45 protein-coding genes (2 of these 45 only partly in view) are annotated in these 57671 nt (G+C 35.5%); 22 read left to right on the forward strand and 23 right to left on the reverse strand.

Annotation, left to right across the window (positions count from 1 at the left end; translation table 11 throughout):
• Positions 1-413 carry the 5' end (the start) of a retropepsin-like aspartic protease gene (locus tag J7E44_RS17000; RefSeq protein WP_214831605.1) on the reverse strand. It extends 922 nt beyond the left edge of the window, so the window shows 413 of its 1335 coding nt (coding positions 1-413); its start codon is at positions 411-413; the stop codon falls past the left edge of the window.
• Between the two features lie 861 nt (positions 414-1274).
• Between J7E44_RS17000 and J7E44_RS17005 the strand changes: the two genes are divergently transcribed.
• The 12 genes from J7E44_RS17005 (at position 1275) to J7E44_RS17060 (ending at position 22705) form a co-directional block, all read left to right on the forward strand.
• Positions 1275-8309, forward strand: coding sequence for a type I polyketide synthase (locus tag J7E44_RS17005; RefSeq protein ID WP_214831606.1), 7035 nt, complete (start codon positions 1275-1277; stop codon positions 8307-8309).
• A gap of 19 nt (positions 8310-8328) precedes the next feature.
• Positions 8329-12558, forward strand: coding sequence for a type I polyketide synthase (locus tag J7E44_RS17010; RefSeq protein ID WP_214831607.1), 4230 nt, complete (start codon positions 8329-8331; stop codon positions 12556-12558).
• A gap of 14 nt (positions 12559-12572) precedes the next feature.
• Positions 12573-12845 (forward strand): acyl carrier protein, encoded by a 273-nt coding sequence (locus J7E44_RS17015; RefSeq protein WP_251040612.1) that lies wholly within the window; start codon positions 12573-12575, stop codon positions 12843-12845.
• Positions 12836-13600 carry an alpha/beta fold hydrolase gene (locus J7E44_RS17020; RefSeq protein ID WP_214831609.1) on the forward strand — a complete coding sequence of 255 codons (765 nt, stop codon included), beginning with the start codon at positions 12836-12838 and terminating at the stop codon, positions 13598-13600. Before J7E44_RS17015 ends, J7E44_RS17020 begins: the two co-directional genes overlap by 10 nt.
• Before the next feature lie 10 nt (positions 13601-13610).
• Entirely contained in the window at positions 13611-16016 is a 2406-nt protein-coding gene (locus J7E44_RS17025; protein ID WP_214831610.1) for a glycosyltransferase, read from the forward strand.
• A 4-nt stretch (positions 16017-16020) separates the two neighbouring features.
• The gene (locus tag J7E44_RS17030; RefSeq protein WP_214831611.1) at positions 16021-17292 is read left to right on the forward strand and encodes a condensation domain-containing protein; all 1272 of its coding nucleotides are present in this window, start codon (positions 16021-16023) and stop codon (positions 17290-17292) included.
• A 41-nt stretch (positions 17293-17333) separates the two neighbouring features.
• Entirely contained in the window at positions 17334-18605 is a 1272-nt protein-coding gene (locus tag J7E44_RS17035) for a condensation domain-containing protein (RefSeq protein ID WP_214831612.1), read from the forward strand.
• Positions 18602-19861 carry a condensation domain-containing protein gene (locus tag J7E44_RS17040; protein ID WP_214831613.1) on the forward strand — a complete coding sequence of 420 codons (1260 nt, stop codon included), beginning with the start codon at positions 18602-18604 and terminating at the stop codon, positions 19859-19861. The genes J7E44_RS17035 and J7E44_RS17040 overlap by 4 nt, the downstream gene beginning before the upstream one ends.
• A gap of 2 nt (positions 19862-19863) precedes the next feature.
• Positions 19864-20400, forward strand: a complete 537-nt coding sequence (locus J7E44_RS17045; protein ID WP_214831614.1) for a hypothetical protein — start codon at positions 19864-19866, stop codon at positions 20398-20400.
• 462 nt (positions 20401-20862) lie between these two features.
• Positions 20863-21417, forward strand: a complete 555-nt coding sequence (locus J7E44_RS17050) for a hypothetical protein (protein ID WP_214831615.1) — start codon at positions 20863-20865, stop codon at positions 21415-21417.
• 83 nt (positions 21418-21500) lie between these two features.
• Positions 21501-22211 (forward strand): ABC transporter ATP-binding protein, encoded by a 711-nt coding sequence (locus J7E44_RS17055; protein WP_214831616.1) that lies wholly within the window; start codon positions 21501-21503, stop codon positions 22209-22211.
• 53 nt (positions 22212-22264) lie between these two features.
• The gene (locus J7E44_RS17060; protein WP_214831617.1) at positions 22265-22705 is read left to right on the forward strand and encodes a hypothetical protein; all 441 of its coding nucleotides are present in this window, start codon (positions 22265-22267) and stop codon (positions 22703-22705) included.
• Positions 22706-22740: 35 nt separating this feature from the next.
• Here J7E44_RS17060 and J7E44_RS17065 read toward each other — a convergent pair whose 3' ends face one another.
• The 4 genes from J7E44_RS17065 to lpdA all read right to left on the reverse strand — a co-directional run bounded on the left by J7E44_RS17065 (position 22741) and on the right by lpdA (position 27692).
• Positions 22741-23541, reverse strand: coding sequence for a patatin-like phospholipase family protein (locus J7E44_RS17065; protein ID WP_214831618.1), 801 nt, complete (start codon positions 23539-23541; stop codon positions 22741-22743).
• A gap of 66 nt (positions 23542-23607) precedes the next feature.
• Positions 23608-25551 (reverse strand): S9 family peptidase, encoded by a 1944-nt coding sequence (locus J7E44_RS17070; RefSeq protein WP_214831619.1) that lies wholly within the window; start codon positions 25549-25551, stop codon positions 23608-23610.
• An 83-nt stretch (positions 25552-25634) separates the two neighbouring features.
• Positions 25635-26228, reverse strand: coding sequence for a hypothetical protein (locus J7E44_RS17075; RefSeq protein WP_214831620.1), 594 nt, complete (start codon positions 26226-26228; stop codon positions 25635-25637).
• Between the two features lie 75 nt (positions 26229-26303).
• Positions 26304-27692, reverse strand: coding sequence for a dihydrolipoyl dehydrogenase (gene lpdA / locus J7E44_RS17080; RefSeq protein ID WP_214831621.1), 1389 nt, complete (start codon positions 27690-27692; stop codon positions 26304-26306).
• A gap of 242 nt (positions 27693-27934) precedes the next feature.
• Between lpdA and J7E44_RS17085 the strand changes: the two genes are divergently transcribed.
• Positions 27935-28819, forward strand: coding sequence for a hypothetical protein (locus tag J7E44_RS17085; RefSeq protein ID WP_214831622.1), 885 nt, complete (start codon positions 27935-27937; stop codon positions 28817-28819).
• Positions 28820-28913: 94 nt separating this feature from the next.
• Here J7E44_RS17085 and J7E44_RS17090 read toward each other — a convergent pair whose 3' ends face one another.
• The 10 genes from J7E44_RS17090 to J7E44_RS17135 all read right to left on the reverse strand — a co-directional run bounded on the left by J7E44_RS17090 (position 28914) and on the right by J7E44_RS17135 (position 38461).
• On the reverse strand, positions 28914-29174 hold the full coding sequence (locus tag J7E44_RS17090; RefSeq protein WP_214831623.1) for a hypothetical protein: 261 nt from the start codon (positions 29172-29174) through the stop codon (positions 28914-28916).
• A gap of 106 nt (positions 29175-29280) precedes the next feature.
• Positions 29281-31944, reverse strand: a complete 2664-nt coding sequence (locus J7E44_RS17095; protein WP_214831624.1) for a beta-glucosidase — start codon at positions 31942-31944, stop codon at positions 29281-29283.
• Positions 31944-33386 (reverse strand): alpha-L-fucosidase, encoded by a 1443-nt coding sequence (locus J7E44_RS17100; protein WP_214831625.1) that lies wholly within the window; start codon positions 33384-33386, stop codon positions 31944-31946. The genes J7E44_RS17095 and J7E44_RS17100 overlap by 1 nt, the downstream gene beginning before the upstream one ends.
• 425 nt (positions 33387-33811) lie before the next feature.
• Positions 33812-34705 carry a TIGR01777 family oxidoreductase gene (locus J7E44_RS17105; protein WP_251040613.1) on the reverse strand — a complete coding sequence of 298 codons (894 nt, stop codon included), beginning with the start codon at positions 34703-34705 and terminating at the stop codon, positions 33812-33814.
• Positions 34706-34780: 75 nt separating this feature from the next.
• The gene (locus J7E44_RS17110; protein ID WP_214831626.1) at positions 34781-35485 is read right to left on the reverse strand and encodes a YqjF family protein; all 705 of its coding nucleotides are present in this window, start codon (positions 35483-35485) and stop codon (positions 34781-34783) included.
• Positions 35482-35931 carry an SRPBCC family protein gene (locus J7E44_RS17115; protein ID WP_214831627.1) on the reverse strand — a complete coding sequence of 150 codons (450 nt, stop codon included), beginning with the start codon at positions 35929-35931 and terminating at the stop codon, positions 35482-35484. The genes J7E44_RS17110 and J7E44_RS17115 overlap by 4 nt, the downstream gene beginning before the upstream one ends.
• A complete protein-coding gene (locus J7E44_RS17120; RefSeq protein WP_214831628.1) occupies positions 35924-36736 on the reverse strand; it encodes a DUF393 domain-containing protein in 813 nt (270 codons plus the stop codon). The genes J7E44_RS17115 and J7E44_RS17120 overlap by 8 nt, the downstream gene beginning before the upstream one ends.
• The gene (locus tag J7E44_RS17125; protein WP_214831629.1) at positions 36733-37110 is read right to left on the reverse strand and encodes a hypothetical protein; all 378 of its coding nucleotides are present in this window, start codon (positions 37108-37110) and stop codon (positions 36733-36735) included. Before J7E44_RS17125 ends, J7E44_RS17120 begins: the two co-directional genes overlap by 4 nt.
• Before the next feature lie 149 nt (positions 37111-37259).
• Entirely contained in the window at positions 37260-37949 is a 690-nt protein-coding gene (locus J7E44_RS17130) for a hypothetical protein (RefSeq protein ID WP_214831630.1), read from the reverse strand.
• A gap of 8 nt (positions 37950-37957) precedes the next feature.
• Positions 37958-38461: a GbsR/MarR family transcriptional regulator gene (locus J7E44_RS17135; protein WP_214831631.1), complete on the reverse strand. Its 504-nt coding sequence runs from the start codon at positions 38459-38461 to the stop codon at positions 37958-37960.
• A gap of 186 nt (positions 38462-38647) precedes the next feature.
• On the opposite strand from J7E44_RS17135, the gene J7E44_RS17140 reads away from it, so the two are divergent.
• Positions 38648-39850: a C1 family peptidase gene (locus J7E44_RS17140; RefSeq protein ID WP_214831632.1), complete on the forward strand. Its 1203-nt coding sequence runs from the start codon at positions 38648-38650 to the stop codon at positions 39848-39850.
• Between the two features lie 271 nt (positions 39851-40121).
• On the forward strand, positions 40122-40283 hold the full coding sequence (locus tag J7E44_RS24415; RefSeq protein WP_449243641.1) for a bacteriocin-like protein: 162 nt from the start codon (positions 40122-40124) through the stop codon (positions 40281-40283).
• Positions 40284-40345: 62 nt separating this feature from the next.
• Here J7E44_RS24415 and J7E44_RS17145 read toward each other — a convergent pair whose 3' ends face one another.
• A complete protein-coding gene (locus tag J7E44_RS17145; RefSeq protein ID WP_214831633.1) occupies positions 40346-42778 on the reverse strand; it encodes an alpha-ketoacid dehydrogenase subunit alpha/beta in 2433 nt (810 codons plus the stop codon).
• A 137-nt stretch (positions 42779-42915) separates the two neighbouring features.
• Here J7E44_RS17145 and J7E44_RS17150 point away from each other — a divergent pair, with 137 nt between their 5' ends.
• Positions 42916-43209, forward strand: coding sequence for a hypothetical protein (locus J7E44_RS17150; protein ID WP_214831634.1), 294 nt, complete (start codon positions 42916-42918; stop codon positions 43207-43209).
• Between the two features lie 218 nt (positions 43210-43427).
• Here the strand turns inward: J7E44_RS17150 and J7E44_RS17155 are convergent, their stop codons facing one another.
• The 5 genes from J7E44_RS17155 to queA all read right to left on the reverse strand — a co-directional run bounded on the left by J7E44_RS17155 (position 43428) and on the right by queA (position 48655).
• Positions 43428-44405: a polyprenyl synthetase family protein gene (locus tag J7E44_RS17155; protein WP_214831635.1), complete on the reverse strand. Its 978-nt coding sequence runs from the start codon at positions 44403-44405 to the stop codon at positions 43428-43430.
• Positions 44406-44479: 74 nt separating this feature from the next.
• Positions 44480-45388 carry a hypothetical protein gene (locus tag J7E44_RS17160; RefSeq protein ID WP_214831636.1) on the reverse strand — a complete coding sequence of 303 codons (909 nt, stop codon included), beginning with the start codon at positions 45386-45388 and terminating at the stop codon, positions 44480-44482.
• 117 nt (positions 45389-45505) lie between these two features.
• Positions 45506-46429 (reverse strand): sterol desaturase family protein, encoded by a 924-nt coding sequence (locus J7E44_RS17165; protein WP_214831637.1) that lies wholly within the window; start codon positions 46427-46429, stop codon positions 45506-45508.
• Positions 46430-46502: 73 nt separating this feature from the next.
• Positions 46503-47537, reverse strand: coding sequence for a dual-specificity RNA methyltransferase RlmN (gene rlmN, locus J7E44_RS17170; protein ID WP_214831638.1), 1035 nt, complete (start codon positions 47535-47537; stop codon positions 46503-46505).
• A gap of 68 nt (positions 47538-47605) precedes the next feature.
• On the reverse strand, positions 47606-48655 hold the full coding sequence (gene queA, locus J7E44_RS17175; RefSeq protein WP_214831639.1) for a tRNA preQ1(34) S-adenosylmethionine ribosyltransferase-isomerase QueA: 1050 nt from the start codon (positions 48653-48655) through the stop codon (positions 47606-47608).
• A 178-nt stretch (positions 48656-48833) separates the two neighbouring features.
• On the opposite strand from queA, the gene J7E44_RS17180 reads away from it, so the two are divergent.
• The 5 genes from J7E44_RS17180 to J7E44_RS17200 all read left to right on the forward strand — a co-directional run bounded on the left by J7E44_RS17180 (position 48834) and on the right by J7E44_RS17200 (position 54385).
• The gene (locus tag J7E44_RS17180; RefSeq protein WP_214831640.1) at positions 48834-49526 is read left to right on the forward strand and encodes an AIM24 family protein; all 693 of its coding nucleotides are present in this window, start codon (positions 48834-48836) and stop codon (positions 49524-49526) included.
• Between the two features lie 68 nt (positions 49527-49594).
• Entirely contained in the window at positions 49595-51130 is a 1536-nt protein-coding gene (locus J7E44_RS17185) for a M61 family metallopeptidase (protein WP_214831641.1), read from the forward strand.
• 111 nt (positions 51131-51241) lie between these two features.
• The gene (locus J7E44_RS17190) at positions 51242-52315 is read left to right on the forward strand and encodes a serine hydrolase domain-containing protein (RefSeq protein ID WP_214831642.1); all 1074 of its coding nucleotides are present in this window, start codon (positions 51242-51244) and stop codon (positions 52313-52315) included.
• Between the two features lie 133 nt (positions 52316-52448).
• Positions 52449-53372, forward strand: coding sequence for a nucleotidyltransferase family protein (locus tag J7E44_RS17195; protein WP_214831643.1), 924 nt, complete (start codon positions 52449-52451; stop codon positions 53370-53372).
• Positions 53348-54385: a phosphotransferase enzyme family protein gene (locus J7E44_RS17200; protein ID WP_214831644.1), complete on the forward strand. Its 1038-nt coding sequence runs from the start codon at positions 53348-53350 to the stop codon at positions 54383-54385. The genes J7E44_RS17195 and J7E44_RS17200 overlap by 25 nt, the downstream gene beginning before the upstream one ends.
• Before the next feature lie 320 nt (positions 54386-54705).
• Here J7E44_RS17200 and J7E44_RS17205 read toward each other — a convergent pair whose 3' ends face one another.
• Together J7E44_RS17205 and J7E44_RS17210 are read right to left on the reverse strand one after the other, a co-directional pair.
• On the reverse strand, positions 54706-55197 hold the full coding sequence (locus J7E44_RS17205; RefSeq protein WP_214831645.1) for a DNA-deoxyinosine glycosylase: 492 nt from the start codon (positions 55195-55197) through the stop codon (positions 54706-54708).
• Between the two features lie 89 nt (positions 55198-55286).
• Positions 55287-57281, reverse strand: coding sequence for a S9 family peptidase (locus J7E44_RS17210; protein ID WP_214831646.1), 1995 nt, complete (start codon positions 57279-57281; stop codon positions 55287-55289).
• Between the two features lie 121 nt (positions 57282-57402).
• Here J7E44_RS17210 and J7E44_RS17215 point away from each other — a divergent pair, with 121 nt between their 5' ends.
• Positions 57403-57671, forward strand: the beginning of a protein-coding gene (locus J7E44_RS17215; RefSeq protein WP_214831647.1) for a T9SS type A sorting domain-containing protein. The gene runs 598 nt beyond the window's last position; the window shows 269 of its 867 coding nt (coding positions 1-269); it begins with the start codon at positions 57403-57405; the stop codon falls past the right edge of the window.

A 57671-nucleotide genomic window follows, 5' to 3' on the forward strand; every position in this document is an offset into this window, starting at 1 on the left:
GCTCCTTTATAATCATATTGCTTCATGCAGTTATCCTCTTTAATACGCCAGATCTTAAGCATAAGTGAATCAGGAAGTCTGGTTTTTGAAGATTCAAGTTTTAAAATCTTCTGATTAGATTCTTCAGGTTTGTTAAAAGCATTATAAAGCACTGCTTCGGTAAAATACTGGTATTCTACAGGCAGATCTTTCTTGTTTTTTTCAAAAAGTTCATGAACTATAAAAAAATTCTTTTGATCTATCTTTTTATATAAGATATCAAACTTTGAAACAGGGGTCTGGCAAAAACTAATAATAGATATGAACAACATGGCAGCCAACATGGTCTTACCTATTATTCCAATCATCCAAAATGAGTTTATTTTTAATAATCTTCCAATATTCTTTTTAATCTTAGTTTCGGAATTCTTCATACTGCTATTATTAGTTATTTGAATTTTAAACAATTTCAAGCCACTAATTTATCAAATTCCGCCATGCTAAACGATAGATACTATTTAAAATCCGGTATATTATAATGATGTTTTTAGTGAAGTTAATTCTTGTTCATTTTTAAACGGTAAGCAGTCTTAAAATTGATTAAATGCATAAAAGTAAAGACAGCAATTACCTAATATTAAAAGTGTTAAAAGAATAACTACACCAACCTCTGTACTCCTGTTGTAATATTATCTTTTTGTAATATTAAAAAACATTTCTCCAGGCATTGAAATATCTTATTTTTATTCATATATTTGCGTAACATTACTAAATAATTATAAAAATTTATAATTATTTTCATACAGATTGTACCGGTTTATTTCGAAGAATAAAAATATAAACTACAGATTATTAACAGTATTAGGTCGATTTAAAGTTCTCTTATTAATAAATTATTACTAAATCACCTTTATCGTTAAAAATATCACATAATTTATTTATTTTTATTCCTCCAAAATAAGCAATCGCTCATTATGCCTTATGGTCTAGCGTTTTGCTATGGAATTTTTCAGCTATCATTTCAACACCATAAACACTATGAAAAACTTAACCATTATTGGCGCAAAGCCTTTTGAAAAGCCGGATATCGACCTTAAATCTAATAACCTAAGGGTTACTGGAATCCACACAATTAATCGATTCGAAATTAAAGAATAATTATTAAATAACGTTTATTGTTAAATATATAACATAAATTTACTACTTTTATTCCTTCATAACAAACAATCGCACTTTATAACTAAATGTTTAGCGTTTTGTTATGAAACATTCTATCATTTCAAACCATAAATGCCATGAAAAACTTTACTATTATTGGGATAACGCCTTTTGAAAAACCGGATGTGAATCTTATCCTGAAACTACATCAGGCGGGTGCATTTCCTATCCTAAGCTTAGGACATGAGTTAACGATTGCTCAGCAAGCATTAAATCAACTCGACCATACAGATGTATCTTCTTATGGTATCTCCGCCACTGATGACAAATTTATGTCGCTTCAAATTCCAGAGAAAGTAAGCTTTGTGATACTTCCTTTCAGCCTATCAATTAATTACGCATTGGATTTACCGGTTATTTACCAGGTAAACAGTTTGGAAGAAGCCAGACAGGCTGAACAATCAGGAGCAAAAGGTATCATCGTAAAAGGGAATGAAGCTGGTGGACTTGTTGGTTATGAATCAACATTTGTATTATTTCAGCGTGTTATCAAAGAAATCAATACTATACCAGTATGGGCACAGGGAGGAATAGGACTCCACACTTCTGCGGCAGTAAAAGCATTAGGAGCAACCGGTGTCATATTGGATAGTCAGCTTGCTCTTTTTCCAGAAAGTTCCGTTCCTCAGGATGTAAAAGACCTATGCTCAAAACTAAATGGAACCGAAACAAAAATTATAGCTAATCATCGGGTGTTGGTGAGGCCAAATTCACCCGCTTTACCGGAAGATATCGGTGCCACGGATCTTAAGCAATACTTTACTGACCTTGATATCAGTAAGAGCTATATTCCCATGGGACAGGATATTTCTTTAGCCATAGATCTGTATGAAGATTTCAAAAGTCTCAAAAAGATGATCTTTGGATTTAAAGAAGCCATGTACGGGCATCTGAAACAGGCAAAAGCACTCCAGGTCATTAATGAGGATAATATGCTGGCCAGAGAACTTGGTTTAAGATATCCCATTGCACAAGGGCCAATGACCCGTGTCAGTGATGTCCCTTCATTTGCCAATGCTGTAGCCGAAGCAGGAGGTTTGCCTTTTGTGGCCCTGTCTTTACTTAAAGGTGAACAAGCAAAAGCATTGGTAATTGAAACTAAAAAACTTGCCGGTGAAAAAACATGGGGTGTTGGTATTTTAGGATTTGCACCTCAGGCACTGAGAGATGAACAGACCTCCTATATCCTTGAAGCCAGACCTCCCGTAGTTCTTATCGCAGGCGGAAGACCTGCTCAGGCTAAGATATTTGAAAAAGCAGGAATAAGTACTTTCCTGCATGTTCCTTCCCCTGCATTATTGGATATTTTCCTGAAAGAAGGAGCTAAGAAATTCATATTTGAAGGACGTGAATGTGGTGGCCATGTAGGTCCACTTTCAAGCATGGTCCTTTGGGAAAAACAGATTGAAAGAATTTTAAAAGAAGATCATCCTGAAAATATCAGTGTATTTTTTGCAGGAGGAATCCATAACGCATTCTCAACAGCATTTGTTTCTATCATGGCGGCTCCGTTAGCAGCCAGAGGTGTAAAAGTGGGTGTACTCATGGGAACTGCTTATCTCTATACTGAAGAAGCGGTAATCACCGGAGCCATCCAGGAGGAATTTCAATTGCAGGCTATGCAGGCAAAAGACACCGTCCTGTTGGAAACAGCTCCTGGACATGAAACACGTTGCTTAAACACAGCATTTTCACAACATTTCAATAGCGAGAAGACTAAACTTCTGGCTGCGGGAATGGATAAAAAAGAAGTCTGGGAACAACTTGAAAAACTAAATGTTGGTCGTCTGCGAATTGCTGCCAAAGGGATAGATCGTCAGGGTGACCAACTGGTCAACATACCTAAAAATGAACAGCTAGACCTGGGAATGTATATGATCGGACAAATTGCAACCATGCATGACCATGTGATCTCTCTTGCAGAGCTTCATAAGGATGTTGGTATTGATAATCACAAATACATTCAGCAAGCAACATTACCAGAAGAGCCTGCGTCCAATGAAAAATCACTGGATATCGCTATTGTAGGGATGGAATGTATTTTCCCAGGTGCAAAAAATTTACAGGAATACTGGCGTAATATCATTCTAGGAAAAGACAGCGTAACAGAAGTACCGGATGAGCGATGGAATAAAGATATTTATTATCACCCGGACTCTGACGGACCCGATGTATCCCATTCTAAATGGGGTGGCTTTATTCCGAAAATAGATTTTGATCCCCTCGCATTTGGAATTCCACCACAATCTCTTGCAGCCATTGAACCTACACAATTATTAACCTTACTGGTTGCTAAACGTGCCATGGAAGATGCCGGATATGGAGAAAAACACGTCAACAGAGAAAACATCTCTGTGATCATTGGAGCTGAAGGTGGTAATGACCTGGCAAATAGTTATAGTTTCAGAGGATATTATAAGCAGGTTTTCGGAGAACTTCATGATGAAGTAAAAGAGGCATTTCCACACACTACAGAGGATTCTTTCCCTGGTATTTTAGCTAATGTCATCGCAGGTCGGATTACGAACAGACTGGATCTTGGAGGCAGGAACTTTACCGTAGATGCTGCGTGTGCTTCGTCTTTGGCTGCTATTGATCTGGCATGTCAGGAACTTATATTAGGCAAATCCGATATGGTACTTGCCGGTGGAGCTGATCTACATAACGGGATCAATGATTACCTTATGTTTTCAAGTACACATGCTCTTTCCCGAAAAGGAAGATGTGCAACATTTGACAGTGATGCCGATGGTATTGCTTTGGGAGAAGGGATAGCCATACTAGTATTAAAAAGATATGAAGATGCTGTACATGATGGTGACCGTATTTATTCGGTTATCAAAGGTGTAGGCGGATCAAGTGATGGAAAGGCTTTAGGTCTTACTGCGCCTAGAAAAATAGGCCAGGTAAGAGCTTTGGAACGTGCATATGCCCAAGCAGGTATCAGTCCTGCATCAGTTGGACTTGTTGAGGCTCATGGTACAGGAACTGTAGTTGGAGACAAAACAGAACTTAGTGCACTTACCAATTTATTTAGTCGTTCAGGGGCTTTACCCGGTCAGACTCATTTAGGTTCTGTAAAAACGCAGATCGGGCATACCAAATGTGCAGCAGGATTAGCAGGATTGATCAAAGCTTCTTTAGCAGTATACCATGGTATAAAACCTCCTACCCTTCATCTTCAACAGCCTAACGCTTACTATAATGCTCAAACCAGTCCTTTTGCGTTTTATGCCGAAAGTGGACTTTGGAGCGAGAAGAACCGTTATGCCGGAATCAGTGCTTTTGGATTCGGAGGAACTAATTTCCATACCGTTATTGCAAATCACCCTAAACAAGATAATTCTGTAGCATTACAGTCATGGCCTTCTGAGCTATTTGTGTTCCGCGGAGATACTTATGAAGAGGCCAAAAACCAATTGGGACAGATCAAATCTTTATTAGAAATAAATGATGACATCTCTTTAAAAGATATCGCCTACAGCTTAACCGTAGGCTCAGAAAAACCAATACAGTTAAGTATTGTTGCTGATACAGCCGAAGACCTGATGATGAAAATCGAATTGGTTTTATTCGGTATTGAAACCAAAGACACCTTTATTGTAAATAAAAGAGCAGGTAAAGTGGCCTTTTTATTTCCTGGCCAGGGTAGTCAGCGAATCAATATGGCCCGCGATCTGTTTGTGGTTTTTCCAGCTATCCGAAATCTTATAGAAGGCTATCCGGAGCTTGAGAAAGTCGTTTTCCCTTCTACTACTTTTGATGCCGATGCTTTAAAGAAACAAAAGGAGACCATTAAAGATACCCGTTTAGCACAGCCAATTTTGGGAATTGTTGATCTCGCATTAGCCAGACTCCTTGAATCCATGGGTATTGTTCCAGATATGGTGGCAGGACACAGTTATGGTGAATTACCTGCTTTGTGCTTTGCAGGAGTATTTGGAGAAGAAAAATTAGTTGATTTAAGTATCCAGCGGGCCCACTCGATCTTAGATTCTGTAGAAGGCGGAGATCCGGGCACTATGTTAGCCGTAAGCGCTAAACAGGAAGATTTACAACCTATCCTTGAACAAATAGAAGGCTGTTATCCCGTAAATTTCAATACTCCATCTCAATGTGTGGTGGCAGGAAGTACACCGGCAATAGATAAATTAATGGAACTTCTTAGGAAGGAGCGTATTTCTGCAAAAAAATTAGAGGTTGCCTGCGCATTCCACAGTCCGTTACTTGCCAAATCCAAAGACTTATATGATGCTGTATTGAAAGATGTTCCTTTTCAGGAAATGCAAATTCCTGTCTGGTCCAATACTACGGCAGCAGTATACCCAACAGATGCATCCGAAATAAAGGAAAGACTTACCGAACACCTTGTACAACCGGTAAGATTTGTGGAAGAAATCCAGGCAATGTATGACGATGGAGCAAGAATATTCATTGAGGTAGGACCAGGAAAAATACTCACCGGACTGACTCAGTCTTGCCTGGAAAAAGATCAATTGACATTCTATGTCGAGGATAGCAACCGTAATAAACTGACTCACCTGCTTTGTATGTTTGCTCAGTACCTTGGCACTGGCCGTACCTTCAATATTGAAAAGCTTTTTGATGGCCGTAGCGCTAGATTTATTCAAATAGACCAGCCTGAACTTTATAAGAAAAACCCAGCTATCTGGCGTGTAAACGGTCAGGCTGCACAACCAACCACAGGCACACTGCCAGTGAATGGTGCATTACCTATAATAACACCACTTCAAATGAACAACTTTACCAATCAACAAGTACCTGCAGTTGATAATCAGCTTGCTGCTGAACGCATGTTGCAGGAATATTTAAATAGTATGAAATTACTTATACAGGCTCAACGGGATGTGATGCTCTCCTTCTTAGGACAGAATCCACAGATCAATCCTACTCCTGTCTATGCTTCACCTGTACCCAACCTCATCAATGATCGTTTGGTTTCTATTCCGGCTTCCCCGGTCAATACGGAGAAACCTGTTATCATTCAAACAAAACAGGCTCCATCAAAAGATATTAAATCCTTATTACTACAGGTTGTTAGTGATAAAACGGGATATCCTCATGAAATGCTGGGTATGGAAATGGATCTTGAGGCTGACCTGAGTATTGACTCTATTAAAAGGGTTGAGATTATAGGAACCCTGCGAAGTGAACTGAATATCCTTACGATCGATCATGCCAATGAAGATACCGTTATGGAGCAATTAGCGGCGATAAAAACCTTAAGTGGTCTCGTTGCATGGCTTACAGAGTATACAGGAGTAGCAGTTACTGCAGAAAAAAATGGCTCAGAAGAAATCAATGGTTCAAAACCTCAGGATCAATCTTCATTTTCTATCGAAGACCTTCAGAAAGCAATTTTGGATATTGTAAGTGAAAAAACTGGTTATCCGAAAGAGATGCTAGGTTTGGATCTGGACTTAGAAGCTGATTTAAGTATTGATTCTATTAAGCGTATGGAAATTATCGCTGACCTTAAAACCAAGATAGGTTTCGGTCAGAATTTAGAGCAGGCTGATGATCTTATGGAAAAAATGGCTGCTATTAAAACACTTAAGGGGTTGGCAAATTGGATCAGTGAGATCAACAATACCGGCGCTGATAATAATAGTACAACTAACAATCACATTGATGTAAATGTTGATGTTGAAGCTACTCCAACGGTATTATCCCGTCTTCGTTTTGATCTTACTCCAAGTGATATTTCCTTAATACAAAACACTGAAATATTACAAGGAAAACGTTTTGCAATTACCCAAGACAATGGTAACCAAACGCAGGAAATTAAAAACAGACTTGAACAATATGGCGCTATTGCAGAATTAGTGGACATGGAGAAGGATCTTTCAGATTTTGATGGACTGATCATTCTGGATATGTTCTCATCTCCTGTTAAGCATAATATCATTGATCATGTTGATTTGATAAAAAAATTAAATCTCGATAAAGCAAAATGGATTTACCTGATATCAGATATTCCTGCACATCTTGAAGAGTTAACCGATACTCGTGTACTGCGCCATTATCAGGGTTATTCAGGTTTATTTAAAAGCCTGGCGCGTGAGTTTGAACAAACCACCTGCAGACTAATCAGCTTAAGCACTACTCAGAAGATGGATCAGATTGCTGAAATTGCTTTAAAAGAGATATTAGCAGCTGATAAACCGGTTGAAGTTATTTACAAAAATGATCAAAGGCATAAAGTGGATATTATACCTTCACCTTTATCAACAAGTCTGGAAGATGCACACATCCAGTTAGATCAGGAATCAGTTGTCTTAGTACTTGGAGGTGCACAGGGGATCACTTCTGAACTGGCTAAACATATGTCAGAAGCTTATCCATGTACCTATATTCTTGTAGGCAGATCAGCGGATCCAAGAGATGAAGCACCAGATCATAAAGAATTGGAAGTGATGAAAACCAAGGAAGAAATAAGAAGTTATCTTATAAAAACCGGGAAATTCACGTCACCTCCTCAAATAGAAAAAGAAACGGTACGAGTTTTCAAAAATAACCAGATCCTCCATACGATCCGAGATATGGAACGACTTGGAAGCACTGTGGTTTATCAATCTTTAGACCTTTGTGATGAAGATGGGTTAAGTGCCCTTCTCAGCAATATTTATGAAAAATACGGTCACCTGGACGGAGTTATTCATGGGGCAGGTCTTTTGGAAGATAAATTATTTAAGCATAAAACAAGCAGTTCTTTCGGGCGGGTCTTTGACACTAAAGTAAAACCACTTCGAGTACTGGCTGAACAGCTTCGTGAAGATTGCCAGTTTGTTGTTCTGTTCTCAAGTATTGCATCAGTATATGGCAATAAAGGTCAGACCGATTATGCCGCAGCAAATAGTGTATTGGATGATTATGCCAGAGCTCTTGACAAAAGGCTAAAAGGAAAAGTGATCTCCATAAACTGGGGACCTTGGAAGGGAGCAGGTATGGTTTCACCAACCTTAGAAACAGAATATGAACGTCGGGGGATTTCTTTAATTCCTTTGGATCAGGGGAAAGAGACTTTTCTTAATGAGATAAAATACGGAAATGAAAGCCAGGTACTAATCATGTCTGGAAGCAATTGGTAATCCTCTGTATAAGATAATTATGAAAAAAACAGATGTTGCTGTAATTGGTTTATCTTGTGTCTTTCCTGGGGCACAAGATGCCAACACTTTTTGGCAAAATATTGTCAATAAAGTCGACTCTACCCAACTGGCTCCTGCCGACAGGATCGATCCTGTGCACTTTAGTGATAGTACAAATTCAGTCGATCGTTTTTATTGCAAACGTGGTGGATTTATTTCTGACTACGAATTTGATCCCACAGCATTTGGCATTTTACCACTAGCCGTTGAAGGTACGGAACCGGATCATTTATTAACACTTGATCTTGTGCAAAAGGCTTTGGAGGATGCAGGAGTATTTCAGAAGCAGGTATCGTTAGAAAAAACGGGAATCATCATTGGTAAAGGAAACTACGCAGGACCCGGTGCTACCCGTGCCATCGAAATTGTGCGGACTGGTGAACAGATCTCCTCATTATTACATGAATTATTACCTCAGGTATCTTCAGCAGATATCGAAAAGGTTAAGCATGCCTTTCAGGAGCGTAAAGGACGTTTTGCTGCTGATACTGCTATGGGACTTATCCCTAATCTTGTCGCCTCTTTAGTCGCTAACCGATTCAATCTAGGAGGAGCCGCTTTTACAGTGGATGCAGCCTGTGCGAGTGCTTTACTTGCTGTGGATCACGCTGTACAAGAGCTTAACCGTGGACGTTGCGACATGGTTATTGCAGGTGGTGTGCATACAGGACAGAATGCTGCTTTCTGGAGTATTTTTGCTCAGCTTGGAGCGATGTCCCGCCAACAGCAAATTAAGCCGTTCAGCATGGATGCCGACGGATTATTAATTGGAGAAGGCTGTGGTTTCGTTGTTCTGAAGCGATTGGAAGATGCTGTCCGTGATCAGGATAAGATCTATGCTGTTATTAAAGGTGTGGGTGTAAGCAGTGATGGTAATGGAACCAGTGTTATGAGTCCGTCCGTTAAAGGCCAGTTAAAAGCTTTAAAACAAGCCTGGACTAATGCTGATATGGATGAAAAACAGATTGGTTATTTAGAAGCTCACGGTACAGGAACGCCACTTGGAGACAAAACAGAACTTCAGACCCTGGCTCAGTTCTTTGGTAAAGAAGAAGCCGCTCCCATCGCAGGTATCGGATCTGTAAAATCAAATATAGGACATGCAATGCCTGCAGCAGGTATAGCAGGTTTGATAAAGACCTGTTTAGCATTACATCATGATACTTTACCACCTACATTATATTGTGAAAATCCGGTTGCCGATATGGAGCAGACTCGATTTGCACCTGTACAGGAACCAAAAAACTGGTCAAAATCAGGTTTGCCAAAAGTGGCAGCAGTGAATGCTTTTGGGTTTGGAGGTATCAATGCACACGTTGTTCTTGAAGGATATGATAAGCCAAAAAAAGACCGTGTATTACTTTTAGCAAGAGCAACAAACGAAGAATTACTTTCCGCTTTACGGAATAACGAAACTATACCGGGCGAAGGAGATTACAGGGTTGCCCTCTTTGATCCAACACCTGAAAGAATAGAAAAAGCGATTAAGATTGTCTCTAAGAAAAACCCTTGGCGCAACAGACAGGATATTTGGTATACCTCTACTCCTTTATTACGCGATGGTGGTAAAATAGCCTTTGTTTTTCCTGGCTTAGATGGCCTTGCAAAAGGTGAAGTAGACAGTGTCAGTCGTTATTTTGGATTAACTGAACCTATACAAACTGAAGGTGATGGTCTGTTAACTGATGCATTAAACATTTTTAATTCATGCAGCATACTGGATACCGCGTTGAAAAATTTGGGTATCTCACCAGATATGAATGCAGGACATAGCTTAGGAGAATGGCTGGCTGGCTATTCCGCTGAGCTGGCAGAGGTAAACTCTGTGAAATCATTGATCGATGTACTTAATCCGGAAACTTTTGAATTAAAGGATTCCAGATTTATTGCGATAGGAGCAGGTATTGATAGCATTACACCTCTTATTGCAGAAATTCCAAATGTATATGTTTCTAATGATAACTGTCCCAATCAGGTTATCCTTTGTGGCAGCAATACCGCTCTTGATGAATTAGTTCCATTATTAAAATCTAAACAGATATTTCATCAGATTCTGCCATTCCAATCTGGTTTTCATTCTCCGTTTGTTGCTGACAAGCTTGATTTAATTCTAGAGGGAATGGAACAGGTACAGTTTCAAAAAACAAAGATCCCTTTATGGTCTGCGACCACCCTCACCCCATATCCTGAAGATCAGGAAGCGATCAGAAAACTGAGCGCTGAACATCTTGTTCAGCCGGTTCGTTTCCGCGAGCTTACTGAAAAGCTTTATGAAGAGGGTGCCCGATTTTTCATCCAGGTGGGTGCCGGCGGGTTATTAGGTTTTATTGATGATACATTAAAAGGAAAGGCCTTCAGTACTGTCGCTTCCAGCTTGCCAACCCGATCTGCACTTACTCAGCTGGAGCGTGTGGTCGCTGCATTATTTGTGGAAGGTAAAACTGTAGCACTTGACTTTTTAGACATCCATAATGATTCAAAAAAACCATCAGGTAAAGGAATCAAACTGCAATTGGGATCACCCATTATTCGTGATTTTAAAGAAATAAAATCTTTAGCACAATCTTTTGACACAAAACAAAAAAGTGTTTCAGCAACGGTAGCTAAGACGGGACATCCTCTTGTGCAGGCATTTCAGGAGAACATGACTGATATGATGCGTATGCAGGAAGAAGTACTGACCCTCTTTCAGAATCGTCTAGAAAATAGAGTTACAAATCCTATATTGACGAAAGTACCCACCCATGCGAATTTCTCCAAATCTCTGCATGTTAACCTGGATAGTCATCCTTACCTCATCGATCATAGTCTGTTGAGACAACCCAAAGGATGGACCGATATTGCAGATATGGAACCGGTTATTCCCATGACCATGATTTTTGAAGTATTAGCTGAAATAGCCCAGGCAGAAATAGAAGGAACACAGGTACATAAAATCATGAATGTAAATGTGTTTCAATGGATGAACGTTGCCAAACCTTTTGAGAAAACAGTAAAGGGAGAATGGCGATCATCAAACCACGCCTATCTGGATATTGAAAACTTCGCTAATGCAGAAGTGTTACTAACCTCATCAGCTCCTGTTGTTCCGGCCTTTGATCTTTCAATCGGAAATCTTTTACCAATCAATAGAACCCCTGAAGAGATCTATGAAAAACATATGTTTCATGGAGAAGCTTACCAGGGTATTACGGAGATTTCATCGGTTGGAACTAAAGGTATCGCAGGGAAAATTAAAGGAAATGGAGGAAAAGGTTCCTTATTAGATAACGCCGGGCAATTATTTGGACTGTGGCTACAACTGACTCTAACAAAAGACCGTATTGCTTTTCCTGTGAAAATCAGGGATATCGAATTTTTCGGTAATATGGATGATCAGGAAGGCTTATTTGAATGCTTCTGTATACTTACTGATTTAAATGAGGAATTTGCAACCGCTAACATCATACTGAAAAGAAACGGAAAAGTCTGGTGTGCTATTACAGGATGGCAGAACAGGAGACTTGAAATTGATGAGGCATTATGGAACGTTTCCATGTCTCCTTTACATAACCGACTTTCAGAAGAAATAGCTCCTCAGGTATTTTATTTTCATCAAGCTTACTCCAGAGTTGTTTCATGGGATTTTATTATGAAACGCTATTTCAATCAAACTGAAAAGAAATATCATAATGAGCTCTTACCTAACAAGCGAAAAAACTGGATGGTGAGTCGTGTAGCCGTGAAAGATGCTGTAAGAAACCTGTTACGCCAACAAAAAGATCATGCTTGTTTTCCTATTGCATTTGAAGTACGTTCGAATGAGGTTGGCAAACCTTATCTTATTGGTGATTCTACAGAAGATATCCATGTATCATTAGCTCATAAAGGAAAAGAAGCAGTAGCTATTGCCCGTCATGGAAGCCCCGTAGGAATTGATATGGAACTTATTGAAGAACGCAGCTCAGGATTTTACGATCTGGTATTTACTGATGCTGAATTAGCATTATTAAAAGGCCGGGATCAGGCTGAATGGACCACCCGGTTCTGGGTAGCCAAAGAAGCCTACGGAAAGTTTTTGGGCACCGGTCTGAAAGGAAATCCAAAAGCATACGAAGTTGAACTTATAACAGATGATCATTTATGGATCAATAAAATTGAAATAAAAACTATTAAACACCTAAATTATATTATCGGATGGACACTCTAAACCACACATTAAAAATGAATCACGAGGAGCTATTCACTCTTTTAAAAGGCTTTATCACCGAAGTAATTGGTGAAGAATTTGTAGAAGAAATGGACATTACTCCAGAAAGCTCGTTCACGAAAGACCTGGAAATGGACAGTATAGAAATCGTTTCTTTTTCTGAGAAAATCAAAGCCCATTTTGGTGAACAAATTGATTTCACCGGTTGGCTTTCTTCTATGGACTTAGATCAATTGATCAATCTTGACCTCCGTATGATCATCAATTATATCTACGAATGCCAATAATTACTGTTGACAATAGGAAAGTCCATATACAGGAACTCAATAAGGACGCTAAACAAACCGTGGTGCTTATCCACGGGATGTTCAGCAACTTATCAATTTATTATTTTAATATAGCTCCTATTCTGGCAAAACATTATCATGTGGTGATGTATGATTTAAAAAGCCATGGCATGAGTGAGCGTTTTCAAGATGGATACGACCTTGAGAGTATGTCATCCGACCTGCTCAATCTGATGGACTTTTTACAACTCAAAAAAGCACATCTTGTCGGCTACAGCTTCGGAGGTCTTATTGCACTGAAAACAGCATTAAAATATCCAGACCGTGTTGATAAACTTGCGGTTATGGAAGCTCCGGATCCCAGAGACGATAAAACGCGTGGTATCATTGACGAATACAGTAAGGAGTTTCTTGAACATTATGTTGCTAATTTTACTGATACTACAAAAGTACAAATGGGTAAACGGCAAATGGAAAAAAACCACCGTATGTATGAGTTCTTATTTGAACAAACGAGCATCAAAGCAGATATGATCAAAGAAAAGGATTTTCTCAATGAGACTGATTTATCCGAATTGGCTTCTTCTACATTATTGCTCTATGGATCCCAATCCAATTGTAAGCCTACAGGTGAATTATTAAAAACGCAAATTGGCAAAGCTGAACTGGAATTGATTCCTGGTGATCATAATATCCCTATACAGGAACCGGCTCAGATAGCAGAAACCATCAATCATTTTTTATCTAAATTTTAAACACAAAACTATGGCTAAATTTGTATTTGTTGTCCCTCCATTGACAGGCCATGTCAATCCAACTCTAAGTATTGGAGCGACTCTATTGGAAAGAGGGCATCAGGTGGCTTGGATCAGTCTTGATAAAAATTTAAGCACCAAACTTCCTGTTGGAGGAGAATTATTAGTTATTGAATACGATCAGACAGATGAATCAAAAAAAGAAAGTGAACAATATCTCGATATAATTTCAAAAAAAGTAGTGTACGGCATCGACAGCATCAAATTTCTTTATGAAGATGTACTCATTCCTTTAAACAGACATTGCTATAATGGTATTGTTACTTTGCTAAAATCATATCAACCGGATCTGGTTATTGGGGATCATCAGCTATTCGTCGCATCTATTGCTGCGAAAAAGCTAGGTCTTCCTTATAGCACATCTGTTACTGCTCCCGCTGCCATTAAAATTATGGACGAATTGCCTAAGGTACACGAATGGGAAGTGAATCAGATCATCGAACTGCAAAAGGAACTGGGAATAACAGAAAACCGTTCATTGGCTTCTTCAGATCTTTTAACCATGGTTTTAACGTCCAGGTATTTCTTTGGTGAAATGGAGTTACCATCCAATTATCAGTTTACGGGCCCAGTTCTTACAGAACGCCGTATTTCGTGTGAATTTGATTGGGACAGATTAAATAGCAGCACTCAGAAGAAGATTTTAGTAAGCATTGGTACCACATTCGATCATGATCATAAGAAAGCTTTTTTCCAAAAGGTAGTTGATGCATTTCAGAATGAAGACTTAACCGTTGTAGTGGTTTCAGATCCACAGCTTTTTGATAGCTGGCCGGAAAATTTTATGGTCTATCAACAGGTTCCTCAATTGGATCTATTACCTTATCTGGATGGAGTCGTTTGCCATGGAGGACATAATACGGTTTCTGAAGCACTTTCAAATGGCCTGCCTTTAGTGGTTATTCCAATTGCATATGATCAATCCCATGTAGCTGGACGTGTCGTACGTACAGGGGCTGGTGAACGTCTTAATTTTAATAGATTTAAATCAAATCATTTAAAGGAAGCTGTACAGCAGATCTTAAACAACCCTGAGTATCGTGAGGCGGCCGAAATTATCCGTCAGTCTTTCATTGATGCCGGAGGTTCAGCAACTGCAGCCAATTTACTTGAAAAGGCTATTATTTCTTCTTCGAAACAAATAAAACCCCGCTCTAAATTCTTATTTGTTATTCCACCGTTCTTTGGACATATCAGTCCTACATTAAGTGTCGGTGTAAGCTTGATTGAAAGAGGACATGAAGTGAAATGGTTTGGAATTACCCCGCTTTCCAATGAACATATTCCGGAAGGAGGATCTTATTTCTATCCTGAAGAAGATCTTATTCCATATCAGGATGAAATCAAGCGTATCCTGAAAAGACAGGATGATGGACCTGCCTGTTCCGGACCTGAAGTAATGAAACTCGCATTAGAAGAAACCTATGTTCCATTTGCCAAAATGATGATGCCGGGATTAAGCCGCCTTACGGAAAGCTGGAAACCTGATGTCATCGTTAATGACTGTATTTCTTTTGGTGGAGCATTGTTTGCTCATAAACATAATATTCCTTGTGTAACGACCACTCCTGTTCCTCCGGATGTAATGGGAGATACAGAAAAAAGTGCACCTAAAATATTTGAATGGCAACAAAATCTGATCAAAGATCTTCAAAAAGAAGTGGGAATTGATGATGATGGTATTTTTATCCATTCTCATAAATTGAACCTCGTGTTTACCTCACAGGCTTTTGCAGGTTTTGAAACCGTACCTTCTCATATGAAGTTTGTAGGTCCGGTAAAAGGGCGACCAAATGATGCTCCTTTTGATTGGGATCGTTTAAATGCATCTACCACACCTAAAATATTTGTGTCTTTAGGTACTCTGTTGGTGGACATCAGAAAAGCTTTTTTCGAAAAGATCATCGCTGCATTTGCAGATCAGCCGGTTACTATTGTAGCAGCTACTCCACCCGATATTTTTGAAGAATGGCCATCTAATTTTATTGTAAATAGTTTTGTACCGCAATCAGCGTTAATGCCACACATGGATATGGTTATTTGTCATGGAGGTTTTAATACCGTTAATGACACATTCCGTAATGGACTGCCAATGTTGATTACACCAATTGCTTATGATCATTTTCATATTGCAAAATTAATTGAGCAGGCAGGTTGTGGAAAGAGTATCCGATACAAACGATTGCGTATTGAATCGCTTCGTGAAACAGTGTTTGAATTGCTTGAGGATCCAACATACCGAAATGCAGCCAAAGAGGTTCAGGCTACCTTTCTTACTGCAGGCGGCAATGATAAAGCTGTAGAATTGTTAGAAAATTTTGTACAAGAAGAACAATCCGTATTAGTTTCTGTTTAATCCTATGAAAAGAAGATTGTTATTTGGTGAGCGCATGTTGTTAGGCGATGGAACAGAACCTTTCAATGCGGTTATTCCTTTCAGACTGAGGGGTGACTTCAAAGAAGAAGAAATCCAGCATGCCCTGAATCTGATTCAGGCCAAACACCCATGGTTAAGAGCACTCATCACTCACGATGAAAAAAATGTGCCTTGGTTTGAAGTGCCTAAACTCACCATACCTATTCCTATAAGGCTAGTGATCCGTGAAGGAGAAGATGATTGGCAGGAAGAATCCAAGAAGGAATGGAATACGGTCTTTGATTATAAAAAACTTCCCTTAATCCGCTTTGTATGGATTAAAGGAGAAGGAGTATCAGATATGCTTTTTGTGTTTCATCACTGTTTATCTGATGGAGGTTCCGCGATGACATTTTTATATGAATTTCTAAAGGTATTGAACGATCCCACTACCGATATTGGTATTGAAAATCCCATATTAGGAATTGAAGATGTTGTTCCATCTGCAATTTTAACGAATCGCAGACAGAAGCTGAAAGCAAAATTTATAGGCCGGCTGGCAGCAACAGCTATCAAATGTTTTCCTATGAGAAAAAAAGCTATTGACCGGCAAAACGATTATCTTATCCATTGGAAATTTGATCAGACGACCAGTAAACAATTGATCGCTTACTGCAAATCAATAGAGATTACTGTTAATACTTTTTTAAGTGCCACTTTACTTCAGACATTTAAACAAGTAAGAGGAACAGTAGCCTTTAATAAAGTTTCATGTCCTGTAGATATCAGGCGTTTTGCAACACAGATAAAAGAAGATCATATTTTCGCTTTCGGACTGATGATTACCATTTCATCCAATGAGAAAATGAGTTTTTCAGATAATTTACCATTGATGCAGGAAGCTGTAGAGCGTGAAACTTCGAAGCTCAATCCATATCTTACTATGATGGTAATGGAATCCGGACATGATGCTTTAGAAAATTTCACAAAACTATTAAAGAAAGGCAAATCATCCAATGATTGTATGTTCTCGAACCTTGGACGTATCCAGATCCCTCATGATTATAAGAAATTTACAGTAGACACTATTTTTAGTCCTTCAGTAATTGGTCCTTTGGGTAATACTACTACCATGGTGACTTCAACATTCAGAGGGAAAATGGACTTCTGTTTTATGGGAAGTGAGGGGTATTTACCCTATTCGGAGGCTATAGCCATTCGCGATGAAATGATAAAATCGATTGAAGCACAGCTGGAATATGTAGCCGTATCATAATTAATTTAGTAAGAAGAATCAACATTAATTTCAATATAACCATGAGAAGAAAATTATTATTTGGTGAGCGTATGATACTAGGAGATGGAACTGAGGCTTTTAATGGCATTATTCCGTTCAGACTAAAAGGTACTTTCACATTGGAAGAGATCCAACAGGCTTTGGTTCAGCTTCAAAATAAACATCCATGGCTTAGAGCACACGTCATCCACGATGAAGAAAATATTCCCTGGTTTGAAGTCCCTGAAAAGGTTGTACCCATTCCTATAAGGGAAGTTCCCCGAACAGGAGAAGACGATTGGCAGGAAGAATCTATGAAAGAATGGTATATGCCTTTTGATCATAAAAAATTACCTCTGATAAGATTTGTATGGATTAAAGGAGAAGAACTTTCAGATATGTTTTTCTCGTTTCACCATTGTTTATGTGATGGTGGTTCGGCAATGACCCTTTTGTATGAATTTTTACAGGTATTAGATAATCCATCTGCTGATATTGGTATTGAGAAACCTATCCTTGGAATTCAGGATATCGTTCCGGCAGCTATTTTAAACAGTCGCAGACAAAAGCTGAAAGCAAAATTTATAGGCCGGGTGGCATCTACTATAATCAAATACGCTCCTTTGGGCAAAAAACCAATTGAAAGGCAAAAGGACTATATGATCCATTGGAAATCTGATCGTGAATTCACACAACAACTGATCTCTTACTGCAAATCGAATGGTTTTACAGTTAATACTTTTTTATGTGCAATAGTCCTTAGGGCATTTAAAAAAATAAGAGGAAAAACGGCATTAAATAAAATTTGTTGTCCTGTAGATATAAGACGTCTTACACCTCAAATTAAACATGACCATATTTTTGCTTTTGGGTTGATGGTTGAAGTTTCTATCAATGAGAAAATGGATTTTATAGATAACGTACGTCAGATGCAAAAGACCGTAAAACGTAAGACTGCCAAACTTGATCCTTACAATAAGATGATGGTGATAGAGTCCTGGCACTATGCTTTGGATGATTTCACAAAAATATTAAGGAATGGTAAGTCAACCAATGACTGTATGCTCTCCAATCTGGGGCTTATTCAGGTTCCTAATGATTATAAGAAATTTACTCTGGATACCGTTTTCAGCCCTTCCGCTCTTGGTCCTTTGGGTCAAACCACAGGATTTGTAGTTTCAACATTCAATGGAGAAATGGATTTTACTTTCATTGGAAGTGAGGGATATTTAAAATATTCGGAGGCATTAGCGATTCGTGAGGAAATCATAGAATCCATTAAACAACAAATGGAATATATAGCAGTATCATGATCAAACGAAAATTAATGATGGTAGAAAGAATCATGTATGTTGATTCCAAGACACCTTTAAACTGTGTATTTACCGCAAAAATAAATGGAGTACTTCGAGAAGAAAACTTTATAGTAGCTTTAGAAAAAATTCAGCGGAAGCATTCTTTACTTAGATCCAGGATTGATATCGATAGTGAACAGTATCCTTTTTTTATAGAAGAGAAAGAGATGACCGCCATTCCTATTCGTACAGTGCAGCGGCAAACTGATGAAGATTGGTTGCTGGAATCCGAAAAAGAGTGGTTCCGCATGTTTGAAGATCATAAGAAACCACTGGCTCAGCTGGTATGGGTTAGAGGGGAGGCTGTCTCTGAAATTCTTTGGGTATTACCTCACTGTATTTGCGATGGAACATCACTTGTAACCCTGATGCGGGAACTTCTCTGTCTGTTGGATAATCCCTCTCTGGAATTGGATTCTTATCAGGCATTTAGCTCCGTCAATGATTTTCTTCCTGCCGGGTTTAATACAAAAAAAAAGGTGCGCAAAGCAAGGTTCTTTTTGCTGATGGCCAGACTCTTTTTTCTGATGCAGCGGAAAAGTAAAAAAAGAAATTTTGGGAAAAACTATGTCATCCATTGGAAATTGAATCCAGAAATAACCACGCAGATTACCAATACCTGTAAATCTCATGGTGTTTCTGTACACTCTCTATTATGTGCTTCATTCATGCAGGCATTTCAGGAAATACAGGGATCTCAGGCTAAACGAAAAGTGATCAGCCCTGTGGATGTCCGTCATTTTATTCCGGAAATTAAGCAGGATCATGTATTTGCTTTTGCCCCAACGGTAGAGCTTTCTTTAAAAAAAGGCAATCACGGCTTGTTTGATCACGCCGCACAAATTAAAAAAGAGCTCCTTGAGAAAATACAGAAAATAGAGGCGCGGGAACTTTTATGGATGGGTGAACAGATGCATCCTATCGTTGAGCGTATGATCAAAGTGCTAAAATCAAGCAATGGCGGACATGATATTACCTTGTCCAATATGGGTAAAATTGATATCCCGGATAAATACCGGAATTTTAGGCTTGAAACAATTATAAGTCCCACAGTTGCTTTTCCCTGGTTGAATTCGAATACCCTGGTTACAACTACCTACAACCAACAAATGGACTTTACCATGATGTCGAATGAAGATTTTCTTTCCCAGCAGAAAGCCACCGAAATTAAAGATAAAGCTCTTGAATTACTAACTGTATCTTTGCAGAATTAATCATGAAACCTGATCCATCTAAAGAAATAAAAAAGAAAACTACCCTTAAACGCTTTTTAATAAAGCGAACCCTTTATTATGTCCTTCCCAATATGATTTTTAATTTTATTGTTGCTTATGCAAGCTTCAGGGAGTTGGGTTATACTCATTTCTTTGCAGGAACACAAAATCTGGCGAGGCTTACTTTGCCAATGGCCATATTTTTACCCGTCATTCTCACCATTGATATTATCAAAAGAGTGACTGTTGCTGCCGAAGAAGGATCTATTGAGTTTATGATCGATGATAATCTCAATACAAAAAGATTAATGACCAAATTGAGCATTTTACACGGTGTTGTTAGTGGTTTATTGGTGCTATCCATGTTGTTTTTAGCACAATATAACTTATCAGAGTATTATAAATTAGATGCTACTGCAATGGCCATTCTTGTTGGTGTACTCGCTGGTTTACTGTCTGTATTGTCTGTTTATCTGCCGGTTAGACACTTAAGAAAATACTTTTATAAACCGATCTCAACCACTGAGTCTATTCACTGAGTCATTTTGCGGCTTTTTTTATATTATTAAGTAATTACTGATTTCGTCAGAATATAATTTTTAGAGGCTAATAATTGTTAGCACCTTACAGGGAAATATTTTCCGAACTTTTTAATTAAATTAAATTTAATATTATAAATTTGTCTTTCTAACACATCAGAAAACATGAAAAATTTATTTTATCAATCCCTTGGGACAGGTCTCTCTGAGGCCATTCCTTTGTATCAACCGCCTCTTTTTCAAAACCATACTAAGTTTTCACCTTTTTTAATATAAAGCGATCTAAGTAATTTGGCATGAACTCTGTTGCTACAGAGTTGAATGTTGTACATCATATAGCCTGTATTTCAAAAATAAATATCAAAAAAAAGTGTTACTTTTGCTTTAGGGACGAAGTTTTCCAGATTATTTCATCCCTGAATTGTGAGGACACCATATTATAAAATGTTAAAAATCAATCCAATGAGGAAAATAATTTTACTATTTACTTGTCTGTTCGGTATTTCAAGCTTCGCACAAATTAAAGTGTTGAAAAATGAAAGTTTAGTGGAAATAGGTAAAGATAATTCTGTTGGCTTATATAAAAAGGAAGATAAATTTACGGTTAATTATCAGGATCTTAACACCAGTAATCTCAATACCTTCAGGTCTTTCTCTTTCCAAAATATGAATGGAGATGTAACAGATCTTTATAAGCTGATTACAGATGGGTTCATATCTCTTCCTGAGAGCAATATTACTTTAGAACTTCCTAACGATATTATAGAGCTTCATTATGAAAAAAATTATGGCCAGCCTACTGTTCAGTTTATCCAATATATCAATAAGAACAGAAAGTATGTTGGAAAATCTCAATTTTTAAATAAAAAGCAGGTAGATAAGATCTTTGGAAAAACAAGTGGAAAATCAGCTCTGTATGATAAATCAGCTGGCATGAATAATACCCATATCAACAAACAGGAAAATTCAGCCTCAACTAATAATTCAGGCAATAAAAATAAAAAATCCAGAAAATAATTATTATTTTTACAATATAACTGAACTCATTCACAGGAATGAGTTTTTTTATTTTTATTTTTGCAAAAAGATCATTACATCATATGTCGCTTCAAATAATCAATTTAACCAAAAAATTTGGTGAGCAAACTGCCCTTAACGATATTAATATCACCATTGATAAAAATGAGATCATAGGTCTTCTGGGACCAAACGGTGCAGGAAAATCAACTTTAATGAAATCTATTGTAGGGGCACTAAAGATTGATGAAGGGCAGATAATTTTTAATGATAAAAACATTTCAGAACACGAAATAGAAAGCAAGAAAAACATTGGATTTCTTCCTGAAAACAATCCTCTTTATCTGGAAATGTATGTGAAAGAATACCTGCAGTTTGTCGCTAATATTCATAAAATATCTGAAAGCCGGGTTAATGAAGTGATAGAGCTTGTAGGAATTACACCTGAAAAGTCTAAAAAAATAAGTCAGCTTTCAAAGGGGTATAAACAGAGGGTCGGTTTAGCACAAGCTATTATCCATCAGCCAGATCTGCTAATTTTAGATGAACCTACCAATGGTCTGGATCCTAATCAGATCATCGAAATCAGAAATGTAGTAAAAGAAATTGGCAAAGAAAAGACTGTTCTTCTCTCTACGCACATTATGCAGGAAGTTGAAGCCTTATGTTCACGTGTCATTCTTATCCATAAAGGAAACATTCTTCAGGATTGCCCGATCGATGAATTTAAGGGGAAATTTGCCAGCCTGGAAGAGGCTTTTGCCAGCTATACATCGACTTTACCGCCATCTTAAATGGCTTTATATTTGATTAGGTTCAGGTAATCTAATTTTAAAACCTATTTGCCATGATCAAAAAAATTTTAATGGGCACGTTTTTTATAGCCCTATTTTCTACCGTTAATGCTAATAGCTTTAGCGAAAATCCGATTATACAATCCAAAAGCAGTTCAGCCTATTTTCAGCAGGTTCCTAAAACAGTTATTATTAAAACTAAGAAGTTTAAAGTACGAATTGATTTACAACCGAATGGAAAATACCTTTATCAGGCTTGGGGTGCCAATTCAAAAATAACCTCGAAACCGAATATGATCATCAGCGATGGTGAATTAGTTCCAGATGGTTCCGGAGGAAACTATTACTATGACTTTACAAATAAAGGGTATCATTACCAGATTTGGAGAAATTATCTTACCGATTCAGCGAAAAAAGCACCTTACACACTTGTTGTAAGTGATGAAAACGGTAATACAGTGGTAGAACAAGATGGACAAGTCGTTAAAAAATAAAATAAAAACTCTCACTATCAAGGTGAGAGTTTATTTTATGCTCCCAGCTGTTTAAGCTGTGTATAGAAATTACTATCTGCAAAACTATCTTTTGCTGCATTATAGCCTATATTAAAGATCTCTTCTAAGCGATCTTTTTTTCTTTCAAAAGTTCCATAGCTAGAGAGTTCCTGTGATGAAATAAACCAGTCACAGTAACCAAATTTTCCTTTTTCAATTCTATAAGAAAGAAGATCATAAGAACGGGAAACAATGGCTTTGATCGATTTTAAATCTTTAATATCGATCTCATGAGGCGGAGATACAAAAACTCCAATTAATTTATCACACTCCTCTCTGATGATATCTGCCGGAAAATTATTTAACACCCCCCCATCACAGAACATTTCTTCACCAATGATATAAGGGGTTGTAATCCCTGGAATTGAACATGAAGCAATGATAGCGTCTGTCACCATAAAGTTGTCATCAAATATCTTCTCTGTCCCCGATACCAATTCTGTGGCAACGATTTTTACTTCTTTATCTAAATCTCCTAATTTCATATCATGAAAGATCGGTTTCAGATAATTTGTAAAAATAATAGAAGAAACTAATCCAGGTTGATTGAAGGCAAAATGCTTCCAGTTGAAGAAATAAACTGAGTTGAAGAATTCCAGAATTTCTTCCGGTGTTTTACCTACAGCATATAAACATCCTACAATAGAACCGGCACTGCAACAAGACAGTACATCAATATCAATATTCTTTTCAATTAAGAATTTTAAAACTCCGGCATGTGCAATACCCTTGGTACCACCTCCTGATAAAACAAGCCCTACTTTCTCAAGATTCATAGAATAAAATTAAGAAAACAGGGCGAGAAAAACAGATTATTTTTTATAAATATGCCAATTTTAAAATTATTTTAATAAAAACTCCTGCATAAATCTTATGGTCGCAAGACGTTGGAAATCTATATTTTCCTTTTTCCGAAAGCCGTGACCTTCGTTTTTAGCTTCCAGATACCACACTGTTTTCCCCTGAGCTTTCAGTTTATCTCTCATCTGTTTGGCCTCTGAAACGGGGACTCTCGGATCATTGGTACCCTGAATAATAAACATCGGCTTTTTGATTTTGTCAATATTGTTCAGAGGGGCAATTTTTGTAAAGAATTCAGCCATTTTGGGAATTCTTTCGTCCCCATACTCTACTCTCCGTAGATCCCTTCTATATTCTTCTGTATTTTTCAAGAAAGTATTAAAATCGGAAATCCCTACAACATCTACAGAACATCGGATTTTATCTGCATATTCATAAGCAGTAGCCAATGTCATAAATCCACCATAACTGCCCCCCATAATCATTATCCTGTCTTTATCCAGTTCGGGTTGTTTTGCAATCCAGTCTAATAAGGCACCAATATCTTTAACAGAGTTCATTCTTAAATCCCAGTTATCAGCAGCAATAAATGTTTTTCCATATCCTGAAGAACCTCTTACATTTGGAAGGATCATTGCGATACCCATTTCATTGGTGAAATAATTACCTGAACCTAATGATGACGCCATAGATTGGCTTTCAGGACCACCGTGTATGGAAATAATAACAGGCCTTTTACCTGTAAACTTTGATGAAGCAGGATAATAAAATCCAGTAATCCGGGTATGATCAAAACTCTTCCATTCTATTAATTTTGGAACGGACATATCTGCAGGCTGCATCTCTCCCTGCTCACTTTCTGTCCACCTTTCAATATTTCGTGAAGCCAGATCGAGTTTATAAATATCTGTTCCGCTATTGGCTGCTGATTGTGAAAAATAAAGTGACTTACTATCACCTGTGAATTTTGTTCCTCCGATCAGACCCATAGGAATCTTATTGATTGGAGTATACTGGTTGGTATTTGTATCCAAAAGATACATTTTATTAATTCCATTTTCATTGGTTACAAAAATCAATTTAGATTTATCTTTTGATACTTCATAACTTTCAACATTCCAAGGAATTGAACTCGTTAAATAGTTGATCTTTTTTGTTTTTAAATTTAAAAAAGCCAATCTATTAAATTCATTGTCTCTGTCTGTTGTATACCATATTTCATCTGGAGTTTTTCCAAAAGAAGCTCCGGTCTGTACCACTCCTTTTTCTTTTCTATCTGTAATAGATTCAAGATTTTTAGTTTCCAGATCATAGATGTACAGATAAGAATCATTAGCTGAAATATGTTCATCAAGGAGTATTTTTTTTCCATCATCTGAAACATCATTAATTCCCCAGCCACCACCTTTTACCTCTAGGATTAGTTGTGTATTTTCCGGATGCAAAGGATCCATATAATAAATATCTCTATCCCCACCATTTCTCTTTGTTGATGTAAAAAAGAATCCTGATCCATCTTTTTTCCAATTAATACCACTGTTCTGGCTTCTTCCGCCATCGGTAAGTAATTTAGATTCGTATGTTTTTAGATCCAGCTTATACAGCTGTCCAAATTCATTCCCTCCGGCATCCCTTATGTAGATCAGATATTCTCCTTTTACCGGTTCATAACTTGCAATATTCACTGGTTCATCAAAAAAAGTAATCTGTTTCCTATCTCCCATGGGGCTGGAAATTTTATGAAGCTGATTAGTTGATGCAAAACGGGTTGTTGCGATCAATTCTTTGCCATTTGGATGAACATCGGCTAATCCAGCATTTCTGGTTTCAGAATATTTTTTAATTGCCTGGGCTAAAGCTTTTGGAATCGGTAAAATATTTTCTGCAATAAGGTTTTCATTAGGGCTTACCAGCTCATTTTTTTCTTGTGCTGAAAGAAACGCCCCAGCCATAGAAAGAGCAATCATGATATATTTATTCTTCATATTTAATTTTTTACTGAAATTAAATAATTTTCAACAAAAAACCACAGATAAAATCTGTGGCTATATACTTTCTTAAATTAGAATTAAGATTTATCAATTTTAGAATCATACAATCGAAAAAGCTCAACATAATCTGCCTCAGTTTTCGCACCTTTCAATTTTTCTTCCAAATCCGGATAAGCCTTAAGCATTTTTCTAAATGCCCCTTTAAAATCATTAAAAAATCCTGAATACAATACATTCTTATCCTTATCAATAATATATCCTTTGATTTCAAGCTGAGCACGAAGTGCCGGATTACGATAATCTTTATACCAATTTATATTTCTACCTTCATACATAATTTCAATTAAACCTTTTTCTTTCGGCAACCTTTCTGCGGATTCGAAATACTCATGTTTTACATTATTTTCATCCGTAATTTTAATGTACTTTACATCAGTCGGCTCTACCGAGGTCTCATTTCCTTTATCATCTTTCATTTTCATTTTAAATAAAATCGTAGCAAAATAATATTTCTTATTTGTGAATCTACCTACATTTCTGATGGTAGCTTGGATCGTATCATTAGAGTTTTTTAAAATATATTCCACCGGGAAAAAACCTTTATTTTCCTTCTCCTGAGAAAATATAATCAGCGAAAACAAAGAAAAAAATAAAATTAATGTATTTTTCATAATTAAAAAATTAAAAAAAAGCCCAGACAAAATCTGAGCTTTATTATATTATCTGGTAATATTCTATTTTATAAATTAAATGTGAATTACTTCACCATAAGCAGCAGCAGCAGCTTCCATGATAGCTTCAGAAACTGTTGGGTGTGGGTGGATAGATTTGATGATCTCATGACCTGTAGTCTCTAGTTTTCTAGCAACAACAGCTTCAGCAACCATATCTGTTACTCCTTCACCGATCATATGACATCCTAACCATTCTCCATATTTAGCATCAAAAATAACTTTGATAAATCCATCAGTATTTCCGTTTGCGGTTGCTTTACCACTTGCAGAAAGAGGGAATTTACCAACTTTGATCTCATATCCTTTTTCTTTAGCCTGCTTTTCCGTAAGACCTACAGAAGCAACTTCAGGGTGGCAATAGGTACATCCAGGGATATTACCGTAGTCAATTTTCTCTACGTGCATTCCTTTGATCTTCTCAACACAAGTGATTCCTTCAGCTGAAGCAACGTGAGCTAAAGCCTGAGTTGGGATAAGATCCCCAATTGCGTAATATCCAGGAACAGATGTTTCGTACCATTCGTTTACTAAAACTCTCCCTTTATCAGTCTGGATTCCTACTTCTTCTAAACCGATGTTTTCAATGTTAGCAGCAATACCTACCGCTGAAAGTAAAATATCCGCTTCAAGAGTAATGTTTCCATTAGCTGTTTTTACGTTTGCTTTAACACCTTCTCCGCTAGTATCTACACTTTCTACAGAAGCATTCGTCATAATTTCAATTCCTGATTTTTTCAGAGATTTTTCTAAGTGTTTAGAAATTTCTTCATCTTCAACCGGAACGATATTTGGCATAAATTCAACAACAGTTACTTTTGTTCCCATTGTATTATAGAAGTCAGCAAATTCTACTCCAATAGCTCCAGAACCTACAACGATCATAGATTTTGGCTGCTCAGGAAGTGCCAATGCCTGTCTGTATCCGATTACTTTTTTACCATCCTGAGGTAAGTTTGGTAATTCTCTTGAACGTGCACCTGTTGCAATAATGATATTGTTTCCAGCATATTCAGTTACTTTACCATCTTTATCTGTAACAGAAACTTTTTTATCTTTTAAAACTTTAGCCGTACCAAGAATAACATCAATTTTATTCTTTTTCATCAGGAACTCAATTCCTTTGCTCATTTTGTTAGCAACACCACGGCTTCTTTGAATTACATTTGGAAACTCAAAACTTGCTTCCACTTTGTTCAAACCATAGTCTTCTGCATGATTGATATAATGAAAAACCTGAGCAGATTTCAATAAAGCTTTAGTTGGTATACATCCCCAGTTAAGACAAATTCCTCCTAAGTTTTCTTTTTCGATAATTGCAGTTTTGAAACCCAATTGTGCCGCTCTAATCGCTGTAACATATCCACCAGGACCACTTCCGATGACAATAATATCGTAATTCATTAGCTTAAAATTTTTATGCGAATTTAAGGAAAAAATATTGGATGTAACGTATTTATGAAACTTCATATTTTGTAGAAAATATAGACTATTTATATACTTATTACCGCATAAATAATACATAATCAGCTAAAAAAGAAGGGTGTTTTTAGATAACATTTCCTCCACATCCCCTTATTAATAAAAAATAATCATCATTTTTTTCAACAACTAGTATATTTTTTTTTATTTTTATAAAAAAAACAATGAAAAATTATTATTTGGTTATTTTATTATGCAGCGTATTCGCAAATGCACAAGTCGGTATTGGTACAACAAATCCCAACAGTACATTAACAGTCAATGGCTCTTTAGAAGCGGATTACAAGGAGATTACAGCAGCTACTTATGCTATAACATCTACGGATCATTATCTGACTTACAATGGAACAGCTCTTACTACGTTTACACTTCCTGTAATAGGAACAGGTACTACAAGCTATACCGGAAGAATTTACAAGATAAAAAATGTATCTTCATTTAATATTACTATTCAAGCCTCCAGTGGAAATACACTAAGAGCAGATAACACACCAGTTCCAACTTTTACAGTTCCACCAGGAGCTTATGCCGAAATTGTTAATAATAGTAATACGACGGGTGGAACATGGGATTTATCTTTTTCTGCTTTACCAAAGCCAGGAAACGTTGAAGTTTATGGTACCTCTTTATCTATTCCTCCTCATGGTGCAGGTACTGCCCCTGTTGCTGACTGGACCAACCATACGAATGCAACATTCGATACAGGTTCAGGTACAGACAGATGGTGGGTAATCAGCAAAACTTCTTTTGCTTATGCCCATACGGCGAATTTTGCTAACACCAGCAGAATGACCCTTGTTTATGAATATCAGGGAACTCCTTTCAATATTACCAATATGTTTCCTATCTTAACGGCTGGTAATAATTCCAGTTTTCCAGACGTATTCACTGCATCGTTTGTAAGTCTTGCAAATAACGGGACTGCCGGAAGAACCAGAATTACAGTATCTGTTGCCCGTATTGATTTTACCGGTGCCAATGGTTCAAATAATAGTAACTGGACGGGGACTTTTATGCTTAATTTATTGTTAGCAAGAAGAGTATTCTAAAAATTACCACAATATAACTATCTATAAAAAGAGCAGGTATTTCCTGCTCTTTTTACATTTCAATGCTATTAATATTTTCAAGTAATCTAAATGATTACATTTTTTTCAGTAATTTTTTTTCGTTTCGATATTTCCAATTTAAAGCCTTTAATTGGTCTCGTTTCATCTTTTTGGTCGCTAGTGGATGATTCAAAATAAGTTTCTTTTCTCGATTGTATCGTTTATCCAGCTCACGTGATTTCATATTAACCAGTTCACTTTTCGAAGGATGTGGCGGAGGTGTTGGATGTCTTTGTGCTGAAACATTCATCGATAGGCCTACTAATAATAGTGTTGATATAAATAACTTATTCATGATATTTACTTTTATGAATGGCTTTAACAAAATGATTACGATTAATTAAATTCATTCAGGTTTACAGTCAATCTTACATATATCGTACCAGCATTTTTGTAGCAATTTATTGAACTTCAATATTCTGCTTTAAAGGCAGGTTTTTGGAAGAATTTCCGACCATAATTCGGTATGTTCCCCGTTCCACAGTCCAATTCATTTTTTCATCTAAAAATTTCAACTCTTTAATAGGAAGTTCTATGGTCACCTGCTTTGATTCTCCCGGTTTTAGATATACTTTCTGAAAACCCTTCAACTCGATCACTGGTCTAGAGACTGAGGCTAATACATCTTTTACGTAGAGTTGAACCACCTCACTTCCATTTATTGATCCCGTATTTTTAACATTAACTTTAGCAATCACGGTTTCATTTTCAGTGTACTTTAATTTATCCAATTTTAAATCCGAAATTTCAAAAGTTGTATAGCTTAATCCAAATCCAAAAGGATATAGAGGTTCACCACTTAGGTCATAGTAATCATTTCCTCTTCCGGTTGGATGGTGATTATAACTTAACGGAAGCTGACCTTCTTCAACAGGAAAAGTAATGGGTAATTTTCCAGATGGGCTTTCTATTCCGAAGAGCACTTTTGCAACTGCATTTCCACCTTGCTCTCCTGGATACCAAACATCTAAAATCGCTCCTACCTCATCTTTCCAACTGGTTGTTTTTATAGCGGAACCACCTATTAAAACTACTGTCGTAGGTTTATTTAATTTTGAAACTCTATGAATAAACTCTTCTTGATTTCCGGGAAGACTTAAAGAAGAACGGTCTTGAAATTCACCTTCATGAATTCCGGCTGTAATAATAATATGATCTACCTCTTCAGCAAGCTTTAAAGCTTCATCAAAATCCTTTTGGCCATCAGGTATTCCATAGTTCCATATCAGCTCTATATGAGCTTCGCCTCTGTTTTCCCTAAATTCTACCTTTAAATCATACTCTTTATTTTTAGTAAAATTAACCTCAGCAGTTTGAGTTGAATAGCTAAGTTTTTCCCAACGATCAACAATCATTTTTCCATCCAAAAACAATCTGAATCCATCATTTCCCTGCAAGCCCAATTGGTACTTCCCTGACTCCGGAGCTTTTAATTTCCCGATCCACTGCACACTGTAATTATCCGGCTGTAGCTTTTCCTGATCCGGCGAATATAAGGTCCATTTAAAACTCAATTGTTCATCCTGTCTTTCAAAAGCAGGTTTCCCTTTCAGATCACTATTTGAAAAATAGCTCCCTTTTAATCCTTGCTTATTGTCAAACAACAAAAATTCACCAGGAACTGTCTTTAATTTTTTTAAATTCCAGTCAATCTCTTTTGAATAAACAATATCAACATTTTTATTTTTACAAAATTTTTTGATTCCTTCCAATATACTCACTTTGCTTTTTCCTGGCCCGGAATATCCACCTAATCTTGCATCAGCAGCATCCGCTCCAACAATAAGAATCTTTTTCATATGCTCAGATACAGGAAGGGTATTTTCTCTGTTTTGAAGGAGAACAAACGATTCAATTGCCGCTCTTTCCGCTAACTTTGAATGGTCAATTTTCTTCAAATCTTCAATATCCTTATCTGACACATATGGATTGTCAAATAATCCCAATTCAAACTTCGCTCTTAAAACCCTTGAAACGGCGTCATCAATTCTTTCTCGTGAAATCCTGCCGTCTAAAAATGGTGGAATAAACAGTTTATAGTGTTTGTAATCTGTTTGAAAAATAACATCTAAACCGGAATTAATTGCCTGCGCAGAAGCATCATCATAATCTTTTGCTGTAAAATGCAAGACATTCGCTCCACCTACGGCACTTGCATCACTAATCACGAAGCCTTTGAAATTCCAGTCTTTTTTCAATTTTTCAGTTAGTAACCAATGGTTGGCTGTGGATGGTCTTCCATCAAGTAAATTATAAGAGGTCATTACAGATCTGCTTTTTCCTTCTATAAATACTTTATGAAAAGGAATTAAGTGAGTTTCTTCCAAATACCGCTTACTCCAATGAATCGGATAAGAATCTCTCCCACCTTCACCTACGTTGGCGAGGAAATGTTTTGGTGTGGTAATGATTCCAAGATTTTCGAATGAACTGACAAAATTCACTCCCATCACAGAAATTAAAAAAGGATCTTCACCATAGGTTTCTTCCGTTCTTCCCCACCGCACGTCACTGGCAATATTGACTACCGGGGTTAAAATCTGACGGATTCCCCGTAATCTTGATTCTTTAGCAATAGCTGTTGAAACATCTTTCATTAATGAAGGGTTAAATGATGCAGAGAGGGCAATTGCCTGTGGAAAAGCTGTTGCGCCTTCACGCATTAAACCATGCAGGGCTTCATCAAAAGGAATAATGGGAATTCCCAATCTTGATTCTTCAATAAAATATTCCTGGATCGTATTGATTTTCTTTGCCAGCCTCTCTCCATCTTCGTTTGCATTATATTTTAGCATTTGCCCGGCTGCTCCATCACCTTGATTTCCAGCACTCACCTGTAGTCCAAAGATTCCGTGCTGATATTGTTTTTTTGGAATACCATCAAGATCTCCGGGAATCATGAAACATTGCCAGAACTTCTCTTCAGGAGTCATTCTTTTTAATAAATCCAGTACTCTTAGCTCAACTGGTTGTTTAGAATCTTTATATAAAGGTTTTTGTGCAGAAACGACAGCCATATTCAGAAACAAGGCCACTCCAATCAACTGATTACGATACGACTTCATTACTGAATTATTTGAATTACTGTTGCATACTTCAACTGTTTTCTTTCATCAGGAACTTGAACATCAATTCTATTCCCCTGTTGTTTCCATTTAATTTTAGATGAAATTCCTAAAATCTTTATTGATTTCGGTTTAAAGTTTTCAGGAATTGTAAAGTTCAAATCTGAAGGTGAGGAATAATCGGATTTTTCCTGAATATGGAAAATATTCAGCATTTTTCCGTCTTTGCTTTTAGTGTAATAAAAATCTCCTTCATGATAAGGCGCGACACTTCTTGTTGCAAACACCGCAGACTGATTTTTCTCCATCCATCCGGAAATTTCCTTTAGTCTTTCATACACAACTGCATCATAATCACCATCAGGACCTGGAGCAATATTCATCAGATAGTTTCCACCTCTTGAAATAATTTTAATTAAAGTTTCAATAATCTTTTGAGACGATTTATAATGATCGTTAGGAACATACGAAAAGGAATCTCCCATTGTGATGCAGCTTTCCCACGGAATTGACAGTGGTTGCTCAGGAACTGCCTGCTCTGGAGTAATATAGTTTTCCCATCTTCCAGGAACAGTTCTATCTACGATGATAATTCCCGGCTGATTTTTCCGGGCCATATTCCCAATCTTATCCATATCAATATCCTGTTCCACCTTAATGGTTCTCTGCCATTCTACATGAGGATCAATCGTATTAAAAGGTCGAACCCAGCCTCCATCCAGCCAAAGAATATCTATTTTGCCATAGTGTGAAGTGAGTTCATTAAGCTGATTAAATGTGAATGTCTTAAAGTTCTCCCATCTTTCAGGATATTTTTTTGGATCGTAGTTTACATTTCTGTCTTTAGGTGGAAAATAAGACCACCAATAATCATTAGAATGCCAGTCGGGTTTTGAGAAATAGGCACCAATCTTAAAACCATCTTTTCGAAACGTATTAAAAATCTCTTTTGTAATATCTGCTTTTGGATTCCTAGAAAAAGGGGTCTTTGGAGAAGTAATTTTATAATCTGATTCCCTGGTATCATACATGGCAAAACCATCGTGATGCTTCGTTGTAAAAACAACATATTTCATTCCCGCCTTTTTCGTAGCATCAGCCCATTTTTGGGGATTAAATTGAGTCGGATTAAAAGTAGTCTGCAGGTTTTCATAATTCTTTACGTATTCATTGTATGTTTTCCCATGCTCGGACTTACGTTGAGTCCATGATTCATCTTCAGGACATAAACTCCAGCTTTCAACCACTCCCCATTGGCTGTAGGTTCCCCAATGCATAAAAAGTCCGAATTTTAAATCCTGCCAGTCTTCCAGGTTTTTTACAACTAAAGGATCAGTAGGCTTTTCATAACCTTTTGAAACATTATGTGCCTGTGAAAAAAAGGTTGCAGAAAGAAAAAATGATGCAAGAAAAAAGGTTTTAGTTTTTTGTTGGATGAGCATAGAGAAATACTTTTCGCTAAAGTAATAATCCTGTTATGAATTCGCAAAAAATAGTTTTTTACTCAAATTGCTGATTATTCAACAACAGATCACTCAGATTTATCTACAGATCTGTGATCGTTTTTAGTTCCCACAGACTTCACAGATCCTTTCATTTTTATCGGAGATAAAAACCTTGAGCTTTAAAAACTCAATACTTAAAAAAACTTAGCGCCTTTGCGTTTAACTATTCTTCAGCTGCTTTAATGCAAAGTTTTATAATGATGCTGTTTAATTTAAGTTAGCAAAGAATAGCTTCGCTTAAGAAGCTTCTGGGGAAAATATAAAAATCTTTGATTTTTCAAGAACTTATGTGATCTTCTTATACGGTATGTATCAAACCTAAAATAACTAAAGTGTCTAAAAACTTTTGTGTCTTTTGTGGTTTAAATTAAATTTTGTAATGTAACATCAATATCCGGAAAAGAAAACCGGAAATTATTTTTCACCAATATTCCTGGATATACATTTCTGCTTTTTAGTAAAAGTTCTGTTTCTGTTCTCAAAAATATAGATGCAATTTCTAATTGCCAGAGCGGAGCATTCATTCCAAAAGGCATTCTTAATCGAGCTCTTAACTTCTTCATCAATTCTTCATTGGATAGAGGATTCGGTGCTGTTACATTAATTGGACCTGAAATATTTTCATTTTTAATGATCCATTCTACTGCACGACAGAAATCATCTACATGAATCCAACTGACATTTTGATTTCCTTTTCCCTGTTTACCTCCTAAGCCCAATTTCGTGATCTGAAGAAGTTTTGGAAAAGCACCTCCATTTTTTCCTAATACAATAGAAGTTCGTAAAGCCACTTTTCTTACCTCATCATGTCCAACTTTGAAAAATTCTTTTTCCCAGCTTTTACAGATATTCATTGAAAAATCATCGCCAATAATTCCATTTTCTTCAGTGTTCAAATGCTTTTCTGAATGCACATAAATGGTAGCTGAACTTGCATTGAGCCAAACTTTAGGCTTGTTAATACAGTTATCAATGGCTTGCTGAAGCACTTTTGTACTTTCAATTCTTGACGTATAAATTTCTTTTTTATTTTCATCAGTATACCTGCAGTCAACGGATTTCCCTGTAAGATTGATTAAAACATCAGAATCTTCAAGGAAATCTTTCCATTTATCTAATGTTTGGGCATCCCAATATACTTCGTTTTTGCGTTTCGGATTTCTGGTTAAAATATAAACCTGATTTCCTTTTTCTATAAAATATCTTTCTAGATTTCTTCCAAGAAAGCCGGTTCCAGCAGCTATAATTATTTTCATGATTATTGGGTTTAAGGTTTAAGGTTTAAGGTTTAAGGTTTAAGTAAAATACTTTCTTAGGAAACTTAAACCTAATTAAATGATATATTTTTTTACTTTGACTTCAATTTCAGAGCCTTCGGCAAGCATTACGGATATGGGTTCCTGATCATTCAAAAACTCAAAATCCTTTCCATAGATACTACGAAATTCAATGTCCAGTTGATAGCTTTTTACAGGATAATACTCCCATTTTGGATGGCAAACCTCATATTCAGATGTTTTACTATCTCTTTTGGTAAAGCCATAATAATGTTCGGTAATGAATTCAAACTCTGAGTTACTTTCCATTGGTAATGCTTCACTATCTGCTATCACCTCGATAGAATGCCAGCCTTTATCTTTCCACGAATATTGAACTTTCAGTTCACTATCTTCTTGATGAATCAAGTTTTTCATCGGCATTGTTTTGTAATTCTCTTTGTAAAAAGAATTGGCTATAAAACTTAATGCCCATTTCGGAACAATCTCTTTAATGAAAACAACTCCTCTTTTCCAGGTGTTCTTTTCTTTTTTCTTTACATAAAAACGAAGATTTACTTCTTCAAAATCCTGGTAAAAAGGGATTGACATTCCCAGTAATTTTGTATTTAAAAACATAAAGCCCACTACACTTACATAACATTTTCCATTATAAAAATCGAGTTCGGTACCTTGTGGAAGGTATTTTTCCAGAATTTCCGGACTTACTTCATAATTGATGATGGCTAATTTGCGCCATTCGGCTTTTAGAAAGTTCATGATTCAGCTGCTTTTTTAATGGTTGCATTTCTTTCCAGCAAAAAGCCTTTAAGATAATTTTTAAGGAAAAATGTATTAAACAATTTTCCGACAATGTTAAATGGAGATTCAAACTCGAAAATATCTGTCATTATTGTATTTTTACCTTCTTGTTTAAACAAATGCTGGTGTTTTAAAGATTTAAAGGTTCCTTTCAACATAATATCTGTAAACTCATAAGGTTTTTCCATGCTGCTTATCTTTGAGGTATGCGTTTGATAGAATCCTAAATGTTTTGCTCTCCAGGTTACCGTTTCATTCAGTTCTATTAATCCACTTGTACGTCCTGCAATAGCTTTTTCCTTAGTTTTGAATGTTGACTTCTGGTGTAAATCAATATCTCTCGCCAGATCAAAAACTACATCAATATCAGCTTTAATAATCGTTTCTAAACAAATTCTAGACATACCAGTAAATTAAAGTAATTAAAACTATTGTTCTGTAGATAATCCAGCTTATTGTTGGAAGAAAATTTAATCTTAAAATTTTGCATCTTCTTACATGCTCAAAAAACATGATAGAAACGATCATTCCAAAATAAATAATATAGAAAACAGAATTGAAATTGGTAAATAAAACAGGTATTAAAAGTAGCGTTCCAATCAATGACACGGTCATCATATTCCCCAGGTAATCCCAGATCTTATCTTTCAAATACTTTTTTAAAAATAGGGTTTGCCATGCAATTTGTCCTAAACAAACTATAAATTCCCTAAGAAAACTATGACCTAAATTCAAATTAAACTTACCTGTGTACAGACTCAAAATATATGCTGAGAAAAATACAACAAAAACCATGTATGTCAACCTGTATTTTAAATTAAAATCCGGAATACAAGATTGATCTGAATAGTCTTTTTTTGATGGAATAATCTGCTTTCTATTGTAAGAAACAAAAGAATATAATTTTTTAAAAAACCAATACAAAGGTTTTATTCTCGCTATTTTCTCCAATACCGGAAATGAATTTCCAATGATTAAAAGTAAACTGTCCAAACCATAAACAACTTCATTCTTATTGTGATCAACTAAAGCGATTTCATTTTTTGCACGGTTAAAATCTACAATTGATTTGTTTTTAAAAGTCATTTCACTAAATGCTTCTCTTCCATTTTCATCAAGCATTCCACATTTTGTAAACCCTTTTGAATAGATATTGCACATAGGACATTCATTGTCGTAGATGAGGGTGTGGTTTTTTAGCGTTTTCATTTTGTATGTTTTAAAGATTGGTATATTTTGTAAGTCTCATAAGTGTATAAAAATGCTAACACCGGACTGTATATAAGAGCAGCTATCAGAATGAATCCAAAAAAATTTGTAACATCATTATCATTTGGATTTAATCCTACTACAGCAACAGAGAGCCAAACAGGAATTATGCCTATTCCGTAAACAATATAGACTATTGATTTTTTCTTTTGCTGAAGAGCTTTTATGAAAAAGCTTATTAACTGTGGGATTCCCACTATGAAATAGAATAAAATAAATCCTACTCCTAAAAATACACCTATAAAAGCCGCTGTGATTCCCATTATTAAACAAGATAATTGAATATAGTAGTCATAGGTTATCCATTTTTCCATGTCAATCAGTTTTTAAAAGTTATTCTTTTTCTTCTTCCGAAATAAAAGATCAGAAATAAATGAATGATTAAATTTTTCATAATTATTATATTTTCAATAATCTTTGAAAGTTAATTTGAAATAAAAAAGGATTTTGAATCCTTTCCGTGCTATAAATTATTCTTTTTTAGATAGCCTGATATTTTATCATATAGATGGAAATGACAAGTTCCATCAATAATTGTATCATATTTCCCTTTGTATTCAAAAATATAAATCCCTGTAGTTGTACATCCACCATTTTGGGGTATCTGACGTATCCTGTTTTCAATATCGATGAAGTAGGCGAGTTCTTTTTTATCTATTTTCTTTGACCTTTGACCTCTCCAAACAAAATAATCATTCCCTTTATTTTCAAGGACCACAGAATCCGCATTATGATGAAAACAGCCCTTAGATTGATAAATTAGTTTTACATTACTATCTTTCAAGCTTTCAAATGCTAAATTTGCAATCTTTTTAATTGACTTATCAGGATTAATACTTATTCTATAATTTTTCGACTCAGCAACAACCTGTTCTTCATTTATTTTATCTCCAAAAAGATTGGTGTACACAAATGTATATTTTCCTTTATCAATACTATCAATTTCAATTCTCTGATCTAGGCTCGGAGTATATTCATCCGGCTTTAAACTCCTAAAAACCTTATTATTTCTCAGAATAGTAATTTCAAAGAGATCATAAAACCTTTTATCTGATTTGTCTACACTCTCTATGTTTATATCAAAACTCGCATACACCTTTTTTTGACAGCTCATCATACTCGCTAATAAAAATAATAGAATAAACTTTTTCATTCTCTTTGCTACTTCAATAAGTTAGTGATCTTTCCTACCAACCAGTGATCATCACTCTTAATCGCCAGATCCATAATGTTATTGATCTTTCCAGTCACTGAGCTAAAGTCATGCATTAATTTAATAAACTCCTTAGCTTCGTCTGAATCATTATCTTCAATGTTTTTCAACTCTTCTAAAAAAGAAATGACAGGTTCAATTTCTCTCTTTCTGCGCTCCTTAGTAATTTGTTTAAATAAAAACCAAACATCCTTTTCTGCGATGAAATATTCCTTTCTGTCTCCTTTCACTAATTCTTTCTTTACAATCCCCCAATCCATTAAAGCCCGTAAATTCATATTAGCATTTCCTCTTGAAATTTCAAGTTGCTCCATTACTTCATCTGTAGATAACGGTTTCCCACTTGTCAGAAGCAAAGCATGAACCTGTGCCATAGTACGGTTGATCCCCCAATTGGTAGCAAACGTTCCCCAAGTCTGAATGTATTTTTCTTTAGCTTCTGAAAGTTTCATTTTGTTTTCTTTTGAATTTCTATTACAAATGTAATAATAATTTTCGAACTTTCAATAATTATTGAAAGTTAAATTTTTTATTTTTTAATATATATTTTCCTAATAATATTCCCATTTCAAATTTAACTTTTCACGCTGTAACAAATCTCTTATAACAACGACTATTAAATAATAATCTTTATAGTAATGAAATATAACAAAATTGCATCATTACTTTTTGTTTTGTCTGCAGGAAGTATGATGTTCGCACAAGATGACTTGATCAACAAGTTAAAAAACAATCAATCTCAAAATGCCAATTTTAAATTTACCACTCTAAAAGATGTTGGTGCTACTTCGGTAAAAAATCAGGGTTCTTCAGGAACATGTTGGAGCTATTCAGGAAATTCTTTCCTGGAATCTGAAATGCAGCGTATGGGTAAAAAACCTGTTGACCTTGCAGAGATTTTTACGGCGAGAAATTCTTATCACGACAAAGCAAAATTATATGTACTAAATAGCGGAGCAATCAGTTGGGGTGATGGTGGAGAATTACATGATGTAATCAACATGTACAAAAAGTATGGAGCTGTTCCTCAGGATGTTTATACAGGATTAAGACCTGGGCAAACTACCAATAATTTTAAAGAAATGCAGGATAAAATAAAACCTGTATTAGACAGTTTGGTTCAGGCAGCTACAAAAGGTAAACTTTCTGATAACTGGATGTCTTCGGTAGATGCTATACTCGATGAATACTTAGGAAAAGTTCCAACAAACTTTACGTATAATGGGAAATCATATACTCCAAAAACATTCGCTAATGAAGTAGTAGGAATCAATGCTGAAGATTATGTAGAATTATCATCATACAAAGATTATCCATATTTTCAGAAATTCGTAAATCCAATTCCTGATAACTGGAGCCATGATTCTGACTGGAACGTTCCAATGACAGATATCACAGCTATTGTTGATAATGCAATATCTAAAGGATATTCTATTGGTTGGGCAACTGATGTTTCCGAGCCTTATTTCTCATACAAAAACGGAGTGGCTTATGTTCCGGATGTTAATTTGGATCAAATTACTCCTGAAGTAAAAAAAGAATTATTCACTGAGCCTAAAAAAGACAAAACGATCACAGAAGATATGCGTCAAAATGCGCTTAATAATCTTTCTACTACGGATGATCATGGTATGCACATTGTGGGATTGGCAAAAGATCAGAGTGGAAAAGAATATTATATGGTTAAGAACTCTTGGGGTGTAACCAATGATTTTGAAGGATATATTTATGTAACAAGACCTTATGTTGAATATAAATCAACTGCTATTTTGGTACATAAAAATGCAATTCCAAAAAGTATCTTAAAGCAATTAAAACCTACCAAAAATATTGGTTTATAAGAGTCACTATTGTCATTTGATATGACAATTTTAGATATTTAAATCTGTTAAAAAGCTGCTCTAAGAATTTTTAGAGCAGTTTTGTTTTTTACGAAATGCTAATACACTGATTCCAATAAGATGTTTGTATTCTAAAGACGTATCATTAATTTAAACAGAAAACATCAAAATATATAAAATTAACTCCCTGTTATAAGAATTAAAACACTAACAATGATTTGAAGTGAAACCAAAAATATTATATTTGTGATCAATCAACAAATCAAAAAATATGAAAAATTCAAAAAAATTAACAAAGTCAGAATTAAAAGGAATTAATGGCGGAAATGCTCCTGAATGTCCAGTTGGATCAATAGCATGTTATCATCGGCCTCAGAATGGCATTCCCAGCTATTGGACTTGTGAATTAAGTAGTGTTGGGTGCAAAAGTTAGAACCTATTAAAAACCCGCTTTCAGTATTTCTGAAAGCGGGTTTATTCTATTATTTATTCCAATTAAAATATCGCTGGATATTTTTGTGGGTTTGTTTCATTAAACATCGCGTAAATCTTTTCCACCATATCATCTGATGATGGTTTACTGAAATAATCTCCATCACTAGCATAAGCAGGTCGGTGATCATTTGCAGCAATTGTTAATGGATCAGAATCTAAATATCTAAAAGCTTTTTGCTTCTCTAAGATCTGTTGAAGAATAAATGCTGAAGTTCCACCTTCTACATCTTCGTCGATAACGACTAATCTGTTTGTTTTCTTTACACTTTCAGCGATTTCATTTGTTAAATCGAAAGGAATTAAAGATTGAACATCAATTACTTCTGAAGAAATACCTAATTTTTCCAATTCTTCAGCTGCTTCCATAACGACTCTCCATGTAGAACCGTACGTTACCAAAGTTACATCTTTACCTTCTTTAGTTACTTCAATTTTTCCTACAGGAACTGTAAATTCACCTAAGTTATCAGGCTGTTTTTCTTTTAGTCGATATCCGTTCAGACATTCAACAATAACTGCAGGATCATCACTTTGAAGCATTGTATTATAGAATCCGGCTGCTTTTGTAAGGTTTCTTGGAACAAGTACCAGAATTCCTTTTGAAAGGTTAAGGATTCCCGCCATTGGCGAACCTGAATGCCAGACACCTTCTAATCTATGTCCTCTTGTTCTGATGATCACAGGAGCTTTCTGCCCGCCTTTAGTTCTGTATTGAACAGTAGCTAAATCATCGCTCATTCCCTGAATACAATATAAGATGTAATCTAAATACTGGATTTCAGCAATAGGTCTTAGCCCTCTCATTGCCATACCGATACCCTGACCTAAAATAGTCGCTTCACGGATTCCTGTATCTGCAACACGAACTTCACCATATTTTTCCTGCATTCCTTCTAAACCTTGGTTTACATCACCGATATTTCCGGCATCTTCACCAAAGACAAGTGTTTCAGGATATTTTTCGAATATTTTATCAAAGTTATTTCTTACCACTACTCTTCCATCTACATCTTCAGAGTTGTCAGAATAAACAGGCTTAACCTCTTTAATATTTTCTGCTTTCCATTGAGACTGAGAATATAAATGAGATGAATAGTTGTCTTTTTCCACTTCCAAAATCTCATTGTATTTCTGCATCAATTGGTTTCTTTCGGAAGTGTTTGTACCTCTTGTAGCCAATAATGATATCCTTACTAAATGGAAGATATCTTTCTTAGCTTTAGAAACTAATTTATTAAACTGCGCAATGTAATTTTCAATCTCTGCATTTTGTCCTTTAAGATTTTCAACCAAAGGTAAAACAGATTTCGATAGATCAGAAATTGTTTTCTGGTAATTTTCCCAAGCTATTTTCTGGCCTGCCTTTACCATTTTTTTAGCTTCCTCATCTATGGCATCCAATTCTTCAGTTGCAGCAATAACCTCTTCTTTTCCTTCAATTTCAATTGAGTAATTCAAAATCCATTCTCTGAATTTTACTAATCCATCAAAATCAGCTTCCCATGAAAGACGCTCTTCATTCTTATATCTTTCGTGAGAACCCGAAGTAGAGTGACCTTGAGGCTGCGTAACTTCAATTACGTGAACCACTACAGGAACACTTTCTGTTCTTGCAAAATGTTCTGCTCTAGCATATGCGTCCAATAAAGCTGGATAATCCCAAGCTTTTACCTGAATAATTTCACAACCCTGGTTTTCACCTTCTTTTCTTTGGAATCCGCTTAACATTTCAGAAATGTCAGCTTTCGCTCTCTGATTCTTAGTAGGTACTGAAATCCCATAACCATCATCCCAGATTGAAACGATCATAGGAACTTGAAGCGCACATGCTGCGTTCAATGTTTCCCAGAAATGGCCTTCTGCTGTAGAAGCATCTCCAATAGTTCCGAAAGCAATTTCGTTTCCGTCCTTTGAGAACTTCTCAGAACCGTCAAATTTTACTGATTTATATATTTTTGAGGCCTGAGCCAATCCTAACAATCTAGGCATCTGACCTGCTGTTGGAGAAATATCTGAAGAAATATTTTTCTGAGACATCAAATTCTTCCAGCTTCCATCTTCATTTAAACTTCTTGTTGCGAAGTGACCATTCATTTGTCTCCCTGCTGAAGCAGGCTCTCTCTCAACGCTTGTATCAGCATATAACTGTGCAAAAAAGCTTTCAACCGTTAAGGCATCTACAGCCAATGCAAAAGTCTGATCTCTATAATATCCTGAACGGAAGTCCCCATTTCTGAAAACTTTCGCCATTGCTAACTGTGGTAACTCTTTACCATCACCGAAGATCCCAAACTTAGCTTTCCCAGTAAGAACCTCTCTTCTACCCAGGTAAGACATTTCACGAGAAATTCTTCCCAACTTATAGTCTTCAAGTATTTGATTTTTAAAATCTTGAAAGGAAATCTTCTGTGTTTCAATATAGGTTGTTTGCATAGCCAAATATAAAAATTTTTAGTTCTCGAAGTATTTTGCTAATATACACTTTTTAAATTAATTTTAATTTTTAATAATCTTTTTTAAAAATTTGATAATAGAGGAAATTGTGTTTTATTTTAAATAAATTTGTATAAATGGAAAAAAAATCACCGCATATATTAAATGCATCGAGTAATCTTTTAGGGTTTTCTTTGATCATAATTACATCATTGAAAATCACTAAAATCAGTGTTCATACTTATTTAGATGAGTTTGCGGGAATTGCCTGTATTCTTTTTGCATGCAGTTGTTTCTTTTCATTTTTAGCAATAAGATCTAAAAGTGAAAAAAGAGAAACCAAGTTTGAAAACATTGCGGATTATTTATTTTTAATCGCATTATTATGCATAGTCCTAGCTGTTATAATTGTTACACTAAGAATAATTTAAACATTTATGGATAGTTTAGAAATAATGATCAAATAAAACAATTTACAAATCCACTGACCGCTTTATAATCAGATTCGCTTTATTTTAGGATAAATTGAAGATTACGACATTTAAGTATTTTACCAATAATTGATTATGGCAGAGAATTATATCAATCGGATATACTTGGAAACCTTAATTATTTTCAGAATGAATGTGTGATCATTCACTGCTTTTTATTAAAACTTTCTTTCAATTACATAATCTAACATACTGTGCAATGATCTTTTGGCTTCAGAATCGGGAAATTCATTAAGAAGATCCTTTGCCTTTTGTTGAAAATCTTTCATTACACGAATTGCATAATCCAAACCACCTGAACTCTTTACAAAAGCGATTAATTCTTTTACACGTTTTTGGTCGTTATTATAGCGTTTTATGGTATTTAGATAATATTTTCTGTCTTTGTCACTCGCAATTTTCAAAGTATGAATTAAAGGGAGAGTCATTTTCTGTTCTTTAATATCGATACCAACAGGCTTTCCAATAACGTTTGAACTTAGATAATCGAATAAGTCATCTTTAATCTGAAATGCCATTCCCGTATAAGTTCCAAAATCCTGCATTCTTTTAGCAAGCTTTTCTCCTGCATTATTCGATAAGACTCCTATTTCACAACATGCCGCGATCAATGTTGCTGTTTTCTGACGGATAATTTCATAATAAACATCTTCTGTAATATCGAGCTTTCTTGCTTTTTCCAGCTGAAGAAGTTCACCTTCAGACATTTCTCTGATTGTTCTGGAGATAACAGCCAGTAAATCATAGTCTTTATGATCCGTTGATAATAACACTGATTTTGACAATAAATAATCACCTACCAAAACTGCAATTTTATTTTTCCATAGTGCATTAATAGAGAAAAAATTACGTCTTTTAAAACTTTCATCCACAACATCATCATGAACCAGTGTCGCGGTATGGATCAATTCTATCATGGAAGCTCCGCGATAAGTCTTTTCATTAACATCACCTATCAGTTTCGCACAGAGAAATACAAACATCGGACGCATTTGCTTTCCTTTAGTAGTAACAATAAACCGAGTTACTTTATCTAATAAAGGGACTTTACTCTGCATTGATTCATAAAACTTCTGCTCGAAAAGTTTCATTTCTTCATTGATCGGTTGTTTGATTTCTTCTACAATATTTGCCAAAATCGGTGAGTGATGAATAAATAATTATTAATATTCACAAAGATAATTTTTTTCGGGTAATTTTAGTAGAAAATTCAATCTTTGAGTTGTTCTTTTGGAATAAAATACAGACTCTGCTTTACGGTTCCTAATGGATATCTGAATTTTTCACCTGAAATATACAGTCCTCGATCATCTACTGCTATTCCTTCGATTTGCCCAACAGAGGTAGCACTTCCTAAATAGTAGTGTCTGGGTTTTTCTTTAAAAAAGACTCCAGGTTCTGTTTCCTTAAAAATATCCAGAAAAACTTCTGTTTTTTTTGTATAACCCACTAAGTAAAGTTTTTTATCAAAATAGGAAGCATCCGTTACTACAAAATCAGTTTTATATGTTTCAATTTTCTCAGCTTTTTGCTGTTCTGAAGTTCCTGGATCAACAATATAATGTGATGTTGCTTTTGCAGCCCATTCTTTAGTAAAAATATGCAATTTACCATTCAAATAGATCATTGCTTCCGCATCGAAGTCGTTACTGGTATTTTTTGAAATAAATTCTTTCTGTTCAGGATAGTAAAAAGAGATCTTAACGCCATCTAAAGTTCTTTCAGAATCTGGAATTTTAGAGGTATTAATCATAACAAGATTTTCATAAGGAACTTTGTAAATCGTAAGATCTTTTCTGGTTCCTGTATTGTTTCCAAAATCTCCGATATAAAAGTTTTCACCATCATTGGTTAGTGCTTCCCAATCTTTATTAATTAAATTAGTTTTGAAAGTCTGAATAATTTTCCCATCATTTTTATCTATTTCAAAAATTTCCGGTTTATTACCGCTGTCATTGAAAGTATAAAGTTTTCCATTGAGTAAATTCAACCCTGAAGTTTCCTGAACCTGATCTTCAAGAAAATTGATTCTGTATTTTTTTATTTTAAGAAAATCGGCCTGCTGAGAAAAAGCAGCTTGAAAAACAAAGACTGTAAAAATGAGGATAAACTTTTTCATTGAATAAAAATACGGTTTTCACTGCAATAGATTGATCCGCAGTTTAAATTAAATCTATGAAAAATAAGTTTTAGCTAAAGCCAATTTAGATAGACTATATCACAATCTAATAAAAATTCATGCCGACTTCTGTTGCTTACGTGCTTTCTTCTCAAAATAATCTTTTTGATACTGTCTTACTGTTTTCCCCGTTCCATCGTGTCTCCAACCCGGAGAGTTGAAAATATAATTAATCCTGTCCGAAAATTTTAATCCAGGCTGTTTGATATCTTTCCAGATTCTTCTCCATTCATATAATAATACCGTATCAGGTCTGTTATCGGGCATCTTAGGATAAATTCCATATTTTACAGGTGTATCCGGATCTTCTTTTTCAAAAGTTCCGAACATTTTATCCCAGATGATGAGGCACATTCCCATATTCCTGTCCAGATATTTAATGTTGCAGGCATGGTGTACACGATGGTGCGATGGAGTGACTAAAATATATTCTAAAAATCCCATCTTTTTGACAGTCTGGGTATGAACCCACGTTCCATATACCTGTCCAATAGCATATACCACCATGATATGCCATGGATTAAAACCTAAAAAAGCCAACGGTGAAAAGTATAAATATCTATAAAGGGGTTGTAAAACAGGACTTCTGAATCCCGTGGTCAGATTAAAATATTCTGAATTATGATGGGTAATATGCACAGCCCAAAAAGCTCTGGAATGATGATCAACATAATGAAGCACATAATACGCAAAGTCAGTGATCACAAAACAGATAAGCCAGTACCAAACTGTAAAATCCCAGGAAAAAAGTCGGTGATTGTAAAAGAAAAACATCACTCCCATTGCAAAAACCTTCATTATCAAATCCAAACCGAAGTTCATCAATGCCAAATAAACGCTTGTTGCTACATCTTTTTTATCATATAGTTTAGCCTCGGAAACATGGCTATAAATCATTTCAGCTAAAATTACAGTAGCATGAAATGGAATTGCCCAGGCATAGACATTTTCTAATCCATCTTCACCCAAAAAGTAATTCATTGTTACTAATTTTTGTACAAAGGTAGGATATTATAAAAGTCAGAAATCGGATTGAATTATTTTTAATGAAATTTTAATCGGTAACCTTATTGGCTAATTGTCCACATGCAGCATCAATATCTCCGCCACGGCTTTTTCTGATCATTACAGTAATGCCGGCATTTTCAAGTTGACGAACATAATTTTCTTCTGCCTGTTTATTGCATTGGTCATATTTACCATCACCGATCGGGTTATACTGGATAAGGTTAACTTTAGAAGGAACTTGTTTACAGTATTTAATTAAAGCTTTAATATCTTCATCACCATCATTGATCCCTTTCCATACACAATATTCAAAAGTAATTGTATTCCCTGTTTTTTTGTACCAGTATTGAAGTGATTCCATAATATCAGTTAATGGAAACTTATCTGAAAACGGCATGATTTCATTACGTTTGGCTTCTATTGCCGAGTGAAGTGATAAAGCCAGCTTTACCCGTAGGTCATCATCCGCCAGCATTTTGATCATCTTAGGAATTCCTGAAGTTGAAACAGTAATTCTTCTTGGAGACATTCCCAGGCCTTCAGGTTGAGTAATTTTTCGAATCGCTTCAACTACATTTTTGTAATTCATCATTGGCTCCCCCATTCCCATAAAAACAATATTCGTAAGAGGCCTGTCAAAATACATTTTACTTTGACTGTCGATTAGAGCGACCTGATCTACAATTTCAGCAACTTCAAGATTTCTCATTCTCTTCAACCTTGCCGTAGCACAGAATTCGCAATTTAATGAGCATCCTACCTGTGAAGAAACACAAGCTGTCGTTCTCGTTTCTGTAGGAATTAAAACGGATTCCACCATTAAGCCATCGTGAAGCTTCACCCCATTTTTAATAGTTCCGTCTTTACTTTTCTGAAGTTGGTCAACGGATACTGGATTAATGGTATATTCTTCGGAAATTCTATCACGAAGCTGTTTCGAAAGATTCGTCATTTCATCTATAGAATGGAGGTTTTTACTCCACAACCAGTCATAAACCTGTTTCGCTCGAAACGGTTTTTCTCCTAAAGTCAAAAAATAGTCTTTAAGCTGATCTAGTGATAAAGTTCGGATATCTTTCATTGTAAGGTGGTGATCTTAGGTTGAAGGTTGCAGATAACTAATACCTGCAACCTATTACCTAGTATCTTTTATAAAATTAACATTGCATCACCGTAAGAATAGAATTTATACTTTTCTTTTACGGCTTCCTGATAAGCATGCATTATAAAATCTCTTCCTGCAAATGCAGCAATCATCATCAATAATGTAGACTTTGGGGTATGGAAGTTGGTGATCATTGAATTGGCAACTCCAAAATCGTGAGGCGGATAAATGAACTTATTTGTCCAACCGTTAAATGCAGAGATCTTCTTGTTTGAAGAAACTGAAGTTTCTAATGCTCTCATTGTTGTAGTACCTACAGCACAAACTCTTCTGTGTGCATCTACTGCTTTATTAATGATATCAGCATTTTTCTCATCGATGATGATCTCTTCAGACTCCATTTTATGCTTAGAAAGATCTTCCACCTCAATTGGATTGAAGGTTCCTAAACCAACGTGAAGGGTAACTTCTGCAAAATCAATTCCTTTGATTTCCAATCTCTTCATTAAATGTCTGGAGAAATGTAAACCCGCAGTAGGTGCTGCAACAGCTCCTTCAATTTTTGCATAGATCGTCTGATATCTTTCAGCATCTTCAGGCTCTACTGCTCTTTTGATATACTTTGGAAGCGGTGTTTCTCCTAATTCTTTTAATTTTGTTCTGAATTCTTCATAAGAACCGTCAAACAAAAATCTTAGTGTTCTTCCTCTGGAAGTTGTATTATCGATAACTTCAGCAACTAAAGACTCATCTTCAGTAAAAAACAGTTTATTACCGATTCTTATTTTTCTGGCTGGATCAACCAATACATCCCAAACGCGAGTTTCCTTATCAAGTTCTCTTAAAAGGAATACTTCGATTTTAGCCCCTGTTTTTTCTTTATTTCCATAAAGACGTGCTGGGAAAACTTTAGTATTATTGAAAATAAATAAATCCTTCTCATCGAAATAATCCACTACATCTTTAAACAACTTGTGCTCTATCGTTTCTGTTTTTCTGTCAAGAACCATTAGTCTGGCATCATCTCTGTGCTCTGATGGATGTTCTGCCAATAATTCCTCAGGAAGGTCAAAATTAAAATCGGATGTTTTCATTTTTTTAAATTACGGTTTAAAAATTATTGAAATTACAAGTGTAATTTTCGGTGTGCAAATATACGACATTGAATACCCCTTTGTCAAGCTTTATTTAATAAAGCTGTTAAATGGTTAATATTCACTATACGTTTCAATGCAAAAAAACTGTAATTTGGCCATCTAAAAATTATTAATTATGAGCAAATATTCATTAGAAGCATTCGTTAATGAAACTAAGGAAAACCCACAGGAAAGGGATTATTTTGAACTTGAAAAACCTCAGCTTTTAGAGATCAATCTTAATAACCAATCGGTTTGGACCAAAAGAGGAAGCATGGTTGGATATATAGGAAATATTAATTTTGAAAGACAAGGTATGATGTCTGGAGGATTAGGAAATCTCTTAAAAAAAGCAATCAGTGGTGAAGGAACCAAATTAATGAAAGCGGAGGGTACTGGAAAGCTTTATGTGGCAGATTCAGGGAAAAAAGTTCGCATCCTTCATTTAAACAATGAATCTTTATGTGTAAATGGCAATGATGTTTTAGCACATGATCAAAGTATAAAAAGTGATATTACCATGCTAAAGAGTATCGCAGGAATGATGGCAGGTGGATTATTCCAGGTTAAATTATCGGGAACGGGACATATCGCTATTACCACTCATGGTGAACCGTTAACACTTATGGTAACTCCAGACAGCCCTGTTTTTACAGATCCTAACGCAACTGTTGCGTGGTCTGGAAATCTAACTCCTGAACTGAAAACCAATGTTTCATTTAAAAGCCTGATGGGAAGAGGTAGCGGTGAGGAGTTTCAAATGAAATTCTCTGGAAATGGCTGGGTTCTTATTCAACCTTATGAAGAAGTATATACTGTAGAAAAATAATACATTTAATATAAACATTTCGTGTAGTTAAACTCCTTATTTTTGTTAAACATTAAAACAAAAACAAAATGGGTAATCTTCTAAAAATATTTTTTTTGTTGATTCTTTTTCCTATCGTTATTATTGCCCAATCATCAAAGAAAAACTATGAATATAATATAGATCTGCTTCATATGAAAAATGATGAAGTTATGGTTTCTTTTACTCCACCTAAAAACAATCTGGAAAAAGGGAAATTTATTATACCCAAACTTGTTCCCGGATTTTATCAGGCTATGAATTTTGGGCAATCTGTTTCCGATGTTATTGCGACTGACAAAAATGGAAAGAAAATACGAACGGAACGTTTAGATAAAAACAGCTGGATGGTGAATGACCTGAAACATGTGAAAAAAATATCATACCTGGTTACAGATGGTTGGGATTCTTTACAACAAAATACTGACGGAGCAAAATCTGCGGGCAGTACTTTTAAAAAGGATAGTGTTTTTGTCATCAACTATAATTCTTTAGTAGGCTACTTTGAAGAAATGAAAGATGCTCCTTATGAAATCAGTATTAACAAAAATAAAGATTTTTATGCTTCCTCCGCATTGGATTATAAAAAGAAAAATGATAGTACTGATATTGTTTGGGCAAAGGATTACCGGAAATTAGTAGACTCACCTGTGCTCTATTGCGTTCCTGATACCACGTGGTTAAAAATAGGAACTACTGAGGTGCTCGTATCATTTTATAACAATAAAGAGCGACATTATTCCCAAAAAATAGCAGATCATATAAAGACTATTTTAGAAAATCAAAAAGCTTACTTAGGAGGAAAACTACCTGTTGACAAATATGCCTTTTTGATCTATTTTGAAACGTCAAAAGAAAGGGGATCTATTGCCGACGGTCTTGAACACTCGAGGTCTACAGTCTGCCTATATCGTTCCGGGAATATGAACTTTTTACCGGATGCTTTAAATAGAGTTGCTGCACATGAGTTTTTTCATATTATCACACCACTCCACATTCATTCGGGAGAAATCCAGCACTATGATTTTTTAAATCCTACCATGTCAGAGCATTTATGGCTTTATGAAGGTATGACAGAATATGCAACCATACATATGCCTATCAAACAAAAGATGATCAGTCTGGCAGATTTTGAAAAAAAACTGGAAGAAAAGATACAGGGTATGAAGGAGTTTGATAATACATTATCTTTTACGGAACTGAGTAAAAATGCAATGGAAAGACAAGATCAATATATGAATTTCTATCAAAAAGGACCACTACTCGGATTATGTTTAGATATAAAACTACGCGAACTTTCTGGCGGAAAAATGGGTACTCAGGATCTTATGCAGCGGCTCATGAAAAAATATGGCGAAGATAAATATTTTAATGACAATGATTTATTCGATGAAATCACAAAAATGACTTACCCCGAAATACGTACATTTTTCAAGGATTTTATAGAAGGTACAAAACCTATTCCTTTGAAAGAATATCTTGCAAAAGTAGGTTTCACCTATGATGAAACCACTGGAAAGATAGGTACTTTAGTAAACCCTGATTCAAAACAGATTGCCTTGAGGAAAGCATGGATCGATCAATAGGTTTTCAATATCTATACAAAGATTGATGACATCACTTCTCTGTTATACATCCTTATAGAAAAACAACCATAACTTACTCTTAACAACTATCCTTAATAAAACCTGTGTATTATGAGAAATATACTAACAAGCCTGCTTTTATTAGCAATAAATATCACTCATTCACAAATCTCAAATGTTGAGAAAGTGATTGATTCCAGTGTGAAAGATGATAACTTTAACGGAGCTGTTTTAGTAGCTCAAAATGGCAAAACTGAGTTGCTTACTTATAAAGGCTTATCAAACAGACACTATAACATCAATTTCTCAGATGATACTAAATTCCATATTTTTTCTTTAACTAAATCATTTACTGCAGTAATGATCATGCAGCTTTATGAAAGAGGAAAAATCAATCTGGATGTTCCTATTGCTACTTACTTACCGGACTACAAAGGTGAGGCGGCAAAGAAGGCAACAATAAGAAATTTGTTAACTTACAGTAGTGGTAGATTCAATAAAGATCTAAGCTCCCCGGAATTGATCCATCAGGCTTATGATAATACGATCTGGAATCTGGATGACTTTATTACTACCTTTTTGTCTGAAAAGCTTATTGACAAACCCGGTACAAAGTTTAACTACAATAATGGAGATTATATCCTTCTTGGAAAAATTATTGAAAATATCTATGGTAAATCCTATGAAGAAGTTTTAAAAGAACAGGTATTAGTTCCTTTAAAAATGAACAACACTGGTCTGCTGCATCATAATGATATCATTCAGAATATTGATGATGGTTATACAGGTGCAGATTCTGACGCATTTGCACTCCATACACCTACCAATACCTATATAGATAATTTGTATGCTGCAGGAGGCATGTATTCTACACCAAAAGATCTTTTGATCTTTGATCAGGCCATCTTCAATCATACTTTATTAAAAAAAGCTACTGTAGATACTATGCTCACCCCTTATAAAGAGCTTGGTGAAACTGCTTTTAGCTTTTGGGTTTATCCTAAAAAATTTGGTAATATCAATACTTTATTTGTAGAACGCCAGGGTGAAGGTTATGGGCACAGTTCAAATTGGGTACATTTACCAGAGAAAAATCTAACCCTAATTATATTATCAAATACCAAAGATATTAAATACCTCAACAAAATGAGAGAAAGGATAATTAACGCCTATTATGGACAATAATCTGTTAAAATAAATTCTTAAGTTAAAGAAACTACCCATTTCTGTTGGGATTTTAATATTTTTAAAACCTCAACAATCTATAAACAGGAGAATAGATTGTTGATACCTTGATTTTACAAAAGGTTAATGACAGATGAATTCTAAAAAAACACTTCTCATATTAGCCGGTGGCTTAGGCAGCCGGTATAAAGGACTTAAACAAATCGATGGAATATTGGATAATGGCTCTCCTATTCTTGAATATTCTATTTACGATGCATTAGCGGCTGGCTTTAATAAGATAGTTATTGTTATCAATCGTTTTATTCCTGAAAGCTATATAGAAAGGCTGGAAAATATTTCTGCTAATAACAATTTTGAATTGCATTGGGTATATCAGGATATCGACCAGTATGTACCTGGTAGCTTTGATCATTCATCCAGAGAGAAACCCTGGGGAACAGGACACGCTGTTCTCTGTGCTAAAGAATATATCCATGAACCTTTCGTTATGATCAACGCAGATGATTTTTACGGAAAGGAAATTTATCAGCTGGCTTCAAATGAGATTGATCATCAAAAGATTTCAAGTTCACAGTTTGAACTTATTGCCTACCCCATTTCTACAACATTAAGTGATAACGGTACAGTAGCCCGTGGGATATGTACAATGGATACTGAAAGTTCCCTGATAAAAGTGGAAGAACAAACTTCTATCCGAAAAGAGAATGAAACCATTATCTACACGGACAACGGGAAAAATATTGAAGTAGATCCAGAGACTTTGGTGTCTATGAATTATTTCGTTTTTCATCCAATCATCTTTGATTTACTGGAAGTTTATTTTAATAATTTTATAAAGTCTGATCCACAGCCCAACCAGGAATTTTATATACCCGCTGCTGTACAGAAAATGAAGGATGAAAAAGGAATCAAAATATTGGTCAAGACTTCACCTTCTCAATGGATAGGGATGACTTATTCCGGTGATAAAAGTATTTTAAAAGATTATCTTGAAACAGAAATTCAAAACCATCAATATCCACAAGATTTATGGAACTTAATCGCATTATCTTAAAATTTATTGACGCTGAAGATTGTATGGTCAGTCCGATTAGTAATGGATTGATCAATACGACCTATCTTGTAGAAAACAATCAGACTCAGGAAAAATACATTCTGCAGAAAATCAACACTGAAGTTTTTAAAGATCCTGAACGGATCATTAATAATCATCTTAAAATAAATAAAATCCTTCAGGAAAATGATTATCAACTTTACATTGCAGAACCTGTTTCCTCCTCTTCAAAAGAGTTCTTAATAACGGATGAAAATGGCCATCAGTGGCGAATGACTGGATTTATAGACAACAGCATTACTTTTCTTACTGTCCCTTCTGCAGAAACAGCCTTTAAAGCAGCTCAGGCTGTAGGTTATTTTCTTAGTATGATCAATAATACCACAACTCTTCCTGTTATTGAGGATCCTTTACCTGATTTCCTCAATTTTGAAAAGAGAATTTTAGATTATAAAATCTCATTAGAAGATGGAACTTCTGCTTTAAAAGAAAGTGCAAAAACTGAAATAGCATTGATGAATCAATTATTGGAGTTACCTCATCAATGGATCCAAATGCAAAATAATGGTCAACTGCCCAAAAGGATCATTCATGCAGATGCGAAGATCAGTAATATTCTTTTTGATCAGAACCATGATCCAATGGCTGTAATTGATTTAGATACTACAATGATTTCTACTATTCTGTATGATTTTGGAACTATGATTCAGTCGTATACCAATACTACTAATGAAGATGACGGAACAGCAAAAGATAATTTTAATCCCAATATTTTTAAGTCTGTGAAGGAGGGCTTTTTATTTCATTTAAAGGATCAACTGACTTATGAAGAGTTTGAAAATCTCGATTATGCAGCCCAGGTTGCCATATATATCCAGGGACTCCGTTTCCTTACGGATTATTTAAACGGGAGTACCTATTACTCCATAAAATATCCTGAGCATAATCTTGACAGAACGAAAAATCAGTTGGAGCTGTTGAAGGGATTAAGAACTTATTTGAAGTTTGATTAATTTACACAATAATCTGACTGATTTGCAAGAAACTAAATTGTTTTAAAATTTTTGTTCTTTTTTGAAAGGTTCTCCATACACTTTTCTCCATTTCATTACGAAAAATACTCGAACTGACGGTAAATCAATATTTGCAGGTACATAAAAGTTGAATAGACAACGTCACTTCGAGTAGATTTTGAAAAAAACGTATCGAGAAGTTTTTAAATACTAATTACCTTGCGAATGAAAAACTTGATTTCTATATTGTGCATACTTTGAGAAAGATAAAATACAATCAAAATCAGCGTTATCTGCTTGATTCGCGAGAAGCTAATAATCTACTCTAAAAACTCCAGGATTATCACCCAGTCTTCCAGTTTCTTCTCATATGAAACGGTATGCAGAGGACTTGTTGAAGGAAGTAAGATAATGGGAAGTTTATAATCTTTTCCTAAAGCTTTTTGCAGGTTTTTATACGATTTTCCGCCATTACAAAAAATCACTTTTACATTAGGATATTCTTCCAGAAGCTCTGCAATCTGATTAGCTTCTTCATTTCTGATTTCGGAGTCAAGGCTGCCTTTTCTTTCGCAGGAATCGATAACATCCCAAAGTGCAATGTGATGTTTCTTTAGCGTCTCCATTCTTTTTGTATAATCTTCTGTAAAATCCTCACCGAATAGTTCAAAGATGATCTTCCAGAATTTATTTTGCGGGTGGGCATAATACTGTTGCATTTCTAAAGACTTCACACCGGGAATAGAACCTAAAATTAGAATTTCAGACTGAATATCAATAAGCGGAGGAAATGAGGAAATACGGTTTTGCATGGTTCAAATATATAAAATTTGGCTAAAGCCGTTGAATACTTTACAATAAAAAAACGGGCTAAAGCCCGTTTCTATTGATATTTTATTTTTTATAAAGTCTCTTTCAACCAATCAAAGAATTCTCTTTGCCATACCAATCCGTTTTGTGGATGAAGTACCCAGTGGTTTTCGTTAGGGAAATATACTAATTTAGTTTTAAGACCTCTCAATTTTGCAGCCTGGAAAGCTTCCTGTCCTTGTTCATAGGGAACACGGTAATCTATTCCACCCTGGAAGATCATAATTGGTTTATTCCATTTTTCAACAAAGTTACTAGGGTTGAATTCGGTATATGCTTTTGGCATAGGTTTTTCCCATGGAGAACCCAGATCCCAATTAGCGAACCAAAGCTCTTCTGTTGTTAGATACCAAGATTTCATATCAAACAATCCATCATGAGCAATAAATGTTTTGAATCTGTTATCATGAATTCCAGCCAGCATGAATACACTGTATCCGCCATAACTTGCTCCTACAGCTGCAACTCTTTCTCCATCTACATAGGGTAAAGATTTAGCATAATCTGTAGCTGCCAAATAATCTCTCATTGGCTGTCCACCCCAATCTTTAGAAATCTCCTCATTCCATTTCGTTCCCCATCCTGGCATTCCTCTCCTGTTTGGTGCAACCACAATATATCCATTTGCTGTCATTAGGGCAAAGTTCCATCTTACACTGAAAAATTGTGTCAATGCAGATTGAGGTCCTCCCTGGCAATATACTAGTGTTGGATATTTTTTATTAGGATCGAAGTTTGGTGGATAATGGAACCATACACCCATTTCTTTTCCATCTGTCGTCTTTACCATTTTCAATTCAGATTTTCCCTGAGCTAATTTTGCATAGGTATCTTTATTAGCTTCTGTGATCTGCTTCATTTCTCCGTTTTTAACGTTTACAGAGAATAAATCTGTAGCATGGTTTACATCAGTTCTTCCTACTAAAAGTGTATTTTTAGTATCTGCAAAAATTTCATTCACATCAAAATCACCTTTCGTGATCTGTTGCACTTTTGCATTTTTAGGATCTATAGAAAATAACTGTTTTGTTCCTCTAAACGCTGCAGTAAAATAAATCGTTTTGGAATCTCCACCCCAGAAAACATCTCCAGAAACACTTTCATCCCAACCTTTTGTAAGGTTTTCTATTTTCCCGGACTTCCAGTCCATGATTTTTATATCATTTTTATCGGCTTCATATCCATCTCTTTCCATACTTTGCCAAACCAATGATTTCCCGTCAGGACTGAATTTTGGATTAACATCATAACCTTTATTTGTCTCTGTTAGGTTCTTTGTAGAACCAGAAGCTATATCATAGGCAAAGATATCTGTATTGGTACTTGTTGAATATTCTTTTCCACTTTTTGGCTTAGTAACATACAATAGCTGTAAGGAATCCGGGCTCCAGATAAAATCTTCAGTCCCCCCGAAAGGTCTCTGCGGAGAATCCCAGGTCTTTCCTTCCAATAAGTCTTTTGATGATTCCACTTTATCTGAAGTATTGACTACAAAAACATGGTTATATTTCCCTTCATTGTAGTAGTCCCAGTGTCTGTGGTTCAAATCTGTATAAACCTGTGCCGTGGTTTTTGGGGTATCACTATATTTATCTTTCCCCATTACTTTCTCAACCAAAACCTGTTTGCTGAAAGCTATTCTCTTTCCATCTGGAGAAATTACAATATTATCAGCTTCTCCGATCGTATAAAATTCTGTCCAGGTTTTCCCATTGTCTTTAGAAAGAAAGATTTTATCTCCTTCCTGTGCGTAGATCCCATTCTTATCCCACTGAATAAGTGATTTTTTACCAAGGTCTATTTTTGAAGACTGATTATTAAGAACATTAAGAAAATAGTTCTCATTTTTCGTTTTTTCTGTTTTTAGATCTACCTGTCCTACTTTGTAAATAAGAGAAGACTGATCCGGTGAAACGGCCTGTACTCCCACTTTTTTCAAAGTCCAAAGAATTTCAGGTGTCATTAACTGTTGTGCATTCATTAAAAGTGGGGCTGCTAAAGCCAGCAGACTGTACTTAAGTTTCATAAATTCCTGTTTAAATCAAAGATTGCCAAAGGTATGTAAATGTGTTTAAAATTCAAATTAAAGAAGTAGTTATAATTTGTATTTAATTAATTTTACGTTTAACTATTAAAAACTAATTATCATGAAAAAAATTTTACTTATTACGTTATTCTTTTCATCTTTTTTTCTTTTCTCACAAATAAATATGATTCCTGGAGGTACCCATTATAACGACACCTATCAGGTAACAGTTTATGGAAATGGAACAATTTACTACACTACAGATGGTACTACTCCTACATTGAGCTCCAATTCCGGGGTTAATAGTTTGTCGATTACAATCGATCAGAATAAAGAAATTAAAGCATTTTTAGTGAACGGACAAGGAAGTACTTCAGCTATATTCACCAG

Origin of the sequence: Chryseobacterium sp. ISL-6, assembly GCF_018613715.1 — a bacterium.
GTDB classification, from domain to species: Bacteria; Bacteroidota; Bacteroidia; order Flavobacteriales; family Weeksellaceae; genus Chryseobacterium; species Chryseobacterium paludis.

Bases quoted from the DNA above. Each gene is read 5' to 3' on its own strand.
- J7E44_RS17035 (WP_214831612.1), top strand. From the start codon at position 17,334: ATGAGAAGAAAATTATTATTTGGTGAGCGTATGATACTAGGAGATGGA.
- J7E44_RS17040 (WP_214831613.1), top strand. From the start codon at position 18,602: ATGATCAAACGAAAATTAATGATGGTAGAAAGAATCATGTATGTTGAT.
- J7E44_RS17030 (WP_214831611.1), top strand. From the start codon at position 16,021: ATGAAAAGAAGATTGTTATTTGGTGAGCGCATGTTGTTAGGCGATGGA.
- J7E44_RS17070 (WP_214831619.1), bottom strand. From the start codon at position 25,551: ATGAAGAATAAATATATCATGATTGCTCTTTCTATGGCTGGGGCGTTT.
- J7E44_RS17205 (WP_214831645.1), bottom strand. From the start codon at position 55,197: ATGCAAAACCGTATTTCCTCATTTCCTCCGCTTATTGATATTCAGTCT.
- J7E44_RS17065 (WP_214831618.1), bottom strand. From the start codon at position 23,541: ATGAATCTTGAGAAAGTAGGGCTTGTTTTATCAGGAGGTGGTACCAAG.
- J7E44_RS17190 (WP_214831642.1), top strand. From the start codon at position 51,242: ATGAGAAATATACTAACAAGCCTGCTTTTATTAGCAATAAATATCACT.
- J7E44_RS17050 (WP_214831615.1), top strand. From the start codon at position 20,863: ATGAGGAAAATAATTTTACTATTTACTTGTCTGTTCGGTATTTCAAGC.
- J7E44_RS17110 (WP_214831626.1), bottom strand. From the start codon at position 35,485: ATGAACTTTCTAAAAGCCGAATGGCGCAAATTAGCCATCATCAATTAT.
- J7E44_RS17210 (WP_214831646.1), bottom strand. From the start codon at position 57,281: ATGAAACTTAAGTACAGTCTGCTGGCTTTAGCAGCCCCACTTTTAATG.
- J7E44_RS17195 (WP_214831643.1), top strand. From the start codon at position 52,449: ATGAATTCTAAAAAAACACTTCTCATATTAGCCGGTGGCTTAGGCAGC.
- J7E44_RS17010 (WP_214831607.1), top strand. From the start codon at position 8,329: ATGAAAAAAACAGATGTTGCTGTAATTGGTTTATCTTGTGTCTTTCCT.
- J7E44_RS17015 (WP_251040612.1), top strand. From the start codon at position 12,573: ATGAATCACGAGGAGCTATTCACTCTTTTAAAAGGCTTTATCACCGAA.
- J7E44_RS17045 (WP_214831614.1), top strand. From the start codon at position 19,864: ATGAAACCTGATCCATCTAAAGAAATAAAAAAGAAAACTACCCTTAAA.
- rlmN (WP_214831638.1), bottom strand. From the start codon at position 47,537: ATGAAAGATATCCGAACTTTATCACTAGATCAGCTTAAAGACTATTTT.
- J7E44_RS17115 (WP_214831627.1), bottom strand. From the start codon at position 35,931: ATGTCTAGAATTTGTTTAGAAACGATTATTAAAGCTGATATTGATGTA.
- lpdA (WP_214831621.1), bottom strand. From the start codon at position 27,692: ATGAATTACGATATTATTGTCATCGGAAGTGGTCCTGGTGGATATGTT.
- J7E44_RS17140 (WP_214831632.1), top strand. From the start codon at position 38,648: ATGAAATATAACAAAATTGCATCATTACTTTTTGTTTTGTCTGCAGGA.
- J7E44_RS17090 (WP_214831623.1), bottom strand. From the start codon at position 29,174: ATGAATAAGTTATTTATATCAACACTATTATTAGTAGGCCTATCGATG.
- J7E44_RS17200 (WP_214831644.1), top strand. From the start codon at position 53,348: ATGGAACTTAATCGCATTATCTTAAAATTTATTGACGCTGAAGATTGT.
- J7E44_RS17095 (WP_214831624.1), bottom strand. From the start codon at position 31,944: ATGAAGTCGTATCGTAATCAGTTGATTGGAGTGGCCTTGTTTCTGAAT.
- J7E44_RS17150 (WP_214831634.1), top strand. From the start codon at position 42,916: ATGGAAAAAAAATCACCGCATATATTAAATGCATCGAGTAATCTTTTA.
- J7E44_RS17130 (WP_214831630.1), bottom strand. From the start codon at position 37,949: ATGAAAAAGTTTATTCTATTATTTTTATTAGCGAGTATGATGAGCTGT.
- queA (WP_214831639.1), bottom strand. From the start codon at position 48,655: ATGAAAACATCCGATTTTAATTTTGACCTTCCTGAGGAATTATTGGCA.
- J7E44_RS17120 (WP_214831628.1), bottom strand. From the start codon at position 36,736: ATGAAAACGCTAAAAAACCACACCCTCATCTACGACAATGAATGTCCT.
- J7E44_RS17185 (WP_214831641.1), top strand. From the start codon at position 49,595: ATGGGTAATCTTCTAAAAATATTTTTTTTGTTGATTCTTTTTCCTATC.
- J7E44_RS17075 (WP_214831620.1), bottom strand. From the start codon at position 26,228: ATGAAAAATACATTAATTTTATTTTTTTCTTTGTTTTCGCTGATTATA.
- J7E44_RS17125 (WP_214831629.1), bottom strand. From the start codon at position 37,110: ATGGAAAAATGGATAACCTATGACTACTATATTCAATTATCTTGTTTA.
- J7E44_RS17085 (WP_214831622.1), top strand. From the start codon at position 27,935: ATGAAAAATTATTATTTGGTTATTTTATTATGCAGCGTATTCGCAAAT.
- J7E44_RS17160 (WP_214831636.1), bottom strand. From the start codon at position 45,388: ATGAAAAAGTTTATCCTCATTTTTACAGTCTTTGTTTTTCAAGCTGCT.
- J7E44_RS17135 (WP_214831631.1), bottom strand. From the start codon at position 38,461: ATGAAACTTTCAGAAGCTAAAGAAAAATACATTCAGACTTGGGGAACG.
- J7E44_RS17055 (WP_214831616.1), top strand. From the start codon at position 21,501: ATGTCGCTTCAAATAATCAATTTAACCAAAAAATTTGGTGAGCAAACT.
- J7E44_RS17060 (WP_214831617.1), top strand. From the start codon at position 22,265: ATGATCAAAAAAATTTTAATGGGCACGTTTTTTATAGCCCTATTTTCT.
- J7E44_RS17025 (WP_214831610.1), top strand. From the start codon at position 13,611: ATGGCTAAATTTGTATTTGTTGTCCCTCCATTGACAGGCCATGTCAAT.
- J7E44_RS17100 (WP_214831625.1), bottom strand. From the start codon at position 33,386: ATGCTCATCCAACAAAAAACTAAAACCTTTTTTCTTGCATCATTTTTT.
- J7E44_RS17145 (WP_214831633.1), bottom strand. From the start codon at position 42,778: ATGCAAACAACCTATATTGAAACACAGAAGATTTCCTTTCAAGATTTT.
- J7E44_RS17105 (WP_251040613.1), bottom strand. From the start codon at position 34,705: ATGAAAATAATTATAGCTGCTGGAACCGGCTTTCTTGGAAGAAATCTA.
- J7E44_RS17180 (WP_214831640.1), top strand. From the start codon at position 48,834: ATGAGCAAATATTCATTAGAAGCATTCGTTAATGAAACTAAGGAAAAC.
- J7E44_RS17165 (WP_214831637.1), bottom strand. From the start codon at position 46,429: ATGAATTACTTTTTGGGTGAAGATGGATTAGAAAATGTCTATGCCTGG.
- J7E44_RS24415 (WP_449243641.1), top strand. From the start codon at position 40,122: ATGAAAAATTCAAAAAAATTAACAAAGTCAGAATTAAAAGGAATTAAT.
- J7E44_RS17020 (WP_214831609.1), top strand. From the start codon at position 12,836: ATGCCAATAATTACTGTTGACAATAGGAAAGTCCATATACAGGAACTC.
- J7E44_RS17005 (WP_214831606.1), top strand. From the start codon at position 1,275: ATGAAAAACTTTACTATTATTGGGATAACGCCTTTTGAAAAACCGGAT.